38 protein-coding genes and 1 tRNA gene are annotated in these 47,055 nt (G+C 58.6%); 19 read left to right on the top strand and 20 right to left on the bottom strand.

What is annotated here, in order from left to right; all coding sequences use genetic code 11:
• Nucleotides 1-316: 316 nt before the first annotated feature.
• The 4 genes from HMPREF3098_RS00835 to mptB all read right to left on the bottom strand — a co-directional run bounded on the left by HMPREF3098_RS00835 (nt 317) and on the right by mptB (nt 5,223).
• Nucleotides 317-1,381, bottom strand: a complete 1,065-nt coding sequence (locus HMPREF3098_RS00835) for a COX15/CtaA family protein (protein WP_246815795.1) — start codon at nt 1,379-1,381, stop codon at nt 317-319.
• Between the two features lie 42 nt (nt 1,382-1,423).
• Entirely contained in the window at nt 1,424-2,224 is an 801-nt protein-coding gene (locus HMPREF3098_RS00830) for an ABC transporter permease (protein ID WP_035113163.1), read from the bottom strand.
• Nucleotides 2,225-3,265, bottom strand: a complete 1,041-nt coding sequence (locus tag HMPREF3098_RS00825) for an ABC transporter ATP-binding protein (RefSeq protein WP_083283866.1) — start codon at nt 3,263-3,265, stop codon at nt 2,225-2,227.
• A gap of 161 nt (nt 3,266-3,426) precedes the next feature.
• On the bottom strand, nt 3,427-5,223 hold the full coding sequence (gene mptB, locus HMPREF3098_RS00820; protein WP_141739617.1) for a polyprenol phosphomannose-dependent alpha 1,6 mannosyltransferase MptB: 1,797 nt from the start codon (nt 5,221-5,223) through the stop codon (nt 3,427-3,429).
• A 384-nt stretch (nt 5,224-5,607) separates the two neighbouring features.
• On the opposite strand from mptB, the gene HMPREF3098_RS00815 reads away from it, so the two are divergent.
• Genes HMPREF3098_RS00815 through HMPREF3098_RS00785 form a run of 7 tightly spaced genes read left to right on the top strand, consistent with a single transcriptional unit; the run spans nt 5,608 to nt 11,941 of the window.
• A complete protein-coding gene (locus HMPREF3098_RS00815) occupies nt 5,608-6,285 on the top strand; it encodes a helix-turn-helix transcriptional regulator (RefSeq protein WP_070433630.1) in 678 nt (225 codons plus the stop codon).
• A 4-nt stretch (nt 6,286-6,289) separates the two neighbouring features.
• Nucleotides 6,290-7,720: a Fe-S cluster assembly protein SufB gene (gene sufB / locus HMPREF3098_RS00810; RefSeq protein ID WP_070433629.1), complete on the top strand. Its 1,431-nt coding sequence runs from the start codon at nt 6,290-6,292 to the stop codon at nt 7,718-7,720.
• 5 nt (nt 7,721-7,725) lie between these two features.
• A complete protein-coding gene (gene sufD / locus HMPREF3098_RS00805; RefSeq protein ID WP_070433628.1) occupies nt 7,726-8,931 on the top strand; it encodes a Fe-S cluster assembly protein SufD in 1,206 nt (401 codons plus the stop codon).
• Between the two features lie 53 nt (nt 8,932-8,984).
• A complete protein-coding gene (gene sufC, locus HMPREF3098_RS00800) occupies nt 8,985-9,743 on the top strand; it encodes a Fe-S cluster assembly ATPase SufC (protein WP_035113168.1) in 759 nt (252 codons plus the stop codon).
• A gap of 24 nt (nt 9,744-9,767) precedes the next feature.
• Entirely contained in the window at nt 9,768-11,012 is a 1,245-nt protein-coding gene (locus HMPREF3098_RS00795) for a cysteine desulfurase (protein ID WP_070433627.1), read from the top strand.
• The gene (sufU, locus tag HMPREF3098_RS00790; RefSeq protein ID WP_035113171.1) at nt 11,012-11,470 is read left to right on the top strand and encodes a Fe-S cluster assembly sulfur transfer protein SufU; all 459 of its coding nucleotides are present in this window, start codon (nt 11,012-11,014) and stop codon (nt 11,468-11,470) included. The genes HMPREF3098_RS00795 and sufU overlap by 1 nt, the downstream gene beginning before the upstream one ends.
• A 54-nt stretch (nt 11,471-11,524) precedes the next feature.
• A complete protein-coding gene (locus tag HMPREF3098_RS00785) occupies nt 11,525-11,941 on the top strand; it encodes a metal-sulfur cluster assembly factor (RefSeq protein WP_070433626.1) in 417 nt (138 codons plus the stop codon).
• Nucleotides 11,942-11,992: 51 nt separating this feature from the next.
• On the opposite strand, the gene HMPREF3098_RS00780 is transcribed toward HMPREF3098_RS00785, so the two are convergent.
• Entirely contained in the window at nt 11,993-13,384 is a 1,392-nt protein-coding gene (locus HMPREF3098_RS00780; protein ID WP_168155964.1) for a lycopene cyclase family protein, read from the bottom strand.
• Nucleotides 13,385-13,588: 204 nt separating this feature from the next.
• Between HMPREF3098_RS00780 and HMPREF3098_RS00775 the strand changes: the two genes are divergently transcribed.
• Entirely contained in the window at nt 13,589-15,220 is a 1,632-nt protein-coding gene (locus tag HMPREF3098_RS00775) for an ABC-F family ATP-binding cassette domain-containing protein (protein WP_070433624.1), read from the top strand.
• An 11-nt stretch (nt 15,221-15,231) separates the two neighbouring features.
• Here the strand turns inward: HMPREF3098_RS00775 and HMPREF3098_RS00770 are convergent, their stop codons facing one another.
• From HMPREF3098_RS00770 to HMPREF3098_RS11160, 5 genes are all read right to left on the bottom strand, one after another.
• Complete coding sequence (locus tag HMPREF3098_RS00770) at nt 15,232-16,602, bottom strand: PFL family protein (protein ID WP_083283865.1); 1,371 nt, start codon at nt 16,600-16,602, stop codon at nt 15,232-15,234.
• Nucleotides 16,603-16,615: 13 nt separating this feature from the next.
• Nucleotides 16,616-16,885, bottom strand: coding sequence for an ACT domain-containing protein (locus HMPREF3098_RS00765; RefSeq protein ID WP_070433623.1), 270 nt, complete (start codon nt 16,883-16,885; stop codon nt 16,616-16,618).
• Between the two features lie 96 nt (nt 16,886-16,981).
• Nucleotides 16,982-17,779 (bottom strand): glutamine amidotransferase, encoded by a 798-nt coding sequence (locus HMPREF3098_RS00760; RefSeq protein WP_083283863.1) that lies wholly within the window; start codon nt 17,777-17,779, stop codon nt 16,982-16,984.
• 27 nt (nt 17,780-17,806) lie between these two features.
• Nucleotides 17,807-19,351 (bottom strand): DUF6537 domain-containing protein, encoded by a 1,545-nt coding sequence (locus tag HMPREF3098_RS11165; RefSeq protein WP_141739616.1) that lies wholly within the window; start codon nt 19,349-19,351, stop codon nt 17,807-17,809.
• Nucleotides 19,314-21,446, bottom strand: a complete 2,133-nt coding sequence (locus tag HMPREF3098_RS11160; protein WP_070433621.1) for a thiamine pyrophosphate-dependent enzyme — start codon at nt 21,444-21,446, stop codon at nt 19,314-19,316. The genes HMPREF3098_RS11165 and HMPREF3098_RS11160 overlap by 38 nt, the downstream gene beginning before the upstream one ends.
• Before the next feature lie 289 nt (nt 21,447-21,735).
• Here HMPREF3098_RS11160 and HMPREF3098_RS00745 point away from each other — a divergent pair, with 289 nt between their 5' ends.
• A complete protein-coding gene (locus tag HMPREF3098_RS00745) occupies nt 21,736-22,245 on the top strand; it encodes an Lrp/AsnC family transcriptional regulator (RefSeq protein ID WP_035113176.1) in 510 nt (169 codons plus the stop codon).
• A gap of 108 nt (nt 22,246-22,353) precedes the next feature.
• On the opposite strand, the gene HMPREF3098_RS00740 is transcribed toward HMPREF3098_RS00745, so the two are convergent.
• The 3 genes from HMPREF3098_RS00740 to HMPREF3098_RS00730 form a co-directional block, all read right to left on the bottom strand.
• A complete protein-coding gene (locus HMPREF3098_RS00740; protein ID WP_141739615.1) occupies nt 22,354-23,130 on the bottom strand; it encodes a hypothetical protein in 777 nt (258 codons plus the stop codon).
• Nucleotides 23,131-23,285: 155 nt separating this feature from the next.
• Entirely contained in the window at nt 23,286-23,861 is a 576-nt protein-coding gene (locus HMPREF3098_RS00735) for a TetR/AcrR family transcriptional regulator (protein WP_035113179.1), read from the bottom strand.
• Between the two features lie 32 nt (nt 23,862-23,893).
• Nucleotides 23,894-26,707 (bottom strand): aconitate hydratase, encoded by a 2,814-nt coding sequence (locus HMPREF3098_RS00730; RefSeq protein WP_035113180.1) that lies wholly within the window; start codon nt 26,705-26,707, stop codon nt 23,894-23,896.
• A 248-nt stretch (nt 26,708-26,955) separates the two neighbouring features.
• On the opposite strand from HMPREF3098_RS00730, the gene HMPREF3098_RS00725 reads away from it, so the two are divergent.
• The gene (locus HMPREF3098_RS00725; protein WP_035113181.1) at nt 26,956-27,465 is read left to right on the top strand and encodes an Rv1476 family membrane protein; all 510 of its coding nucleotides are present in this window, start codon (nt 26,956-26,958) and stop codon (nt 27,463-27,465) included.
• 572 nt (nt 27,466-28,037) lie between these two features.
• Complete coding sequence (locus tag HMPREF3098_RS11985; protein WP_070433619.1) at nt 28,038-30,050, top strand: DIP1281 family NlpC/P60 protein; 2,013 nt, start codon at nt 28,038-28,040, stop codon at nt 30,048-30,050.
• 116 nt (nt 30,051-30,166) lie between these two features.
• Here HMPREF3098_RS11985 and HMPREF3098_RS00715 read toward each other — a convergent pair whose 3' ends face one another.
• Nucleotides 30,167-31,030 (bottom strand): hypothetical protein, encoded by an 864-nt coding sequence (locus HMPREF3098_RS00715; protein ID WP_035113182.1) that lies wholly within the window; start codon nt 31,028-31,030, stop codon nt 30,167-30,169.
• A 25-nt stretch (nt 31,031-31,055) separates the two neighbouring features.
• Between HMPREF3098_RS00715 and HMPREF3098_RS00710 the strand changes: the two genes are divergently transcribed.
• The 3 genes from HMPREF3098_RS00710 (at nt 31,056) to HMPREF3098_RS00700 (ending at nt 33,800) form a co-directional block, all read left to right on the top strand.
• Nucleotides 31,056-31,895: a DUF3097 domain-containing protein gene (locus HMPREF3098_RS00710; RefSeq protein WP_070433618.1), complete on the top strand. Its 840-nt coding sequence runs from the start codon at nt 31,056-31,058 to the stop codon at nt 31,893-31,895.
• 223 nt (nt 31,896-32,118) lie between these two features.
• Nucleotides 32,119-32,559: an NfeD family protein gene (locus tag HMPREF3098_RS00705; protein ID WP_070433635.1), complete on the top strand. Its 441-nt coding sequence runs from the start codon at nt 32,119-32,121 to the stop codon at nt 32,557-32,559.
• 5 nt (nt 32,560-32,564) lie between these two features.
• Nucleotides 32,565-33,800 (top strand): SPFH domain-containing protein, encoded by a 1,236-nt coding sequence (locus tag HMPREF3098_RS00700; RefSeq protein WP_035112712.1) that lies wholly within the window; start codon nt 32,565-32,567, stop codon nt 33,798-33,800.
• Here the strand turns inward: HMPREF3098_RS00700 and HMPREF3098_RS00695 are convergent.
• The 3 genes from HMPREF3098_RS00695 to HMPREF3098_RS00685 all read right to left on the bottom strand — a co-directional run bounded on the left by HMPREF3098_RS00695 (nt 33,700) and on the right by HMPREF3098_RS00685 (nt 35,367).
• On the bottom strand, nt 33,700-34,329 hold the full coding sequence (locus HMPREF3098_RS00695; protein ID WP_083283859.1) for a DNA-binding protein: 630 nt from the start codon (nt 34,327-34,329) through the stop codon (nt 33,700-33,702). The genes HMPREF3098_RS00700 and HMPREF3098_RS00695 overlap by 101 nt on opposite strands.
• 87 nt (nt 34,330-34,416) lie before the next feature.
• Complete coding sequence (locus tag HMPREF3098_RS00690; RefSeq protein ID WP_070433616.1) at nt 34,417-35,109, bottom strand: TVP38/TMEM64 family protein; 693 nt, start codon at nt 35,107-35,109, stop codon at nt 34,417-34,419.
• Nucleotides 35,110-35,281: 172 nt separating this feature from the next.
• Nucleotides 35,282-35,367 (bottom strand) — tRNA-Leu (locus HMPREF3098_RS00685).
• A 153-nt stretch (nt 35,368-35,520) separates the two neighbouring features.
• Between HMPREF3098_RS00685 and HMPREF3098_RS00680 the strand changes: the two genes are divergently transcribed.
• Nucleotides 35,521-36,087 carry a YbhB/YbcL family Raf kinase inhibitor-like protein gene (locus HMPREF3098_RS00680; protein WP_172644017.1) on the top strand — a complete coding sequence of 189 codons (567 nt, stop codon included), beginning with the start codon at nt 35,521-35,523 and terminating at the stop codon, nt 36,085-36,087.
• Nucleotides 36,088-36,120: 33 nt separating this feature from the next.
• On the opposite strand, the gene HMPREF3098_RS00675 is transcribed toward HMPREF3098_RS00680, so the two are convergent.
• On the bottom strand, nt 36,121-37,242 hold the full coding sequence (locus HMPREF3098_RS00675; protein ID WP_070433615.1) for a quinone-dependent dihydroorotate dehydrogenase: 1,122 nt from the start codon (nt 37,240-37,242) through the stop codon (nt 36,121-36,123).
• Nucleotides 37,243-37,309: 67 nt separating this feature from the next.
• A complete protein-coding gene (locus HMPREF3098_RS00670) occupies nt 37,310-38,548 on the bottom strand; it encodes a YncE family protein (RefSeq protein WP_141739612.1) in 1,239 nt (412 codons plus the stop codon).
• Nucleotides 38,549-38,619: 71 nt separating this feature from the next.
• Between HMPREF3098_RS00670 and HMPREF3098_RS00665 the strand changes: the two genes are divergently transcribed.
• The 4 genes from HMPREF3098_RS00665 to metH all read left to right on the top strand — a co-directional run bounded on the left by HMPREF3098_RS00665 (nt 38,620) and on the right by metH (nt 45,576).
• Nucleotides 38,620-39,459, top strand: a complete 840-nt coding sequence (locus HMPREF3098_RS00665; RefSeq protein WP_035112715.1) for an undecaprenyl-diphosphate phosphatase — start codon at nt 38,620-38,622, stop codon at nt 39,457-39,459.
• A gap of 162 nt (nt 39,460-39,621) precedes the next feature.
• On the top strand, nt 39,622-40,917 hold the full coding sequence (gene mshC / locus HMPREF3098_RS00660; protein ID WP_035112716.1) for a cysteine--1-D-myo-inosityl 2-amino-2-deoxy-alpha-D-glucopyranoside ligase: 1,296 nt from the start codon (nt 39,622-39,624) through the stop codon (nt 40,915-40,917).
• A gap of 161 nt (nt 40,918-41,078) precedes the next feature.
• Nucleotides 41,079-41,636: a hypothetical protein gene (locus tag HMPREF3098_RS00655; RefSeq protein WP_070433614.1), complete on the top strand. Its 558-nt coding sequence runs from the start codon at nt 41,079-41,081 to the stop codon at nt 41,634-41,636.
• Nucleotides 41,637-41,928: 292 nt separating this feature from the next.
• Nucleotides 41,929-45,576: a methionine synthase gene (gene metH / locus HMPREF3098_RS00650; RefSeq protein ID WP_070433633.1), complete on the top strand. Its 3,648-nt coding sequence runs from the start codon at nt 41,929-41,931 to the stop codon at nt 45,574-45,576.
• A gap of 167 nt (nt 45,577-45,743) precedes the next feature.
• Here the strand turns inward: metH and HMPREF3098_RS00645 are convergent, their stop codons facing one another.
• Nucleotides 45,744-46,631 carry a thioesterase family protein gene (locus HMPREF3098_RS00645; protein WP_141739611.1) on the bottom strand — a complete coding sequence of 296 codons (888 nt, stop codon included), beginning with the start codon at nt 46,629-46,631 and terminating at the stop codon, nt 45,744-45,746.
• Nucleotides 46,632-47,055 lie beyond the last annotated feature (424 nt).

Here is a 47,055-nt window from a genome sequence, read left to right as displayed (position 1 = left end):
TCACCGCCTGACCCTTCCACGCGTTTTTGTTGGATTTCTGCTGCACATTGTGTGACCTAGCTTGCGGGCGGCAGGCACCACACCCACGAAAAGGTTAAACAATCAAGAGTTATTGTCGCTGAGTAGGTCCAGGATTACGCTTGTCGGCGGCAGGCATCCCGCCCCACGGCTTACGCTCACGATCGGCAGGCACCCCGCCCCACGCCGTACGTTGTCGGCGGCAGCCAAACCGGGGACGCGCAAGATCAGCAGCCAAACCGGATCAGCAGACCGCAAACTGCCAGCGGGCCCCACCGGCCCCGAGAGGGTTATTCGGCTAGCTGTCGTAGCTGAGGACTTGCTCCTGGTCAGCTTCGACAGAACCGCACAGCGTGGCGTCGCCCCCAGAAAGACGCGCAGTCAATGACCACAGGAAACCCATTAGGGCGGTCAGAATGCCCGAGCCGATGACGTGAATGGGGACAGTCCACCGCGGTACGCCCATCCAGTATTGCGCGATACCAACGATGCCTTGGAAGACGATAGCGGCCACTACGCACAACGCCGCCTTCCGAACATCACGATTGGCCTTGATCGTGAACAGGCCGGCCACCAGCCCCAGGATCAAGCCCAGGTAGAGGTACATCGAGTGAGCGTGAATGTGCGCGATCTCTACGAGAGGCACCTGCAAACGGTGCTCAGGTAAAACCGCAGCATCGCCAGCGTGTGGGCCGGAGCCGGTCACTAGAGTGCCGGTGAACAGTGTGATACCCAGCAATGCGGTCGCCGCGTTGGTGGAAATGATGAGCGGGCGAGGCATCTGGTAGTACAGCGTGCCGTCATCGGGCTCCCCAATGCGGATCACTAACCGGGCGGCCAGCAACACCAGCAGCATCGACGGCAGGAAGTGCATGGCTACTGTCCACCACGCCAGATCCATGCGCACCGAGATGCCGCCCAGCACGGCCTGAATGATGATGCCGATACCTTGGAAAAATGCTAGGTGCAAGATGGCGTTTCTCCGTGCGGCTCGGATCACGCTAATGAAGGTCACGAGGGCTGCGATAACCAGAACGAATGTCAACATCCGGTTGCCAAACTCGATGGCTTGGTGGATCCAAGGCGCAGCGCCGGCGACCGGAAAAAGTGAACCGGGATGGCACTGCGGCCACGTGTCACAGCCCAATCCGGAGCCCGTCACGCGCACGAGAGCTCCCGTGAACGTGATGCCCGTTTGGCATATCAACAAAATAATAGCGAAGAGGCGCTGCCGGTGGATCGAAGGGACCTGGACGGGCTTGGGCAACCCGAACTTACGGTCCATCCTGTGCACCCAGCTGTACAAAGCTACGAGTGCCTTGAGGAAGGAATTGGATTCCCGAGCCACACGATCTTGCATCATTTGAATCACAAGCTCAGACTAACGCAGCCGAGGTACGGTTCGTTAATCGCTTTCCATCGTGAACCGGAAGAATCTCCGCGCAGCAATCACCCCAAAGAAAGTCCACACCAATAGCACTGCTACAGCCCACATGTTCACCCCACCACCTGTCACGGCGGAGTGAAAACCCTCCGATAAAGCCACAGATGGAATCATCATCAGCGCATAGCGTGGGACCGTAGCTAGGTTGTCACCCATCATCGCCACATATACAGCCGTTCCTAGCAACACGAACCAAATGGTATTGGCCAGTGCCAGGACCATCTCTGAGCTTAATGTGCCTCCTAGTAGCAGCCCGGCACTGGTGAACGTGGTCACTCCCAGCACCAGCATGATGAGACCCCCCGGCACCGTGCCCCAGCTGGGTTCCCAGCCCAGAACCACGGCCACCACCGACAGCACCAACACTTGGAGCATCACGACCACGGTCACCGCCGCTACTTTGCCGCCAATCAGCGCCCAGGTTGGCACTCCGCTAGCACCAATCCTCTTCAGTGCGCCATACCGGCGGTCAAAGGCAACCGCGATGGCTTGCCCCGTGAATCCGGCGCCCATCACGGCGATTGCCAACGTCATCGGGAAAATGCGCTGCACGGGGTCCGCGAGGTCGTTCACTCGGAATAGGGATAGCCCCACGAGCATTGCCACCGGGATCACCATGGACAGCAGTTGTTGTTCTCCATGCCGGAGGAACAGCAATGCTTCGATTTTTGCCTGTGCCGCCACGATCTTGCTGGACTTTGCCAGTCGCGGTGCTGGAGTGAAAGTATCCACGGGGAACCGCTGGGCTTCGTGCGTGTTCATTTATCGCATTTCCCTTCCGGTGATATCCAAGAAAACATCCTCCAAGCTGCGCTTATCCACTTCGATGCTGCGGATCAAGATGTCATGCTCGGCAAACTTCGCGGTCAGCAGCGCCAATGCTGCTGGGGTTACGTCCAGGTGCTTAAGCTCCCACCAGCCAGGCCGAGTGGCGGTCATTTCAATCTTCGACTCGTCCAGCTCTTCTCGCACGACCTGCGCCAACCATTGCACATCCCGTTGCGAATCAGCCAACTGGAACGTCACACGCCGGGGTGGGTTTTGCGTCTGTTTTTTAACCTCGACGCCACGCTCCGCCCGATTCTCGTTCCGTATATCGGTTCGCAGTGACCCAACTTCACCGCTGATGATCTGCTCGGTGGTGCCGCCAGCCACTAGTTGGCCACGATCGATGATGTAGATTCGGTCGGATAGGTTCTCAGCTTCATCCATGAGATGAGTGGTGAGGACCACGGAGGCACCATCGCGCCGCAGGGCTCGAATCAATTCCCAGACGGCTAGGCGAGATTGGGCGTCCAAGCCCGCGGTTGGTTCATCCAAGAAGACCAGCTCGGGGCGCCCGACGAGTGCGCACGCCAGTGATAAGCGCTGCTGTTGGCCACCCGACAGTCGGCGGTAAGGGGTTTTCGCGTGCTTGGTCAACCCCACGGTCTCCATTAGCCAGCCGGGATCCAATGGGTTGTCGTAGTAGCTGGCCACCAACCGAATCATTTCACCCACTCGGATACCTGGATAAGCACCACCGCCTTGGAGCATCACGCCTATGCGTGCACGAACCTCATCGGAATTCGTGGATGGATCAAGGCCAAATACACGGACGGTTCCAGAATCGGGGGAGCCGAAACCTTCGCACATTTCGATCGTGGTGGTTTTACCGGCGCCATTAGGGCCGAGGATTGAGACTACTTCGCCCGCATTTACGTGCAGGCTCAGGTGATCGACTGCAACGGTTGCGCCGAACTTCTTGACCACGTTATCCAATTGCAGGATGGTCTGGGATGAAGGTTCTGCCGTGTTCACAATGATTCAGTCTAGGTCGTGCCCAGACATGTGGCAGACGCGAGGTAGCTAACAGGCGATCGGACTGGGCTGCACGCCAGTTCAGGAAACACCTCGGGCCTGTTCGAGAGGCTGGAAACAGCTGCTCTAGGCAATCCAGCCGGGCATTTTTTTCAAGGGCAGTGTTACGACCGTTCCATTGCCGAGCGGTCGTCAAAGAACAGGGATTCACGCAATTGCGGTCGGGTGCGCACCAGGTGCCATAGCACCAGCGCAAAGAGCAGGAATAATCCTGCGGACATCACATAGATGTACACCACGGTGCCGGGGGGCAAGCTTAGGCCCCGGGGCAGAATGAAGAAACTGAATGCTACGGAATAGCCCACCGCGAAGACGTGAAAGAAATGCCGGTTAGCCCATGCTGCCAACGGCAAAATGGCCCAGAGCAAGTACCACGGATGCACGACGGGGAAGAAGACCACGAGGAAGAAGGTAGCCACACCCAATCCTCCTACCGGGTGAATACGGCCCCGGAAGGATGCAAAGAGCATACGGATTACCCAACTTATTCCCACTAGCAATCCAAGTAACCGGGCCACCGCCAAGGCAGATTGCTGATGGTCACCCAACCCCAAAAGCATGCCTAGGAGGCTACTGGCTAGACCCAGTACAGAAGATATGGACATCCACGAGACCACCTCAGCCGCCCCGCCTTGAGCCGTAGCCCAGCCAAACCCGACCCCCGTTCCCAGGGAAACTACGACCGCCGTCACGGCAGCAATAGTCACCGTTAAAGCTGCGGCTTTCCCCAGGTCCAACCAGCTTCCGCCAAACCACCGGGCGATGGCGACCCCGGCGAAACCCAATCCCATCAGCGCTGTCACCTTGACTAACCCCGCTCCGGTAATCAGGGTAAGGCCCAATACAAGCAGGATCCACCGGCTGGCCATCGGGCGGGATTCGCTGTCCGTGCCACGCAACACCAATTCCATACCAGCCAGCAGCAGGCCCATCATCACTGACTCATTGTGGATGCCTCCGATGAGGTGCAGGATCACCAGTGGGTTGAGTATGCCGAGCCACAGTGCCGCTTGCCCTGGCACAGCGCAGCGACGCGCCAATCGCACCAAGGCCCACCCGGCCAGCACAATGCCGAGCAAAGAGACCAAGCGGTGGGCGATTATTCCTCCGAGAATTGAATTGCCCGTCACCAAGCTAATAACAGCGGAATATCCCAGGGCGACCGGACCGTAAGGAGCAGGGGAATGCGCCCACAGCAATGGCACAGATCTAGCCAGGGGATCCTGGATCCCCAGCAAGTCAACAGGCCCCGCAGCATACGGGTCCATTCCTTTGGCCGCGATAGCACCCTGGGCTAGATATGAGTAGATATCCTGCGTAAACATGGGCGCGGTAAACAAGATGGGCACAACCCAACAGGCCAAGATGCGCCATAGTGTTCGTTCCGGTACCAGGTAGGTATATCGGCGCCGTGAATTCCTGGACGGCGGTAACGCAAAGGGTGTGAGCAGCAGCCATGCCACCACCAGCGCTCCAATTCCCAGGAATACAGCAACAGTCGAGGTGTGTAACAAACGCGAGAGGAATGATCCCAGCGGCAGATTCCAATACGGGTTGTCCACAACGGGGAACGCGCCCGCGCCCAGTCCACCGAGAGCCACCATGACTGTTCCTAGGCATCCCAGCCATGTAGATAAACGCAAACGCAGCACGTGGTGGGGTTGTAGTTTCGCCACGGGGTGGGATGAAGCCGAATCCAGTTGGGCGTCGGAACCAAAAAGAACCCCAGGCCCGTCGACCGGTGGAGCATGCAACAAAGCCGCCCGGGAGCCTGCATACCCAAGGCGTGGCAGGGTCTCACGGATGGAGCCGAGGTGTGGGGAGCGAGGGGCTTTTTTCTTATCGACGCCACGCTGACCCGCGGCATCAACCGGAGTGGAGTTCGAGTCAGCTTGGTTCATGGTTGCAAAGTGTAGTGGGCGAGTGCGGCACCGGCGACGACCACCACGCCAATGAACGTAAAGGGGTGACCACCGGCCCGAAAAGGTGGCCCCGCGCTACACCCGAGGGTATTGGTAAAGCCCAGCTAGCGAACGACGGCGGTACATAAGGCAACATCCTGATAGCCCCACGCTACACCCGCGAGTATTAATAAAACCCAGCTAGCGGGCCTAAATAGGTTTACCTTAGTGGACAGGGGGAATTATTTAAGACACACTCGTGTTGTCTAATCATGACAGGGGAATGCACTGAGTGACTTATGTGGCTGAGTGCGTTCACCACACGCTCACACAAGCCGAGGTGGCAACGGCGGTACAGAATGAGGAAGAAGGTGACAACGCTCAATGGAGACAAATAGGCCCGTTGACGGAGACACCCGCCACCGCATCTTGCTGCACTTACTGCGCAACGGTGCGACGAGCGCTGCTGATATCGCCGAAGTCTTTGACTTCAGCACAGCCGGTGTTCGACGCCACTTGGATAACGTCGTTGCTGATGGGCTGGCAGAGGCCGTGGATGCCCCACGATCCGGCCAGCGCGGTCGACCAGCGAAGTTGTTCCGTCTCACGCACGAAGGCCGTGCGCAGTTCGGGCATGATTACGACAGTCTGGCGCTGCTTGCGCTGCAAGCATTGAAAGATGCTGGAGGCGAAGCGGCGGTGGAAGATTTTGCGGCCAAGCGCATAGCCGAGGTCCTCGGTGACCTACCGACGAGTGCAGAACCGCAAACAGATGGCGATGTGGAGGAGCGCGCCCAAGCGATCGCTAAGGCGCTCACCGAACGCGGATACGCTGCTACCGTGGGGCACGCCGCCGGGGGTGTGCAAATCTGTCGCCATCACTGCCCAATCCAGGATGTCGCGCAAGAGTTTCCCGAGCTCTGTGCGGCGGAACACCGGGTGGTTGCGGAGCTACTCGGTCAACATACCCAACCTTTGGCCACGATCGCCGATGGCAACGGTATTTGCACCACCCACATTCCGCTGACAACCGTTCACCCTTCACCTACGAAGGAGAAATAAAGTTATGACTCAAGCTGCACAAAAACCACAGTCAGATGAAGAGATCATCAATTCCATCGGTGCCTACGGCTATGGCTGGCACGATAAGGACGACGCGGGTGCGAGTGCACGCCGTGGCCTGAGCGAAGAGGTCGTGCGCGACATCTCCGCAAAGAAGAGCGAACCAGAATGGATGCTGGAGCGTCGCCTGAAGGCACTCGACATCTTCGACAAGAAGCCCATGCCAACGTGGGGTGCTGACCTGTCGGGCATCGACTTCGACAACATCAAGTACTTCGTTCGGTCCACCGAAAAGCAGGCCACCAGCTGGGAGGATCTGCCAGAGGACATCAAGAACACCTACGACAAGCTGGGCATCCCCGAGGCCGAGCGCCAGCGCTTGGTTGCCGGTGTGGCCGCGCAGTACGAGTCTGAGGTTGTGTACCACCAGATTCGTGAGGACCTAGAAAGCCAGGGCGTTATTTTCGTGGACACCGATACCGGTCTACGCGAATACCCAGAGCTGTTTGAAGAGTACTTCGGTACAGTTATCCCCTCCGGCGATAACAAGTTCTCCGCGCTAAATACCGCAGTGTGGTCCGGTGGCTCCTTCATTTACGTCCCCAAGGGCGTGCACGTGGATATTCCGCTGCAGGCTTACTTCCGCATTAACACCGAGAACATGGGCCAGTTCGAGCGCACCCTGATCATTGTGGATGAGGACGCCTACGTGCACTACGTTGAGGGCTGTACCGCCCCAATCTACAAGACCGACTCGCTACACTCCGCTGTGGTCGAGATCGTTGTGAAAAAGGGTGGCCGTTGCCGCTACACCACGATCCAGAACTGGTCGAATAACGTATACAACTTGGTGACCAAGCGCACCAAGTGTGAAGAAGGCGCCACCATGGAGTGGGTCGATGGCAACATCGGATCCAAGGTGACCATGAAGTACCCAGCAGTATGGATGACGGGTCCACACGCAAAGGGCGAAGTATTGTCCGTTGCCTTTGCTGGAGAAGGACAATTTCAGGACACGGGCGCCAAGATGAAGCACCTCGCGCCCTACACGTCGTCCAACATCGTATCCAAGTCTGTGGCTCGGTCCGGTGGCCGTGCAGCGTACCGCGGATTGGTCGAAGTTCACGCGAATGCGCACCACTGCGCCTCCAACGTGGAATGTGATGCGTTGCTGGTCGATTCCATCTCGCGCTCGGACACATATCCCTACAACGACATCCGCAACGACCACGTCACCTTGGGCCACGAGGCCACCGTTTCTCAGGTCAGCGAAGATCAACTGTTTTACCTGATGAGCCGTGGCATCGAAGAAGAGGAAGCCATGGCCATGATCGTACGCGGATTCGTTGAGCCAATCGCCAAGGAGCTGCCAATGGAGTACGCCTTGGAGCTCAACCGCCTCATTGAACTGCAGATGGAAGGATCGGTGGGTTAAGACAGATGACCACCCAGTTAAAGGAAACCGAACCACAGATCACCCCGGTCAAGGCCGGTACCGGTCACCAAACCAAGGGAGATCGCTTCACTTCCTATAAGACCGACGACTTCCAGGTTCCCCATGCCAAGGATGAGGACTGGCGTTTCACCCCTCTGCGCCGTTTGCGTGGTCTGCACGACGGCTCGGCCGCAGAAGGGACTGCCACGCGAATCACGGTGGATACCGCTGGTTCCGATGCTGTGCAGGTCAGCACCATTGACAGTGACGACGCCCGTTTAGGGCGCGCAGGCGCGCCCGTGGACCGCGCTGCAGCTCAAGCGTGGGAAAACACGTCACAGGCCAACTACGTTCTCGTGAAAAAAGACGCAGTCCTCGACAAGCCCGTCAGTATCACCATTGACGGTCCGGGTGAGGATGCAGTCTCTTATGGCAACCTGTTGGTCGAGCTGGAGACCCACGCAGAGGCCGTTGTCTACATCCGCTACCAGGGGTCCGGCGCACACTCTGACAACGTGGAATTCGTTGTCGGCGATGGCGCCAAACTGACCGTAGTAGTTTTCGAGGACTGGAAGCGTGACGGCGTGCACCTGTCTAACAGCCACATCCTCGTTGGTCGCGACGCGACGGTGCGCCACTACTATGCTGCTTTCGGTGGCGAAGTTGTTCGCGCGGTACCGCACGTGCGTTATACCGCACCTGGTGGCGACGCTGAGTTGCTGGGACTGTACTTCGCCGATGCGGGTCAGTACTTCGAACAGCGGTTGCTGGTAGATCACTCCATTAAGAACTGCCGTTCCAACGTGCTGTACAAGGGCGCGTTGCAGGGTGAGCCCGGGAAGCAAGCACGTTCCCGCGAAGCCCGCACGGCTTGGATCGGCGACGTTCTGATCCGCCCCGAGGCCACGGGCACCGATACGTACGAAAAGAACAACAACCTGATCCTGACCACCGGCGCACGCGCGGACTCCGTGCCGAACCTGGAGATTCAAACGGGTGAAATCGTGGGTGCGGGACACGCTGCCACCGTCGGTCGCTTCGACGACGAGCAGATGTTCTACCTGCAGTCCCGAGGCATCCCGCAGGCCCAGGCCAAGATGCTGATTGTGCGCGGATTCTTCACGGACGTCATCAAGCGCATCCCTCTGCAAAGCATCCGTGAGGAGCTCGAAGCCAAGGTGGAAGAAGAGCTGTCCACCACCGTCCTCTAACAGCCCTTCTAGTAAAACCCCCCTTGCTTAGCGAAAGGTACATCGAACACATTATGAGCACTCTCGAGATCAAGAACCTGCACGCCCAGGTCGTTCCCGCTGACGAAAACGAAGATCCAAAGCCAATCCTCCACGGCGTTAACCTCACCATTAACTCCGGTGAAACCCACGCCATCATGGGACCAAACGGTTCCGGTAAGTCCACGTTGTCCTACGCCATCGCTGGCCACCCACGGTACGAAATCACTGAGGGTGAGGTCCTTTTGGACGGGGAGAACCTGCTGGATATGGAAGTAGACGAGCGGGCTCGCGCCGGCCTGTTCTTGGCTATGCAGTACCCAGTTGAAGTTCCGGGTGTATCCATGGCAAACTTCCTGCGTTCTGCAGCTTCTTCCGTCCGCGGGGAAGCTCCAAAGATCCGCGAATGGGTCAAAGAAGCCCGTGGCGCAATGCAGGAACTGGACATCGATCCATCCTTCTCCGAGCGTTCCGTCAACGAAGGCTTTTCCGGTGGCGAAAAGAAGCGACACGAGGTTCTGCAGCTGGGTCTGCTCAAGCCTAAGTTCGCAATTTTGGACGAGACCGACTCCGGCTTGGATGTGGACGCCCTGCGCGTAGTCAGTGACGGCATCAACCGTTATAAGGAGCGCGAGAACGGTGGTGTACTGATGATTACCCACTACCAGCGCATCCTCAACTACGTGAAGCCCGATCACGTTCACGTTTTTGCCGGTGGCCGCATCGTCGAATCCGGCGGGCCGGAGCTGGCTCAGCAGCTCGAGGCCGAAGGCTACGAGAAGTTCGTCAAGTAATTCAAAAGGAGTTTACCCCTTCCCATGAGCACATCATTGGACACCGCAGCGATCAGGAAGGATTTCCCGATCCTGTCTCGCACCGTCCGTGATGGCCGCCCCTTGGTCTACCTAGACTCCGGAGCGACCTCACAGCGCCCGGTTCAGGTTCTCGATGCAGAACGTGACTTCCTTACGCGTTGCAATGCGCCCGTTCACCGCGGTGCGTATCAAATCGCCGAGGAGGCCACGGATGCCTACGAGGCCTCGCGTGAGGACATCGCAGATTTTGTGGGCGCTGACTATCCAGAAATCGCCTTCACGAAAAACGCCACCGAAGCACTCAACGAGGTCGCGTACATCCTAGGTGATGACCGGGCGGGGAAGTGGCAGGTCACATCCGAAGACGAGATTGTGGTCTCTGAGCTCGAACACCACGCCAATCTGGTGCCGTGGCAGGAGCTGGCCCGGCGCACGGGGGCCACGCTGAAGTGGTATTCCACCACTGAGGATGGCCGGATTGATCTGGATTCCCTAGAACTCACCGATAAGACTAAGGTCGTAGCGCTAACCCACCAGTCCAACGTCACCGGCGCTGTCCTGGACGTCGTAGAGGCCGTTCGCCGTGCGCACTCCGTTGGGGCACTTTTTGTTCTCGACGCCTGCCAATCCGTTCCTCATATGCCAGTGAACTTTCGTGAGCTCGACGTAGATTTTGCGGCTTTTTCCGGTCATAAAATGCTGGGCCCAAATGGTGTTGGAGCACTCTACGGAAAGCAGGAACTGCTTTCCGAACTGCCGCCATTCCTCACCGGTGGATCCATGATCGAAAAGGTAACTATGGATGGTTCCACGTTCACGGAAATACCCCAACGGTTTGAGGCAGGCACCCAAATGACCTCCCAGGTCGTGGGCTTCGGTGCAGCGGTACGTTACCTTCGCGAACTGGGCATGGCCAATGTTGCAGCGCACGAAAACAAGCTCACCGCATACGCATTGCAGAAGCTGTCCGCCATCGACGGACTACGAATCATAGGCCCTACTGAGGCTGTGGACCGAGGCAGTGCTATCAGCTTTGTCGTCGACGGCATCCACCCGCACGATCTGGGACAGGTCGTTGACGATCAAGGTGTGTGCATCCGGGTCGGACACCACTGCGCATGGCCCGCACACACGTGCTTGGGAGTTCAGGCCACTGCGCGCGCCAGCTTCTACATTTACAACACCCTTGACGAGGTGGATGAGCTGGTGGCAGCAATCCACAAGGCAAAGGAATTCTTTGGAGCATAATGAAGCTTGAACAGATGTACCAGGAAGTAATCCTGGATCACTACAAACATCCGCAGCATGCTGGATTGCGCGATCCCTTCGATGCTGAGGTTCACCACGTCAACACCTCGTGCGGCGATGAGCTCACACTGCGGGTGAAAATCAGCGACGACGGCAAGACCGTCGAAGATGTCTCCTACGATGCGGTCGGATGCTCAATCAGCCAAGCTTCCACGTCAGTTATGGCTGAGGAGATCGTGGGCCAGCCGGTTGAGGAGGCGTTCGCCAAACTTGCAGAGTTCGAAAAGATGGTGACGTCCCGTGGCAAACTTGAGGGCGATGACGAAATCATCGGCGATGGCGTGGCCTTTTCCGGTGTATCGAAATACCCAGCCCGCGTGAAATGCGCCCTACTGGGTTGGAAGGCCTTCGAAGCAGCGTCCATCGATGCGGGTGTGGAGCGCCCGGCGTCGGAATAAAAAACCGAGTAACCAGAAACAACGGTAATGCCCCCGCGAAAGGAGCAACCCGCTATGACCACAGAAGATGGAAATCAAAACCCCTCGGCTCCAGAAATGGATCCATCACCGCTCAACGACGTCCCACAGCCGCCTGAAAATCCCACGCAGGAGCAGGTAGAACTGGCTGGGAAAGTAGAAGAGTGTCTGCTCGATGTGATTGACCCGGAGCTCGGCATCAATGTGGTGGACTTGGGACTGGTCTACGACGTCTGGATCGAGGACACGACGGCCGTCATCAATATGACGCTGACATCCCCAGCATGTCCTCTGACCGACATGCTGGAAGATCAGGCGCAATCCGCTGTGACGGGTGGGGTCGACGAGATCACGGACATGCGTATCAACTGGGTGTGGACACCCCCGTGGGGCCCGCAGATGATCAACGAAGAGGGCCGTGAGCAGTTGCGTTACTTGGGCTTCTCGGTCTAAAGGAACCCGTCCGGTTCACCCACTCTCGTGGTGGGTTTGTCCGGCCAGGGCTTAGTTATCCTCGGCGTGCGCCATCCGTTGCTTAACTGCACGGTATACGCTCCGGGGGTTTTTCCATAGGGGTTGTAGGAATGGATGTCGCAGCCCAGTTTCCTTTCGCAGGGACCACATGGCCTTCATCACCTCGACGCCATTATGCCCCGTGAGGTACGCCAACTGTGTGGTCTGGGGCATTTTAAAGAAGCAGTCAAAGAAGTCTGCGAGTACGTATTGATCAGCGCGGGCGATGAGTTCGCCTCCGATTTGGCGCAGCACGAATGCCAGTTCGGCGTGCAGTCTTTGAGCTACGAGACTTGAGCGAGCAGTTTTGCCTTCAAGCTGGTCCAGTACTTGGTCGACCGCTTGCAGCGAGGCACCCACGCTGTATCCCGTAGCGGGGTGAATAAGGCCACCGCGAGCACCGAAGTAGATGGTGATAGGTGTGTTCTTATGGGCGCTCTCGCGGTGGCTTCGGCGGTGGCTTTGGATCCTCCCGAGGGGGGTTTTGCGGGGGCGGTACCACGCACGTGCGCGCGTGGCCATGGGAATGGCAACTTCTTCGATGCGCACTCGTGGCGCGGATTCGACGAATGCGTGCAGCTCGGGGTCGGTGAGGCGATTGTCCAACCGGTTCCGCAGCGCTGCCAGTAATTCCGTTGGTTTCCGGTGCGTGGTCAGTACCGTCTCCTCGATGAGGATGCCATCATCGACGGGTTGAATGTAGACGAAGCTGGGTGGGAAGTTCGCGTTTGCCGCCGGTTGAGTCCAGTCCATAAAACGAGGCTGGGGCGCTGATGGAGGAGTCCCGGGTTCGGCGGAGTGCTGGTAGACGTATCCCACGGCAATTTGCCACAGTGCCACGTCAGTGTGGGCGGCACCGTGGGCGGCGACGATCGCCTCCGGTTGTGCGCCGGATGTCAAGGTGGGGGCGTTGGAGTGGATGATGAGTTGCCCTGCTGCGGCGGCCTCGCGAAGTGCGGAGAGCATCCTGGGGTTGTCCATCATGCGGTAGCGGTAGGGAAGTGTGCGTTCGGTGAAGGCGCACTGTTTGTCAGTGTGCTGTGCCTCAATACGCCGGGCCTCAATGTGCTGGGCCCCAATGCGCCGTGCCTCAATGTGCTGGGCCTCAATGCGCCGTGTGGTGGTCCTGCCCGTCGATACGTGTTCGACTGGAGTCGGCCCCGTGATAGAGAGCCCCGGAGTGGTTCGCACCGTGACTTCATGTGGCGGACGGAACCACTCATCCGCCCAGGCGGGCACGTCCGTCTCAATCACACCGTAAGTCGCGGGCCAGGTGAGCCGGGGCCACTTGGGCTCGGTGGCTGTGACGTGGTGGCCGCGCGCGAGAGCCCGCAATGCGAAAGCAGTGCCCGCTGGGCCAAGACCTTCAACGTGAATGTGCACGCTCGCCATTGTGACACGTTCAGGTTATTGCAGCGTCGCTGTCGTAGTTTAGGGGGTACACGGGCGTAGACCAGATGTGCACGCCGCTGGCTCGGTTATCCCTACTAGCCGTATTGGCCGAACGGTGGTTGCTTACGATCTGGCTGGGTAAGGCAGGGCAAGTCATGCACTCGTCATGAGGGTGGGCTGATAGGGTGATTCGTTGTGATTGTGACTAATGACCTCGAGGTGCGCGTGGGGGCTCGCACCCTGTTGAACGCGCCCGGGCAGCTGCTGCGAGTGCAGCCGGGAGACCGTATCGGACTTGTGGGGCGCAACGGTGCAGGCAAGACGACAACCATGCGTATTCTCGCTGGTGAAGGCGAGCCATACGGCGGTTCAGTCACCCGCAGCGGTGAGTTGGGATACCTGCCACAGGATTCCAAAGAAGGCGATATCAACCAGACCGCGCGCGATCGAGTGCTGTCCGCGCGTGGACTGGATCAGATTCGCCGCTCCATGGATAAGCAGCAGGACATTATGGAGACTACGTCCTCCGATTCTGCCCGGGATGCTGCGATCGCCAAATACAGCCGCATGGAGGAGCGCTACCATGCACTCGGCGGATACGAGGCCGATAGCGAAGCTGCTCGCATCTGCGATGCACTGGGGTTACCGGAGCGCGTACTGGACCAGCAGTTGAAGACGTTATCCGGTGGTCAGCGCCGCCGCGTGGAATTGGCGCAGATTCTCTTCGCCGCCACGAGCGGATCGGGCCGCTCTGCAACCACCTTGTTGCTTGATGAGCCCACCAACCACCTAGACGCCGATTCCATCACGTGGTTGCGCGACTTCCTGTCGAAGCACGAGGGTGGGCTGATCATGATCAGCCACGACGTGGAGCTGCTCGAAGATGTCTGCAACAAAATCTGGTTCCTTGATGCGGTTCGTGGCGAGGCCGACGTATACAACATGGGTTGGAAAAAGTATCTCGACGCCCGCGCAACTGACGAGGCACGCCGTCGGCGGGAACGTGCGAATGCCGAAAAGAAGGCGAGTGCCCTGCGCCAGCAGGCTGATAAGTTGGGAGCCAAAGCTACTAAGGCAAAGGCGGCCAAGCAGATGGCGGCCCGCGCAGAACGCATGATGGGCGAGTTGGATGAGGTTCGTTTGGAAGACCGCGTAGCGTCCATTAGTTTTCCCGAACCTGCGCCGTGTGGAAAGACCCCGATGAACGCCAAGGGACTGACCAAGATGTATGGCTCCCTAGAGGTATTCGCGGGTGTGGACCTAGCTATCGATAAAGGCAGCCGGGTGGTTGTGCTGGGCTTCAACGGTGCGGGTAAAACCACGCTGTTGAAGCTGCTCGCCGGAGTGGAACGCACTGAAGGTGAGGGTGGAATTGTCTCGGGATACGGCCTCAAGGTGGGATATTTCGCTCAAGAGCACGACACCATCGACGGGGAAAAATCCGTATGGGAAAACGCCATTGCTGCGTGCCCCGATGCAGGTGAACAGGACCTGCGCGGTCTATTAGGCGCGTTCATGTTCAGTGGCGAACAATTGAACCAGCCCGCCGGGACGCTTTCCGGTGGTGAAAAAACCCGCTTGGCCTTGGCCACGTTGGTGAGCTCGCGCGCCAATGTGTTGTTGCTGGACGAGCCCACCAACAACTTGGATCCCCAATCCCGTGAGCAGGTCCTCGATGCATTGCGCACCTACACGGGTGCGGTGGTGCTAGTCACTCACGACCCGGGTGCCGTCAAAGCCTTGGAACCGGAGCGGGTAATCGTGCTGCCCGATGGCACCGAGGATCTATGGTCGGACGAATACATGGAAATCGTTGAGCTGGCTTAAGCCCCGCCAGGTTAGTTTCGGAAACCGTGCACCGGTGCCGGAATGAATCCACCGCGCAGGATGAAAGCGTCATTTCCCTTCGTGTTGACGGGAATCACCGGGGCATAGCCTAGGAGTCCACCGAAGTTCACTTCGTCACCCGGCTTGGTGCCTGGCACTGGGATAAGGCGGGCAGCAGTGGTCTTATGGTTCATGACACCAATGGCAGCCTCATCTGCGATCATGCCCGCGATAAGCTCCGCGGATGTATCACCGGGAATCGCGATCATGTCGAAGCCAACGGAGCAGATGGACGTCATGGCTTCGAGCTTGTCCATGGAAATCGTACCGGCACGCACCGCATCGATCATTCCTTGATCCTCGGATACGGGGATGAAGGATCCAGACAAGCCGCCCACGCGTGAGCAGGCCATCATGCCTCCTTTCTTCACCGCGTCGTTCAGCAACGCCAGAGCGGCTGTGGTGCCGTGGGTGCCCACTTGTTCCAAGCCCATGCGCTCCAGGATGTGTGCGACGGAATCGCCAATCTCCGCGGTCGGAGCCAGGGACAAATCGACGATGCCAAATGGTACGCCCAGCCGCTGGGCCGCCAACGTACCCACCAGCTGGCCCGCGCGCGTGATCTTGAACGCGGCCTTTTTGATTTCTTCGGCCACCTCATTGAGGGAGGCCCCTTGGAGAGAACCAATGGCGTTATCGACCACACCGGGGCCCGAAACACCAACGGAGATCACGGTATCGGGTTCTTCGATGCCGTGGAATGCGCCGGCCATGAACGGGTTGTCCCCAACGGCATTTGCGAAGACCACCAGTTTGGCGCAGGCGATAGACGATTCGTCTTTGGTGAGCTGCGCGGCTTCCTTGACTACCTTTCCCATGAGCGCGACGGCGTCCATGTTAATACCAGCCCTCGAAGTAGCAACGTTGACCGAACCGCACACCGAGTTAGTGGCGGAGAGGGCCTCTGGCAAGGAACGAATCAACCGTTCATCAGATTTGGTTGCCCCTTTTTCGACGAGTGCAGAGTAGCCGCCGACGAAGTTGACACCCAGCTCGCTAGCAGCCCGATCCAGCGCCTTGGCGATATCCACGGGATCCCCGTCAACGCCCGCGGCCACGAGCGACACGGGTGAGACGGAAATCCGCTTATTGACAATTGGAATGCCGAGTTCGCGTTCCAGTCCTTCGCATACTTCCACAAGCCGCGCAGCTCGGGTGGTAACGCGATCATAGACGGCCTGGCACGTTTCCTGCATCGTGTTGCGCGTACACCCGATGAGGGAGATCCCCATGGTGACGGTGCGGATATCAAGACGGTAGTCCTCAATCATCTGAATGACGTTGAGGATATTCTGGGCGCCGAGTTTCACATCGCTAGACAACCGTATGCACCCCTTAAATCTCGTTCATGGAAGTGAACAGGTCTTCCGACTGGATGCGCACGATCACGCCCAGTTGCTCGCCGACCTCGGCCAGATGCTTCTGCAGACCTGCAATGTCGGGGCGATCTTCGTCGATATGCACCCGCATGATCATTGTGAAGTAGTTGTCCATGAGGGTTTGGGACACATCCAGGATGTTGAGATTTCTGTCTGCCGCGGCGGTCGCCACTCCTGCGATGATGCCTACCCGGTCATGCCCAGTTGTCGTGATGATTGCGTTCATAGGTGGCAGTGTAGTCACCGCCTACAGAGCTACCCCGTGGCGGGGGACGTCACCGTGAAGCCGACCGCGCACACCCTCACTTACGCATACCCGCACTTACGTATGGGCCTGTGCGGGTGTGTCCACATCAGCGCGGGATCCGGGTGTGTCCTCATCAGCGCTGGAACGGTTGCGACAATATTCCACGAAGCGGCGCAACAAACTATTCGCGTGGGAGGTATCGTGTCCGTGCAGTCGCGCGTACGTTTCTGCCAGCTGGTCAGGATCGCAATATCCGGCATTTTCGTAGAACGACAGGCGGGTGCGGATAGCGGCATCATCCATTTCAGGATGGAATTGACTGGCCCATACATGTTCGCCGAAGCGGAACAACTGCGCCGGGCACGAACGCCCATCGGCCAACAGGGTAGCTCCGGTTGGTAACACTTCCACGCTATCTTTGTGGCCGGTCATTCCGTAGAACACTCCAGGCAGATCCTGGGTGAGGGGATCGGTCAGGCCAGCCTCAGTCAAAACAACCTCCGATAACCCCGGTTCCTCCGCGTGGTCCGCTGTAACTTTCCCATCCAGATAGTGCGCTAGCATGCTGGATCCGTAGCAGGCCAAGAACATGGGCAGATCACCGCGCACCCCATAGTCAACGACGAAGTCCGTGAGCCGGCGGGAAACCACGTCCTGCCACTCGCCATAGGCCTCTGGCGTGGAAATAGTGAAAGGCGAGCCACCAATGAACACACCTTCTACATGAGCGAATTCCCCCAGGGGCGCATCTGCTGTGCGCAGCGCACGCTGTTCCAACTCCTCGGGCTGCAATCCGGTGAAGCGCAAAAAGTCCGCATATTCAGCTGCGAGGACGTCTTCACCCTCTCGGGGGCACAACAGTACGAATGTCATGCCCCCAACTTTAACAGACCGCTTGGTCTAGTTTGGTATTTCTGCCCCAAACTCGTCAGCATGGTTCTCCACCTCACCGCGGGCAGCCACCAATTCCTCAAGTAGCGCTCGGCCCGAGGTCAACTTCAGTTCTTCGTAACCACGCACATCATCGGCACCCAGCGCCAACTGATATGCTCGCTCCAGCTGTGCAGCCGATTGCGCTCCTTCTGCTAAGGTCAGCACGGTTTTCTCGTACTCATCTCGCAGTTCCCGCTCCAGTCGGCGCACCTGCGCGTAGCCAAAGACGTCCCACTTAGTGCCTCGCAGCGGCTTCATCTTTGCTAGCCCCTTGAGCATCGGACCAGCCCAGCGTCGAGGCAAATCGACCTTCTTCTCCATACCCAATGCCCGCAACACCGGTGGGTGCAGCTTAAAGGTCAGCGTGTCCGCGGCCTCTGGGCCGAACTCTCCAGCCACGTAGTTCTCGAACCCCTCATCGGTTGCCAAACGGGCAACCTCATATTCGTCCTTGTAGGCCATGAGTTTGAACAACCCCTGTGCGAACGCCCCTGTCAACGCGAACCGGGACCCGCTCGGGGCAGCAAACCCTTCTGCGCCAGCCCCCATGCGATCCTTGCCTCGGACCTCCGCACGGACCATCCGGGATAGCGCGGTCAGGTAGCGCAGGGCGTCGGCCTTCGATCCCCATCGCTCCAGCTCATCGACATTTACGGCGATGGTCTCGATCAGCGCATGTTCCTCCGACAACGCTGGCAACTGTCCGGCGACGTGGCGCACAGTAGCTGGACGAGCACGCACCGTCAGGAAGTCCTGCTGACTGCGGTATTGTTCCACCAGCTGCTCCACGCGTTGCGGCTCGGCGATAATCATCCGTCCCCAACGCAGGGCTTGAATGTTCTTGTCCACGGATTTTCCATTGGCTTTCAGTGCCCGCTCTATGGCATCCACGCTGACCGGCACTGCTCCAGCCTGCAGCGCCATACCCAGCGCCACCATAGTCTGGTATGTTGTCGCGCCCAGCACCGCTTGGGAAACCAACATGGCATCGGTGACGACCTTGCGGTGCGCACTTTCGGCTATGGCCTCCGCCAGTTGCACTCCATCTGGCCGGTGGGCGGTTACATTGGTCACCATTCGGCCGGTCGGGCTATTCGAGCTGGAAACCACCGCTGTGGTCCGTTCACCACTGCATACCTTGAGGGTGTTCTCTTCCGCACCGGTCACACCGTCTAGCGCAAACAGCAGGTCCGCACCGCAGGTCGGCACAGCTCCGGGCAGATCCAGCGGAAGAGCAGAAATCCGCAGGTCGGAGATCACTGATCCACCCTTTTGCGCCAAACCTGTCATATCGTTGCCACGCACATACCGGCCATCCAGCTGGGCTGCTGTCGCAAGTACCGCAGCCAACGTCAACACACCCGTTCCGCCTACACCAGACACCCGCACATTCCACGTTTCATCCGCCACCGCATGCAGGTCGGGCATCGCGGGCCGGGGCAGGTCTGCCAATTGCAGGGTGGGCACGTGGTAGCTATCTTGATTTACCGACGCCCCCCCTGGTCCCCGCACGCATTCCCTGCGGGCCACCGATCAGCCGGTCGCCCCGTTTTCCGCCTGGCTCCACGGTCACGGTGGTGAACGCTGGACAGTCTCCGCTGAGGCAAGAGAAGTCAGCGTTGCAGCTAGTCTGGTCGATCTTGGTTTTGCGACCAAATTGTGTGTCCACGGGTTGGACGGATAGGCAGCCTGACTTAGCACCGCAGTCACCGCAGCCTTCACAGATACGTTCATTAATAACCACCTTGGTGGTTGATTGTTCTAACTTCCCTCGGTTACGGGCACGGCGCTTTTCAGCGGCGCAGAACTGATCGTGTACCAACACGGTAACCCCTGGGGTAGTGGCCAACTCTGCTTGTACCTCACTAAGCTGCGCCCGATCCCGCACGTCGACATCGGAGAGGTGCCTGCGCAGCTGCCGACAGGTGCGCCGCAAGTCGTCGGAGGTGACCACAATCTTCGCAGGGCTTTCGGCCTTCACCATGTCAATGAGACCTGCCAAATCGGGCTGCCCTACCGGATCCTGTCCACCCGTCATTGCGACGGTCCCATTGTGCAGCAGCTTGAGTGTGACGTTGACGTCGGCCGCGACCATAGCGCGCAGCGCCAACGACCCGGAGTGTAGGAACGTGCCGTCGCCCATGTTCTGCACTAGGTGCTTTTCTTGCAGGAAGCTCTGCATCCCGATCCAGTGCGCACCCTCCCCACCCATTTGGGCGGTGCCGATAACATCGCCCACCCGCTCGGTATCCATCAACATGACCATCGCGTGGCAGCCGATTCCAGCACCCACCAGGGTGTCTTCGCTGGCACGGGTGGAGGCATTGTGCGGGCAACCCGAACAAAAGTGGGGCACACGGTTGGCCACGTTAATGGGTAACGAAATGCGAGTAGGCCCGGCAGCGGGGGGAGCAATATCAATGCCTGCATCGCGCAGCGCACGGGCCAACTCCGTCGCGGGGTTATTGAGGTGGTGGATCTGCGGGTGCACCTTGGCGCCATACATCGTGGTGCGGACAGTTTCATGCAAGAACGTACCCAGTTCCTCCACCACGATGAGCCGGTCTAGCCCTTCCGCGAAATGTTCCAGCTCCGCCTGATCCAACGGCCACGTCATCCCCAGGCGCAGCACACGAACGTGGCGGGGGATTCCGGAAGGCGTTTCCTCAATGAGACCCTGGGCCAAGCGGCGCAGTTCCTGTTCCACTTCCAGTGCACAGTTCCCTGCGCAAATGATGCCCACCTTGTCGGCCGATCCCACGTGCAGGAACCTGTTGAGCGCGTGCTCACGGGAGTATTCCAGCGCACGCTGTAAGCGCACTCCACTGCGGGTGGCGTCGAGCTCCAAGAGGCGCTTGCCCAGCAAACGGGCGTCCGGTGTGTGTACATCGTTAACGACATCCGGGGCCAGTGGGGCGCTATCGAGCGTTACCGTGCTGGAGCCATCGGCGACGGCCGTAGTCACGCGCAGGGATGTCCACAGCCCGGAATAACGAGACATCCACACGGCATGGTTTCCCAGAGCTAAGATGTCACTGGAATCTGCGGGCACCAGCGTAGGCATGCCCAGATCCGCTAACAAGCGGGAAGAATTGGAAGGTACGGTGGAAGATTTGGCTGTGGGATCATCACCGCAGATCGCAACCGCACCACCTTTGCCGCTGGTACCGGTGAGGTTCGCGTGCCGCAACGCATCCGCCGAACGATCCAAACCGGGTGCCTTGCCATACCAGTAGCCAACCACTCCTTCGATACCCTCGCGTAGCGTGCCCACCCCAGTCAGCTGGCTACCGGCCACCGCTGTCGCGCCGAGCTCCTCATTTACTGCGGGCTTGTGGATGACATCGAACTCCGCCAGGAGCTTCCCGCGGCGCGCCAGCTCTAGGTCGTACCCTCCCAGTGGAGAGCCCTCGTAACCAGAGACGAAACTGGCGGTTTTTAGCCCCCGGGCCCGGTCCGCCAATGACCGATCGCGGATCATGCGAACGAGTGCTTGAATGCCCGTGAGGTGGACCGATCCGGTATCCGCAGTGTACTTATCGGCCAATACATCCCGACTTCCCGTGGAGCGAGGCAGGGTAGTGCTTCCTGGCACGGTGGAGGTCATCGTCATCACCTACTGTTCTCGGCGTTGGTTGCTGGTAGTCGCAATCCTCTCGTGTGTTGTGGATCACAACTTTGCCCATACGCTATATCGCACACCTTTGGCTGGAAAACCTTTTCTTCGGCACGCTCCCACTTGTGCAGAGTTGTTGGGGCGACGCCACGCTGGGCATTGCCATTGGCCATCTTTGAACCCTCGTGGAGAACCACACGCACTACGGGAGAGGGGATAATAATAGCCATTTATCCAACATGAACACGGGATAATTTTGGCGTCGATACAATAAGCAAGTATGAAAAAGACCACCCGCAACCCACTTGATTCCGTCGATGCAGCAGTACTGCGACTGTTGATGCAGCAGCCAAAGGCCGGGGTGCGTGAGTATTCACGGCAGCTCGGGATGGCTCGCGCAACGATTCAAAATCGGATCGATAAGTTTGTGGAAAGTGGCACCATCAGGGATTTCGCTCCCCATTTAGATCTGGCTCAACTGGGTTACCCCCTCAGCGCCTATGTGTATTGCACACTCGATCAGCAGGATCTAGATGCCGTCGTGGCGAAGATCGCGAAGATACCTTTCGTCAACCAGGCCGATTCCATGGCGGGCGAACTGGATCTGGTGTGTAGGGTAGTGGCGCGCGATCACGAGCATTTGGAAGCCATTAGCCAAATGTTCCTCACGATTGAGGGTGTGCAAAGAATCCGGACTGACATCGTTCTACGCCATCGGATCCCGTTCCGCAGCGCGCAATTGTTTGAACCAGAATCAACCACGCCCAGTACTGAGGGAAAGCGCCACTAACGCAGGGTGCAGTCGTGACAAAGTCCAGCTGAGCTATGCCCAGACAGGCGAACCGGCCCGATCGGCACAAGGCATCACTATGGGAACATACCAAGCTAGTAGGAGCTATCAGCGGTGGCCCGCAACCACCTGGACGGCTGCTTTTATCTGAGCCGCGGATAGATCAGTACTGATGGTGGCGGTGCCGTGGGGATCGTGCGCTAGGTATCGTGCAATCGTCCACCCATTGAAATGCTCGGGCTCCAACACATCCAGCGGATTCTCCGCGGAGATCAGATCATACGGCTGGCCATCGGCATCGGCAGGTGCAGAGAATTCGGCCGTGGTAATCGTGAAGGACTCGCCGCCGTCAGTGGGCAGGACCTCCACAATTGCGCGAAATTTATACCGCACCTCATGAGTATGGTCTTCCGGACCATTGTGCCTAGTGGCACTAGAAACCCACACTCCACCCACCCGTGCAGGCGCGAACCGAACCCAGCCATTTCGCCAAGCCATCCCCAGCTGATGCAAGTTGTGGCTGCGTTGGCGCGCGCTATACACCGTGACAACCACCAGCAGCATACCGATGAGTAGTAGGACGAGGGCAACGACAATGCTGGGCGCGCCCCGCGTAAACCGTAGCAGGGCACAGACCACACCCATAAGAGTCATCACGAACCCCACGATGCCCAGTATGACGCGCCCACCACCCAGCCCACCAAAGGCACTATTGACAGGTAGCTTTCCGTGTTCAACCAGAGCCTTGGTGACCGCAGGCGACCCTGCCGGATGTGGGCATTGGCTTGCGAATGCATCGGAGGAGGCCGCTGCCTGTAGCGCTCCAGAGGGGTCGTCGATCAATGCGCTTGAGCGTGCGTAGGGGAAAATCTTCGGGGATGGCACGATCATCGATGCTAACGCATGGAATCCCGTCACTTCCTGCCAAGGGTCCAGAAGCCATAGAAAATACATAAAACCCGGCATCTCCCGCCGCGGAGGTTCAACCTCCAGGCGAGAAGATACCGGGCCACCGCAAGGCAAGCACAGCGATGCGGGAGTTATTCAGGGTGGCGCCGCAGCGCGGTCTCCACAAAGTCCAGCGCGGGCTCTAAATCTGAGTCAGGAGAAAGCACACCTTGAGCGAGTTTGCTCAGTACACCTTCCATGACCAGCTCGAGAACTTCCGCAATGGTGTCTACAGGGACATCGGTTCGAATACGACCTTGGCGCGCCTGCTCTCGCAAACGATCGCGAACAGTTTGCTGCAGGGCGAGCTGATCCAGCTCCCACTTGGCAGAAAAACAGGGATCGTTGTTGGCACGCCTAGTGATCTCCACTCGCATTCCCCACCATTCGGTGAGGTCGTCGGAATCGACGAGCTCGCGGATCAAACCGATGAGTCCTGCACGCGCCGCAATAGCTGACATGCGGCGCATGTCTTCGTGCGCTACGGCGAGAAACAGCGCATCCTTGTTGCCGTAGTGGTGGAAGATGGCGCCACGGGACTTGCCCGTGGCTTCCTCCAGCCGAGCTACGGTTGCGCCGTCGTAACCATAAGTCGCAAAGCACGTGCGTGCCCCGGTGAGGATCTCGATCTTCTTTTCAGTCAAATCGAGATCGCTGACCTTGGGCATTGCTGTACAACCCTAACTGGTTAACAGATCGCCTACTTGGAGGCCATCATGTTGCGCAGCACGAACTGCAAGATACCACCGTTGCGGTAGTAATCCGCCTCACCTGGTGTATCGATGCGGGTCACGGCGTCGAACTCGATCTTTTCGCCGTTTTCCTTGGTAGCGGTGACCTTGATGGTCTTCGGGGTCTCGCCGTTGTTAAGCTCCTCGATGCCCTCAATGTCGAAGGTCTCGGTACCGTCAATACCCAGGGACTTCCAGGACTCGCCTTCTGGGAACTGCAGGGGAACAACACCCATACCGATCAGGTTGGAGCGGTGAATACGTTCGAAGGACTCTGCAATTACGGCTTTCACACCGAGCAGCAGGGTGCCCTTAGCCGCCCAGTCACGGGAAGAACCGGTGCCGTATTCCTTACCGCCCAGAACGACCAGAGGAGTGTTCTGCTCCTTGTAGTTCTGCGCAGCGTCGTAGATGTAGGCCTGTGGCCCGCCCTCCTGGGTGAAGTCACGAGTGTAACCACCGGAAACACCGTCAAGCAGTTGGTTCTGCAGACGGATATTAGCGAAGGTACCGCGAACCATGACCTCGTGGTTACCACGACGGGCACCCAAGGAGTTGTAGTCCTTGCGTTCAACACCATTGGCATCCAAGTACTGAGCAGCGGGAGTACCTGGCTTAATGGTGGATGCAGGGGAGATGTGGTCGGTGGTCACAGAGTCGCCGAGTAGTGCCAGAACGCGAGCGCCCTTGACGTCGGAAACTGGCTGTGGCTCCTTGGACATGCCGTCGAAGTATGGTGCACGACGAATGTAGGTGGACTTCTCATCCCAAGCGAAGGTCTTACCGGTTGGAACCTCGAGGTTCTGCCAGCGCTCGTCGCCCTTGAAGACGTCGGCGTAGTCGGACTCGTACAGCTCCTTGGAGATGGAGGTGGCGATGGTCTCCTCGATCTCCTGGGTGGATGGCCAGATGTCCTTCAGGAAGACATCGTTACCGTCTTGATCCTGACCCAGTGGCTGGGTCTCGAAGTCGAAGTCCATGGTGCCGGCAATGGCGTAGGCAATAACCAGGATTGGAGATGCCAGGTAGTTCATCTTGACATCTGGGTTAATGCGGCCTTCGAAGTTACGGTTACCGGACAGAACGGCGGTAGCAGCCAGATCCGTGCGGTTGATTCCCTCGGAGATCTCCTCTGGCAGTGGGCCGGAGTTACCGATACAGGTGGTGCAGCCGTAACCCACGAGGTAGAAGCCGAGAGCCTCGAGATCCTTCCACAGGTCCGCCTTCTCGTAGTAACCGTTAACAACCTGAGAACCTGGAGCCATGGAGGTCTTGACCCATGGAGCAGCCTTCAGACCCTTCTCGTTAGCCTTACGCGCCAACAGGCCAGCGCCAATCATGACGGATGGGTTAGAGGTGTTGGTACAAGAAGTAATGGATGCGATAGCAACCATACCGTGGTCAAGTTCAACGTCTTGATCGTTGTAGTTAACGGCAGTTGGCACGGACGGGCGCCCCTGTGCGCCAGCAGCAGCGGAAAGAACATTGCCCTTCGCATCTGCAGCAGAAGCAGGAGTCTCTGGCTGAGAAGAGGTGGTCTCAGTAGCAGGACCCTCGGCATCGAACTCAGGGGAGTTGTCAGTGGACTGGTCATCTGCGCTGATGTAGTTGTGCAGGTCCTTACGGAACTGTGCCTTGGCATCAGTGAGTTCAATACGGTCTTGAGGACGCTTCGGGCCAGCGATCGAAGGAACAACAGTGGAAAGATCCAGCTCGAGGTACTCGGAGTACTCAACGTCCGCCTCTGGGTCCAGCCACATACCTTGAGCCTTAGCGTAGGCCTCTACGCGCTCCAGAGTCTCCTGATCACGACCGGTCAGCTCCAGGTACTTGATGGTCTCGGAGTCGATCGGGAAGATAGCGGCGGTGGAGCCGAATTCTGGGGACATGTTACCGATGGTGGCGCGGTTAGCCAGTGGCAGTTCGCCAACACCCTTGCCGTAGAACTCAACGAACTTACCGACCACACCGTGCTGACGCAGCATGTCGGTGATGGTCAGAACTACGTCGGTAGCGGTAACGCCAGCTGGGATCTCTCCGCTCAGCTTGAATCCGACAACACGAGGGATCAGCATGGAAATTGGCTGGCCGAGCATAGCGGCCTCAGCCTCAATACCGCCTACACCCCAGCCCAGGATGCCCAGGCCGTTCTGCATGGTGGTGTGAGAGTCGGTACCAACACAAGTGTCTGGGTAAGCCAAGCCGTCCTTGTCGAAGACGGAACGAGCCAGGTACTCGATGTTGACCTGGTGAACGATACCGGTTCCCGGAGGGACTACACGGAAGTTGGAGAAAGCCCCAGTACCCCAGCGCAGGAACTTGTAGCGCTCTTCGTTGCGCTGGTACTCGATCTCTACGTTCTTCTCAAACGCGCTGTCATCACCGAATGCCTCGATAATGACGGAGTGGTCAATGACCATTTCTGCTGGGTTCAGCGGGTTCACCTGGTCGGCGTCGCCCCCCAAGGCAACAACCGCGTCACGAATGGTAGCTAGGTCAACAATGCAGGCAACACCGGTGAAGTCCTGCATAATCACACGCGCAGGGGTGAACTGGATCTCAATGCTTGGGTCAGCCGAGGCATCCCAGTTAGCGATAGCTTCAATGTGCTCGCGGGTGATGTTCTTGCCATCTTCGTTTCGCAGAAGGTTCTCGCCGAGAACCTTCAGGGAGTATGGCAGCTTTTCCATGCCTGGAACGGCGGACAGGGCGTAGTAGTCATAGCTCTTGTCGCCAACTTCCAGGGTGCTCTTAGCACCGAAGGAGTTGATGCTTTCAGTCACAATAAGCTCCTGAGTTCTTCTCTAGTCGTTTTGGTCGCTACCGCAAAGGGCACTCGTCACACCTTGTGTGCCCTGTGGGCCGAGTATTCGTCGTAGACGCGGCGCGGAAGCTTCACAGTCCATTGTGACAGCAAATTCCCCGCAACGTCGTCTCGATTCTAACAGTACGATCGTAATGCTCGGGAATCCCTGGGCAGGTTGCGTGTCAGAGCCACCCCAAAAGGGGCGGGGGTGTTAGAAACGATGTCATGATTCCCTCTTTCGTCAACATTGATGCGGTCGTCGCCTCTTTATCCGACGCCCAAATCTTCATCGACCCGAACTTCCCTCGGGCTAATTCAATCAGTGAAAACGAGATGCAGAGGATCATCAAGGACGTACAGAGCGGGGCGTCGAAAGAAAAATACGGCGAGGTTAAGGTGGCGCTGCTAGGGCGTGCCCTCAGCCCAACGGGCATGCGCGATGTCGCACAGAGAATTAAGGACGAGCTGGGCGCGAACACCGTCATCGTGAAGTCACCGGGTGGTGGCGCGACGGTAGCGGATAATTTTTCGCGTTACAACTTAGAATCCAACACCCACCTTATGTACAAGGGATCCACAACCGAGGGATTGCAATCTTATATGGCAGCGATTGGGGAGCATCGCGATCCCGACATGGCCGTCAACGCTGTGGGCTTGACGAGTGTGATTTTAGGCATTGCTATTACAGCTACAGCAACGCGACTCACCATGAAGCGCGGTATGAAGCACAGCTAGGGAAAGCGCACCGCTCGATAGGGCCTAAGTCAGGGACATGTGTCACGGCGAAATTCCATCAAGCCTCAAGGCTTGACTCTCCTGACGTGAAACTCTACAGGTTGAGAGCGTGTTTCCCCCTTTTCAACCGACGCGCCGGCATGTTTTGTAAATGTGACATAAATCACACATCGATATATTAGTGATGTCCTTGCAGGTCAAGTTACAAACCGTGACCAACGGGGAAGGTGTTTTCTTTGTTACGAGTGTGACAAAACTTCACCAAGCGGTTGTAAGTCTCCTAGTGTTCCTTGAGTCAGTCTTTGTAACGGCTTGATATCAAAATCGACTCAAGAGTTTATTTTGAACTCAGGCCTCACATGGATGTGTCAGAGTTCTACTTGCAAGCAGCTCCTCGCTGCGGGTGCCTGGGCGCGTTCTGTCTATTCAGAACGCTCGTAGGCCCACATGAAATAGAGAACTCGACATCGGGACCGGGACTGTCCGCATGGGGAAGTGCGAACAGCCGGACCGGGACACACCACCAAAACTGGCGCTGTAATGACCTGTTAGCAGTTCAGGAGAACCCAAGCATGAATCACCGTCCTTTGAGTCGCCGTCACGCGGCCACATCGATCGGTCGGTCGAGTCGAGCCCTGTTGGCCTGTGCCGTCTCTGCCGGGATGGCGTTCCAGGCGTCCGCTCACCCCGCACTGGCGGAGAAGGACGTCACGGTTGAGGGCTACCTCGCCGACCTCGTTGGCAAGGCGTCCCAGACTGAGAAGGAAGTGTCCTCACTTCAGTTAGAAGTGGGCGGCTTAAGAGAATCTGCTAACAAGGCTCGCGTGGATTTGGGACGTGCCCAATCCGAGGCTCAAAAGGCACAAGACGAGGTAACGTCTGCCCGCGGTCGCTTGAAGGCATCCGATAAAGATGTAAGCCACGCCCAGGGAAAGCTGGACGACATTGCGCGTTCTGCCTACACCCAGGGCGGCGATGCCTCGCCTATCCCGTTAGCTGCTGGCAAGGACGCGGCCTCCGCCGCGCTTGACCGTTCTACTTACATCCGTCTAGCGGCGAAGAAGCAGCGTGCTGAAGTTGATCGCCTTGAGTTGGCACGTACCCAGAACGCAAACCACGAATCCGGCCTGCGCGCCAACCGAAATCGCGCGGACCAAGCTTTGAGCGCTGCCGTACAGGCACACAAGGCGGCTGCAGACGCAATGGTTCGCGCCCAGTCGCAGTTGCGTGGAAAGCAACAAGTCTTGGTCAAGCTGCTGGCGCAGCAGAAGCAGATTCAGGCGAAGCTGCGCGCGGCCCGTTCTGCGGTGGAGACCTTAGCTAATACAAAGCCGAGTGCCTCCAGTTGGGAAAAGCGTCGTGTCGCAGAAGCAGCCGCCGAAGGCGTGAAGTCCGCCTCCGATAAAGGCAAGCCTGCTGACAACACCAAGAACAACACTGCATCAAAGTCCACCGATACCTCCAAGCCTAAAGCCCCGGCCGGCGTGGAGGGTTACGCCGGTGACACTGTTGCGATGGACTCGACCAATTCTCCAACGCCACCTGCAACGGGGGACGTGTCCACAACGGCGCCCAGCGAAACAGCTGCTGACACCAACGAGACCACCACGGCGACAACACCGGCGACGGAATCCACCTCTGCTGCGCCCACAGAGACCACAGCTACGAATCAGCAGGAACGCAGTGCGGTCCAGCAACCTGGCGCTCCGGCCGGATCCGCGATACCGGAATTGCCTAGCATTCCTAATAACTTCGCAGCGACTTCCGAAGGTGATACTCAGCGCCAGCAAGCTATCAACGGTTTGTTGAAGGCGGGCGAGAGCGCCTTCATGGCTGGTTTCGAGCAATATGCTCAAAGTGGGGACAGAAACGCTGCCCTCAACGCGGCGCTGCAAGCCGGACGGAACTCCGCTGGTACTGCGTACGATGACTACCTCAAGCAGGCGCAATCGGCGGGGAACTCCAACAGCAACCCAGCGGTTCCTGCCGACCCCGCGTCCCCACCGAGCTCCGCCCAACCGACGGCGCCGGGGACACCAGCAGAACCCGAAACCCCAACAATCCCCGAGATTCCCGGTGTAACGGATGGCACCATTCCCGGCCTCAATCCTGGTGGCACAACGGGGAATGCCGATGATTCCGTCGATACCTCGGGCACCGCGGCAGAGAAGATCGAACGCGTTATTAAACGCGCCGAGGGCCAGATGGGTGTGACGTACGCGTGGGGTGGCGGTAACCACCACGGGCCTACGCTGGGTATCCGCGATGGAGGAGTGGCCGATAGCTATGGTGACTTTGCCAAGGTCGGTTTCGACTGCTCCGGTTTGATGATGTATGCCTTCGCAGCTGTCGGCATTCATCTGGAGCACTACTCCGGCTACCAGTACACCTCCGGTCGACAGGTCCCAGTTTCTGAAGCCAAGCGCGGTGACATGCTGTTCTGGGGCCCCGGCGGCTCGCAGCACGTCGCACTGTACCTAGGTGACAACAAAATGTTGGAAGCCCCGCAGTCCGGTGACGTGGTCAAGGTTTCCGATGTCCGCTGGGCAGGCATTGAGCCGATGGCCGTCCGCATGATCGAGTGATCCCCCGATAGCCAAGACATGGCATCCTCGCGCTCACTGAAAAACGAGCTCAGCCGGCCTCGTTTTTTTCGTGGGGTGCATCGCATAGCCTAACAATCACGAAAACGCGGTGAACCTCACCGCACTAATTCCCTCATCGCGTAATCAACCGCGACCATCCGAGCCAATCGAACAGCCCTCAGAATGGGAAGCAGTTCGGCATCTAGGTTCGCTCCAATTTCGCTTCTCTGCGTCACCTCAATAATCGCGGCAAGAGCATCGGCACGGGCCATCAACCTAGCCGCTCGTTGGGAGACCCCCGCAGGCAAACCAGGGAGCCCGAAAGCATCGCTCAAACTCCCCACGGCCAACCGCGCCATCTCAAATCTTCTACCGTCGCCGGCGACACCTCCGCGCCGCTGGTGATGGTTACTCATCTCAATGAGGCGGGCAGCCTTATCCGACGCCTCACGCAGCCCTGCATCCGCTTCTCCTGGGCCATAGGTTCTCAGTGTCGGCGTAGGCCCGAATGCGGTGTACCACGTCCACTCGATCACACTGTTATCGATGACGCGCGGGATAACCACGTGCGTGACATCGGGATCGCCATCGGCGATGGCGATCCCGGCACCGGCTTCCGCGACTGCCCGTGCCGCCGTGGTATTCGCAGGCAGTGGTGGCACGTCACCCGGACCCGCCAGTACCAGCGAGACCAATGGGCGATCCTCAAGCTCCACGCCCGCATCCTCCGTGACCCTCCGCGCGTAGCGCAGCAGCTCAATCAACCCGAAGCGGTCAGCTCGGGGATTAGAGTTTTCCGTGGGTGGGGAGAAGGTGGCGTCGAAAACAAATCGGTGGTGCTTGCCCTGGACGGCTTGGAAAGCGTCGATGACATCGTCCGTGCTGATCACATCGTGGAGCCACCAGCCCAGCCAGAGCGCGGTGTTTTGCACAGGGGACCACAGTTGCGAGCGCAACAGAGCCGTGTTCGAGTTGTTCATCTCTATTAGCTTAAAGTGGGGTTCCATGAGCTTCAATTACCGAGATCCCTACGGTGGCGACATCCTCAAAGGACACTCCCGAGCCAAGGCGCCGCAGTATCCCACAATTGCCCCTGAGCTCGGCATGGTGATCGAGGTCATCAGCGACGATTATGTGGGGGCCGTGGTGGGGGGCGAGAAGACTGCCGAAGGGGATTTTATTCGGCTAGAGGATCGCTACGGGAAATCCAGGCTGTTCAAATTGCGCGAAGGGGCTTTCCTGCTGGAAGGGCAGCGGGTTTCCCTCAATAGGTACGTAGATCCAGCCACCTTGCCTCCGACACAGCAGATATCTAACTCTGGCTCCCGCAAAGTCGCTAACGTACAAGCCAAAGTGGCTGCACCATCCCGCATCTGGGTCGAGGGTGTGCACGATGCCGCCATTGTGGAGCGCGTGTGGGGCCACGACCTTCGAGTAGAAGGAGTGGTTGTGGAATACCTCGAGGGGTTAGACAACCTGCCGGAACGTCTTGCGGAATTTGGTCCCAGCGCGCATCGCCGTGTGGGTGTACTCGCCGACCACCTTATCGAAGGGACTAAGGAAGCGCGTCTGACGCAGGACTTGGGCCCACACGTTATGGTCACAGGCCACCCGTACATCGATATTTGGGAAGCCGTGAAACCCGCCAGTGTGGGGATCACCGCGTGGCCGCGGGTACCACGAGGCCAGGACTGGAAGACCGGTGTGTGCCAACAACTGGGGTGGGGCGATCCGCGCGATGGGTGGCGGAAGGTGTATTCCTCGGTATCGTCGTTCCGCGATCTGGATTACACCCTCATCGGTGCCGTTGAGCGCTTGATCGACTTTGTGACTGTGGGGGAATAGCTGCCGCGTTGTGTCGCGGGGGCTGGACGCTGTGTCGCAGGGGGGGGGCGGGGCTGGACACTGTGTCGCGGGCGCGGGGGCTGGACGCTGTGTCGCAGGGGGGCAGGGGCTAGTTTCCGAAACGTGACAGCGAGTCAACCGGGGCCCGGCCGCCCGCAGTGAGGGGGTGGGCAATTCCGCCAGCTAGGCACGCATGCCGCTCACGTTCCCTATCATCGGGGGCATGGGTCCCATCATTTGGTTAATTGGCGCCGGCATACTGGCATTGGCTGAATTCGCAACGATGGATTTTTCGTTGCTGATGCTTGCCACCGCCGCATTAGTCACCGCGGGTGTAGCCACCGTAGGCATCCCGATGTGGGTGGAAGTCATCGTTTTCGCTATGACGTCTCTCCTCACCCTTCTTCTCATCCGCCCAGTATTGCGGAAGAGAATGATGCGGAACCCACATTCGAATCTCTTCGACCAACGCAGCCTTGAGGGCAAAAAGGCCACGGTGGTAGAAGCTTTTCCCGTCAATCCCAGTGGGAGCGGAATGGTCCGGCTCGAGGGGGAATTGTGGTCAGCAAAGGCCGCGTATCCAGGGGAGAGCTTTGCGGAGGGTGAAGAAGTCGACGTTCTCAAAATCGACGGCACTACCGCCGTTGTTTGGAAAGGCCCTTAGGAAACATGTCAGCACCAGGAATCTTCCTTATAGTTGTATTGATCTTGGTCTTGGTCCTCGTTGTCAAGGCCATTGCCCTCATCCCGCAGGGCGAAGCGGCAATTATCGAGCGACTGGGAACCTACACACGAACCGTCAGCGGCGGTCTCACGTTTCTCGTTCCCTTTGTGGACAAGATTCGCGCGCGCGTTGACACCCGCGAACAGGTCGTATCATTTCCACCCCAAGCAGTAATCACGCAGGATAACCTCACGGTCGCCATCGACACCGTGGTGACCTTCCAGATCAACGATGCCGCAATGGCGATCTACGGTGTGAACGACTACATCATCGGTGTAGAGCAGATTTCCACCGCTACGTTGCGAGACGTTGTGGGTGGCATGACTTTAGAAGAAACACTCACGTCTCGTGAGGTTATCAACCGTCGTTTGCGTGGTGAGCTCGATGCAGCCACCAATCGATGGGGGCTGCGCATCGCTCGCGTTGAGCTCAAGGCGATCGATCCGCCACCATCCATTCAGCAGTCCATGGAAATGCAGATGAAAGCCGACAGAGAGAAGCGTGCCATGATTCTGCAGGCTGAAGGCCGCCGTGAATCCTCCGTGAAAACCGCTGAGGGTGAAAAACAAGCACGTATCTTGGCCGCTGAAGGTGAAAAGCATGCGAACATCTTGGCGGCAGAAGCCGAACGCCAGGCCAAGATTCTGCGCGCTGAAGGCGACCGAGCTGCCCGCTACCTCAAGGCGCAAGGTGAAGCCCGCGCGATTCAGAAAGTCAACGCAGCCATCAAGTCCGCCCAGGTCACTCCGGAAGTCCTTGCGTACCAATATCTAGAGAAGCTGCCGGAAATGGCCAAGGGGGATGCCAACAAGACGTGGCTGGTGCCCATGCAATTCGGCGATTCGCTGGAGCAGTTCGCCAAGGCACTGGGGAATAAGGACGAAGACGGTGTGTTCCGTTACGAACCCACTCCCGTTACCGACGATGCTCGCCGAGAATCCCAGGGTGACAATACCGATGATTGGTTCTCTACGGAATCGGCCCCGGAGATTCGGGAAGCCGTAGCCGCCGCTAATGCGCAGGCCAACAAGCCCGTTGATATCGATGACCTCAGTGGGTCACAGCAGTTCGGCTCGCAAGTCACTCCTTCAGCTCATCAACCCGAGCAAGCATATGAACAGCCAAACTCCACCCCGACTGCTCGGCCTGCCACCCCGCAGCTGCCAGACGTTGACTCATAGCTTGTTTACTGATCCCAACGATGGCGGCAGCCTCACTTTGTAGGTGACCCGCACGAAGCAGGGCAGTGGCCTCGCGGCCCTCTTCGGTTCGTCGCGATAGGACGAAGGCAAGCAGTGTGAACGCTGCTGCGATGTCCTCGCCGATCATGGCTGCCGCCCCAGGGGCTAGTACGCCACCCGGTCCGGGACGCTCAATGCGCACCGTCACCGTGGTGGCCTTTTGCGTCCTGGACACCGCTCGGCCAGCCGTAGCGGCAACCTGTTGTTCCAATTCTTCGGAATCTTCTTCTGACGCCGCTGCGCCACCCGTCACCGTCCCAATTCCGATTGCGAAATCCCCGCCTTGGATGAGGCTTAACACCACTCCACCGGTTTCATCGGGCCCTTCGGTGATGACGACGAAGTCCTCCACACTCCTGTGCTCAACTGCCCGTACCACCGGAGAATGGGAGAATGCTTCGACGACCTCCCGCACATAGGCGCCTCGACGGCGCATTCTGCCACGGTAGGAAGCATGAATCGCGAACATGGTTTCTAATCTACTGCACCCGAACCTAGGCCCCGGGAATACCTCGACAGGTAAACCTTCGGAGCACACCCCGTCCTTCGCTGGCGCTCATCGGCGCTCCCGTTCGGCCACCTTCGCCCCTTTAAGCAACGACCGCCAACGTGCGAATTCACGTGCCGAGATGGCGAACCCCAACAGGACAACCACCAGACTGACCAGCAAGACCGCTGGGCTTTTGCCAGTTGCTAGTGCAGAACTAGCCACAACCGTGGCAATGGTATTGGGTGCAGAACCGATGAAGGTTGCCAGCAGGAATGGTACCAATCGCATAGTGGACAACCCGCAGGCGTAATTGAGAATGGAAAACGGAACGGCCGGAACCATGCGCATTCCCAGCACTGCCACCCAGCCTCGTTCGGCAACCACGCGCTGCAACATCGCTAAGCGACCGTCCCCAGCTGTCGACTTCGCAATGAATCCCTTGCCGAGCCACTGCACGAGGCATAGGGAGATCAAGGCGGATGCCGTTAGACCAAGCAATGCCAAAACGCTACCAAGTACCGATCCGAAAACAACTCCTGCAGTAATAGTCCACACGGTTCTTGGCAACGGGAGCTGGGTAAAGCCAGTCATCAGCGCCAAATACGTCAGAGGCCCCCACGCGCCGGTGGACCTCACCCACGCGCGCGTCTCCTCGATAGCGGGGATGGGAACGCATAACACAATGGCAACAAGGGCGAGGGGCAGAAGCACCGTCAGAACTCGGCTCAGCAGCGACCAGCTGCTCCACACACTCCACATTTTGCGAAACCCGCGTGTCAGGCGGCGCGGGGCGTCGAAAAGAATCGTCCACCTCCATGTGAAGAAACCCCGAAAACTACCAATGGAAACTCCGAGCAACAACCGAAACCTACGAAACAAAAAAGTCCCAACACACCCTCCGCAAGGAACGATGTCTCGAGACTTCACATAGTGTCCGGAGGGGGACTTGAACCCCCACGTCCGTTAATAGGACACTAGCACCTCAAGCTAGCGCGTCTGCCATTCCGCCACCCGGACAAGGATTGCGACAACCAGCTGCACTGGTTGAACTCCCGCTACTCTAATGCCAACCCTTCCATTTATCCAAACTGGCTGGTGGGGTAGGACAGGATCACCGTCGCCTATGTACTTATAAGCTGTTTCTGCGAGGATAGAGTCGCGTGTTCTACGATGGCCAACATGACTGCAGAACAGAAATATCATCAGCCCACCTACGTGGATGATCGTTTCCCTGGACCAGACCCATATGCCCCGTTGGTGGACCTGCCTCCGTTGAAGGTGACAAGTGAAACTTTTGAGGAAGGCGCGGAGCTTCCGAAGGATCAACAGGCGCCCACCTCGGTGTCCCCGCAGCTGTCATGGGAGAAAGGCCCGGAAGGCACCAAAACGTACGCCGTGACGTGCTTCGACCCCGATGCGCCCACTGCTAGCGGCTACTGGCACTGGGCTGTGTTCAACATCCCTGCAGACGTTACGGAGCTAAAGTTAGGCGCGGGTGATGAAGACCTCACCGGGCTGCCCGAGGGCGCATCGGCCTTGCGAGGGGACAGTCGCTCGTGGGGGTACTATGGCGCACAAGCTCCAGAAGGCCACGGCCCACACCGCTACATTTTCGCAGTTCACGCGGTTGGGGAAGAATTGGATATCGACGATCGCCAGCCAGCCACAATCTTAGGCTTCAATCTCAATTTCAAGGCCATCGCACGTGGCCTGTACTGGGGCTGGGCCGAAAACTAAGCTAGCCTAGCTGAACCCGCCAGCTAACCCCACCTAGTCAACCCAGGGCAATCCCTTGCCCACAGCATCGGCGAGGTTGGAAAGTCCATGCTGGGTCAGCTGCTGGGAAATGCCCAAGTGGATGTCGCGGATCCAGTCTGGTCCGCCATAAATCAGCGCCGTGTAGCCCTGCAGCAGGTGAGCGCCCGCCCCGATGCGTTCCCAAGCCTGCTGCGCGGTTTCGATTCCACCCACGCTCACTAGGACTAGCTTGCCTTGCGCGCGGGCATGGATGCGTCGCAGGACCTCTAGCGAACGCACGGCGACCGGTGCTCCGGAGATTCCTCCCGCTCCCAGCGCACGCACGTAACTCGAGTCAGTCTTGAGCCCCTCGCGAGAGATCGTCGTATTAGTGGCGATCAAACCCGTTAGGCCACTTTCAATGGCCAAGTCAACCACAGCATCAATGTCTTCATCACTCAAATCCGGCGCAATCTTCACGAAAAGCGGGCGAGAGCTTTCCGACTGCACAGCAGCGATGATAGGGCGCAGAGATGCAACCGCCTGGAGGTCGCGCAGTCCCGGTGTATTGGGGCTAGAAACGTTAATAACCAAGTAGTCCGCCACAGAATCCACAACACGGGCGGATTGGCGGTAATCGTTATCTGCCTGCTCTGGCTCAGTGATCTTCGATTTACCCAAGTTCACACCCACCGGCACCGTAGATCGGTGATTCTGCAAGCGCATCGCGGCGGCGCGGGCCGACTCGTTGTTGAAACCCATGCGGTTGAGTAATGCGCGATCTTCCGGCAAACGGAACAGCCGTGGCACGGGGTTTCCAGGTTGCGCTAGGTGCGTCACGGTTCCTACCTCCGCGGCACCAAAACCAATAGCCCCCCACACGTTAACCTCGCGTGCGTCCTTATCGAAACCAGCCGCCAACCCCAACGGTCGAGGGAAAGTTATTCCTGCGATGTTCTGCGATAACCGGGAATCGTTAACTACCCAGGCCTTTTCCAGCGCTTGAAGTGCAGCTGGGGAATTGCTCACTTTCTCCAGCGCCACGGTCATCTGGCCGTGAATCCGCTCTGGCGGAATGCGGAACATTGCCTTCACTGCTTGGCGGTACACGGCTCCCCGCACTGCGCGAAATGGGCTTGGCTGGTTAGTGTTCACTGGAGTAATCCTCTTCTCGCTGGTCTGCTTGTTGGCCTTGGTCGCCCTGTGCCACGGCACGCCGGCGTTACTTCTGCTCGGAGCCCTTGAGCTCAACAGGGAACTTCGTCTTCGGATTCGCACCGGCCCTACCGTCTTCCACGGTCTTATCTACATCCGAAGCGCTAATGACCTGCACCTTATTGTCCGTGCCGACCAGGAGTACCGACCCGTCATGTTGTACTAAAACATGGCGAACATTCGCAATCGTTTTCCACGTACCAACGTCTTTCGGGGTACCGGAGGCGATGTCGTACGCCGTTAAAGCATTGTCCGCGGTCGTGCTCACCAGCGCTACCTTTCGCGCGGTATCCCAGGCCACACCCCACGGGGACTTCTTAGTCGGCGCAGTCTGATGCAGGCGAACCACGTCATCCATCGTGTACACCATCACCTGATCCTGGCGGTTATCGCTAGCCACCACCACTGCATCGTTACCAGTACCCGTAGCAACTTCCCCCACTCCTTGGCCGATGCGCAAGGTTGCTTTGTACTCTTCCTTCGCCGGATCTACATCGTTGATGGTGGTTTGTCCCCGGTCGATCACTGCCACCCGCCCCGCGCTATCTGACCCATTCACCAATACCGCCATATCGAGGCTACGGCTCACCACAGCCTCGTTGGTTCGCTTGCCCTCTTGGTTGTAGAATCCGATCTTTTCTTCCCCGTCTACACCAATTACGCTGCGCCCTTCGGCGGTAGTTGTTGCGGACTTTACACGCCCATCGGCCTGGATTTTGCGCACAACGTCACCGTTTGCGTCCAATTCTAGGTACTCGCCATCACATCCCACTGCCACACCGCTGGCCGTGGCGTTGAGGTTGTCGCAGCTATCGTCCACCTGGACTTTTTTTGCTTGTTCAATTTTATTCGACGCCGCCAAGTAGACCGCGCCCTTCGTCAAAATGGCACTTGTGGACTGATTACCTTGGGTGTGAGGGGCGACCGTGGCGGCGTCGAGAACAGAGGTCCCTTCCGGAAATGGCAGCGACTTCACCTCCCCAGAGGTATCCGAGCCAGCCAGCGGAGACTCCACGGGCTTAGCGGGAGTGCCGGCGATGGGCTGATCTGCAGCCTGCTGGCTACCGGAGCTGCTATTGCCCGTGAAGTTCGTAGAACATCCCGCGACCACAAGCGACAGCGCCGCGACACTGACCATGACCGCACGCGCCCCGCGGCGGCGAGGAGATACCGGACTAGAAGAAACTTGGGAACGGAACAACTTGGGCTGGTTCATCACGTCCTTAACGCTACCAGTAGGGTTCACAGAGATTTCGTAGGCTAATGGGGGTTTCGCAACTGGGAACCCGACCATCCCCAGCGGTAGAGTTTTCCTCCATGACATCGGATATCACGTGGGCGCAGACAATCGTCCTTGCGCTCGTTCAGGGTTTGACAGAGTTTCTTCCCGTCAGCTCCTCGGGACACCTCCGCATCGTTTCGCAGCTGCTGTGGGGGGAGGATGCTGGGGCGAGTTTTACCGCGGTGATCCAGCTGGGAACCGAGGCCGCCGTGTTGGTGTACTTCGCCAAGGATATTTGGACTATCGCAACTGCATGGTTGAAAGGGTTGTTCAATAAGCAAGCACGCGGTTTCGATTACCGCATGGGCTGGATGGTGATTGTGGGCACCATTCCGGTGGCGGCCTTGGGCTTCCTGGGCAAGGACCTGATTCGCGAGAACCTGCGCAATCTGTGGATCACAGCAGCGATGCTGGTGCTGTTTTCCTTCGTGTTCATCCTGGCCGAGAAGGTGGGCCGTCACGAGCGTTCCTTCGATCGGTTGACGATGAAGGATGCCATCATTATGGGCTTGGCGCAGTGCTTGGCCCTCATTCCTGGCGTATCCCGTTCGGGTGGCACCATTTCGGCTGGCCTATTCCTGAACCTTGACCGTGAAGTCGCGACCCGGTTTTCTTTCCTGCTGGCGATCCCCGCCGTGTTGGCCTCCGGCTTGTTCTCCCTCCCAGATGCGTTCAATCCAGAAGCAGGGCAAGCGGCCAGCGGCATGCAGCTGCTAGTGGGTACGGCCATTGCGTTTGTCGTTGGTTATGCCACCATTGCGTGGTTGCTGAAGTTTGTTTCCCACCACTCGTTTAGCTGGTTTGCGCTGTGGCGGATCCCAGTGGGCGTGCTGGTGATGGTCCTGCTGGCAACGGGTGTACTAGCTGCGACCTAACCACCGCAGGGCAACGGCATCGCTAGGACTTGGCCGGGCCCGGTTTTGGGTCCAGCTCGGCGGAGTTGTCGATTTCGGCACCCAACCACATGAGCTGGGTGTCTACAGTTCAGTCGTGACCGACGGGAGCCATTCAGGTGGTGAGAGGTAGACTCTTTCAACATGCAGTCGTGGCCTAATCCAGATGTTCCAGTTCTTGCCGGCGAAGCCCCGGCTCTCCGTCTGTACGACACCGCAGATGACGAAATACGGCCCGTTTCCATCCCTTCCGCAGGGGAAGAGATCGGGATGTACGTATGCGGAATCACCCCTTATGATTCGACGCATTTGGGGCATGCGGCCACGTATCTAACCTTTGACCTCATCAACCGCTACTTGGTGTCCGCGGGACACCGCGTGCACTATGTGCAAAACATCACAGATGTTGATGACCCACTATTCGAACGCGCAGAACGCGACGGTGTGGACTGGCGTGAGCTGGGGGACAGCCAAGTTAGCCTGTTCCGCTCGGATATGGAAGCGCTGCGGGTCATCCCGCCGCGCGATTACATCGGTGCCATCGAAAGCGTGGACGAGGTTGTGGACATGGTCGCGCGGTTGCTGGACGTAGGCGCTGCCTACCAGCTCACCGACGACGAGTACCCCGATATTTACGCTGACCACACATTCACCCCGCAGTTCGGCTACGAATCCCGCTACGATAACCCCACCATGGCCGAGCTTTTTGCCGAGCGCGGGGGCGATCCCGCCCGCCCGGGCAAGCGCCACGCTCTCGATGCGCTGTTGTGGCGGGCGCACCGCGAGGGTGAACCGCAGTGGAACGCTCCGTTTGGCGCGGGCCGCCCAGGCTGGCACATTGAGTGCTCCGCCATCGCAACCAATCGATTGGGGCCACATTTTGCCATCCAAGGTGGCGGCAACGATTTGCGGTTCCCACACCACGAATTCTCTGCAGCGCATGCCGAAGCCGCCCATGGCTGCGAGCGTATGGCCGATCACTATGTTCATGCTGGCATGATCGCGCTCGATGGGGTGAAGATGAGCAAATCCCTGGGCAACCTGGTTTTCGTCTCCAAACTCACCGCCGCGGGCCACGAACCCTCTGCGATCCGTTTGGGTGTGTACGCCAGCCACTACAGGGCAGATCGGGATTGGTCGGATGCCATTCTTGCCGCCGCCGAAAACCGGTTGCAGGCGTGGCGCGAGGCATTTGCGAACTTGCAGCAGGCGCAGCGGAATAACGCCGAACTGCCCACCATCGATCAGGACACTCTGCCACCAGTAATCCAGACGGTTCGTGGCCTGATTGCAGACGACCTAGATTCCCCAGCTGCACTAGAAGCCGTCGATCAGTGGGCCATGGCCACAACAGCCGATCCAGCGGGGGCTGTGCGCGCGGGGAGCGACCCAGAGCTCATCAAGCGGGGGTTGGATGCGCTTTTCGGGATTGACCTCTAGCGACGAGTGCTCTTAGCCACACTCGGTTCGTGCACCGCTTACCGTCTTGTGGGCGCGGTGAAAACCGCTCCGGACGTGGAACGTCCTGCACGTGTGCGCCACAACAGTTAGCATGAACGAAGCGTTAGCAGTTCGCCCAACAACGAAGGGATCGACTCACCATGACCGCCTCTGCGCCAGCCCCGCTTACCGAACGCACCGCCACCGCACTGGCTGAGTTCACTGACAACATTCGTGCAATGGCCACCGGCAGTTACCTTCGCCCGGAAGATCGGGAGTTCTGGGAAGCCCCCTACCCGGAAAGCGTTGCAGACCAGGCTGATTCGATCGTTCGCGATGCTCTAGCCGCCGCTGTTGGGGTCGCCGCCCGGCAACCTGCGGATCTGGCGCGATTAGCTGCAGATTCTCAGGTCGACGCCGCGCTTCTCAATGCTGAAGACTCTGAACCGGGTGGTAGTTCTTCCGCTGACGGCACCGCCGCAAGTTCTACGGAAATGGACAAAGACCAAGCTCACGCCACTGTGTTGGCTGCGGCCATTGCGGGCGTGATCACCCCAAAGCTGGTGCAGCTCAAGGAACTGTCGGACAAGGTGGAGGGCGCTCTCTTGGATGAAGAGGAAGTACGAGACCTCAAGGAAGTATTCGCCTCGGCCGCAAATGATCTTTCCGCTAGTGCAACTATCCTTTCCGGGCACGTGGATAACGTCCTAGAGACCTAAGCTACGCTTTTGGCTTTCAATTGCTGGCAGCTTCGCCCTTAATGACAGCTCCGCCGCTCGCTCGAGGGCCACGGCGTAGACCCCAGCGAGGATTGTGAACTAAGCGGTCTAGCCGTGGGCTAAGGTTAACTGCGTGACTACCGACGATTCGAATCAGGCCCCAACACCACAGCCCGCCACGTCGCGCACCACAGTGCCGGACACCGCCCCGTCGCACACCGCAGTGCCGCACACCGCCACGTCCGAAGCGACAACCTCTCAAGCTCCCGCACAGCCCTCGTTCGACCATCCGCTGCTGCACGCATTGCACCAGCGTGTGCTCATCGGCGACGGTGCGATGGGTACGCAGTTGCAAGCCGTCGATCTAGACCTTGAACGTGATTTTTTGGGCCTCGAGGGTTGCAACGAGATCCTCAACGAAACCCGCCCGGACGTTTTACGAGCGATTCACCGGGCATACTTTGAAGCTGGGGCAGATATTGTCGAAACCAATACCTTCGGCTGCAACCTGCCAAACCTCGCAGACTACGATATTGCCGACCGCATCGAAGATCTAGCCTACCGAGGCGCCGCAATCGCACGTGAAGTAGCCGATGAAATGGGGCCACGCCCCGACGACGGCATGCCGCGCTTCGTAGCCGGATCGATGGGGCCAGGCACCAAGCTGCCCTCGCTGGGCCACGCACCGTACGTGGACTTACGCAATGCCTACGTGGAAAGCGCCCGTGGCCTGGTACGCGGTGGGTGTGATGCGATTCTGATCGAGACCTGTCAAGATCTCCTGCAGGTCAAGGCCGCAGTACTGGGCACAAAACAGGCGTTCGAGGAACTGGGGACCCGCCTGCCCATCATCGTGCACGTCACCGTGGAAACAACGGGCACCATGTTGCTAGGCAGTGAGATCGGCGCAGCTCTCACCGCCCTGGAACCCCTGGGCATTGACATGATCGGCATGAACTGCGCTACCGGCCCCGACGAGATGAGCGAGCACCTGCGCTTCCTTTCGAACAACACGACCCTTCCCGTATCCGTCATGCCGAACGCCGGCCTGCCGGTGCTGGGTGCACATGGTGCGGAGTATCCACTCACGGCGCCAGAATTAGGGGAGGCCCTGCGCGGCTTCGTCGCCAACTACGGTCTCAGCATGGTGGGTGGGTGTTGCGGAACCACACCGGAGCACATCACTGCGGTACGCACAGCGGTACTGGGAACAGCAGTGGTGGACAGCGGGGCGTCGGGTAAAGAAAACAACCACCCCCCGAAAGACAGCCAGCAAGAGGGAGCTACCGCGCCCGTAAAACAGGGCAACAGGGAAGTGGTTCACAATAACAACGTCTCCTCGCTGTACCAAGCGGTGCCTTTGACTCAGGAGACGGGGATCACCATGATTGGTGAGCGCACCAATGCGAATGGCTCCAAGGCATTCCGGGAGGCCATGCTGGCCGGCGATACGGAAAAGTGCCTGGAAATCGCAAAGGATCAGGTTCGCGATGGCGCCCACATGGTGGATTTGTGTATTGACTACGTGGGGCGCGATGGAACTCAGGACATGGCAACGCTAGCTGCGTTACTAGCCACGAACTCCACGTTGCCGATCATGATCGACTCCACCGAGCCCGATGTGATCCGCGTGGGCCTAGAGCACCTGGGCGGCCGCAGCGCGGTTAACTCAGTGAACTTTGAAGATGGCGATGGGCCCGATTCGCGCTACCAGCGCATCATGCGGTTGGTGCAGCAACACGGCGCGGCGGTTGTTGCGCTGACGATTGATGAAGAGGGCCAGGCACGTACTGCGGAAAAGAAAGTGGAAATCGCCGAGCGCCTGATCGCTGACATTACGGGCACATGGAATGTGGCGAAGGAAAACATCATCGTCGACTGTTTGACATTCCCGATCTCTACCGGGCAGGAGGAAACCCGCCGCGACGGTATAGAGACCATTAACGCAATCCGCGAGTTGAAACGGCGCCACCCAGAAGTGCACACCACTTTGGGGCTATCCAACATTTCGTTCGGCCTCAACCCCGCAGCGCGGCAAGTGCTGAACTCCGTGTTCCTCAACGAGTGCATCGAGGCTGGCTTGGATACGGCCATAGCCCACTCGTCGAAAATCCTGCCGATGAACCGCATTGATGAAGAACAGCGCACGGTGGCGCTGGACATGATTTACGATCGGCGCACCGAAAGTTACGATCCACTGCAAACATTCATGCAGCTTTTCGAGGGTATAAGCGCAGCCAGTGCCAAGGATGCACGTGCAGAGGCGCTGGCGGCGCTGCCGCTGTTCGAGCGCCTTGCCCAACGCATCATCGACGGTGACCGAAATGGGTTGGCACAAGACCTCGATGAGGCCATGCAGACGAAGGACCCGGTTGCCATTATCAACGAAGACCTCTTGGCGGGCATGAAAACCGTGGGTGACCTGTTCGGTTCCGGCGAGATGCAATTGCCATTCGTGCTGCAATCCGCAGAAACGATGAAAGCGGCCGTCGCTCACCTGGAACCTCACATGGAAAGCGAAGCGGGCCAGGGTACATCCAAGGGCAAGATGGTCATCGCCACAGTGAAGGGCGATGTGCACGATATCGGCAAAAACCTGGTGGACATTATTCTGTCTAACAACGGCTACGACGTGGTGAATATCGGAATTAAACAACCGATTAGCGCGATCTTGGAGGCAGCAGAGGAAAACAATGCGGATGTCATCGGCATGTCCGGCCTGCTAGTGAAATCAACGGTCGTTATGAAAGAGAACCTGGAGGAGCTCAACCGGCTAGGCAAATCGCACTATCCGGTGATGTTAGGCGGGGCAGCGCTGACCCGGCCGTATGTGGAAGATGACCTCACGGAAGTCTACGACGGCGATGTGTACTACTCCAAGGATGCGTTTGAGGCGTTGACTGTCCTGGATGGGATCATGGCCGGTTTGCGTGGCGAGCACACCGAAGAATCCGCCGATGTCATGGAGAAGCGTGCCAAGCGCCGCGCCCGTCGTGAACGCTCTAAGGCCATTGCCGCGAAGCGCAAGGAACAAGCCGAGCCTGTTGAGGTGCCCGCCCGCTCCGATGTGGCCATTGACGTGCCACTTGCTACTCCGCCGTTCTGGGGCCCACGGATCGTTAAGGGCATAAGCGTGGCAGATTACCTGCCGAACCTCGATGAACGCGCACTGTTCCGCGGTCAGTGGGGATTGATGCCCTCCCGCGGAGAAGGCGGCCTCACTTACGAGGAATTGGTAGAAACCGAGGGCCGCCCACGCCTGCGCGCGTTACTCGATGAGCTGAAATCCAACGGTGTGCTGGATGCCGCCGCGGTTGTTTACGGTTACTTCCCGGCTGTTTCCGAAGGCGATACGGTTCATATTTTGCCGACGCCCCCAAGCCCCACCGCCACCGCTGATCCCCAGGCGGAACCGGTGCACTCGTTCACGTTCCCGCGTCAGCAACGTGGCCGCTTCCTCAATATTGCGGACTTCATCTGCTCGCGCGAGCGCGCCATCGAATTGGGCAGGACGGACGTGATGCCGTTCCAGCTGGTAACCATGGGCCAGCCGATCGCCGATTATGCCAATGAGCTTTTCGCTAAGGATGCCTACCGGGAATACCTAGAGGTCCACGGTGTGGGAGTTCAGCTCACCGAAGCGTTGGCTGAATACTGGCATTCGCGCATCCGCAGCGAGCTCACCTTCGAGGATGGCTCCACCGCCGGCGATCAGGATTCTCCACACAAGGAAGACTTCTTCGATCTGCAGTACCGTGGCGCGCGGTTCAGTTTCGGCTACGGTTCGTGCCCGGACATGGAGGACCGTAGGGCGCTGGTGGATATGCTTGAAGCGGACAAGCTGGGAGTTGTGCTCTCCGAGGAACTGCAATTGCATCCGGAGCAATCCACGGACGCCTTTGTGCTGTACCACCCAGAGGCGAAGTACTTCAACGTTTAGCAATCCGCGGGTTTGTTCCTAGCCTCCGCGCTGGGCGAGGGTGGCTGGGCGAGTGAGCCAGTTCCAACGCAGCCAACCCGGCCCAACCGGCCCAGCCGATCCAACGCAGCCAACCCGGCCCAACCGGGCCAACGCAGCCAACCCGGCCCAGCCGGCAGCGGCGGGTTTTAGTTCAGCCGATCCAGCATGATCGCTTGGTTGACGGTTCCCACGGGTCCTTGCTGGTCGTAGACCCGCGAAATCGTGGTGCCGATTCCGTCTGGTCCGTAGTTGGCCTCAGCAGATAGGCCGACCCATTCACTGTCGGGCATGCGGTGCAAATACACGCTGAGGTCCACGTTCATGTACACCCATTGGCTCGGATCCAGCACGGTATTAAGGCCGTTGGCGATATCCACTGTCTTCATCAACTGCACCCAGGGGGAATCGTCACGACCTTCCACCACAGGCAGGGAGGACTTCGACCAGTACACAGCCGGGTTGCGGTGCGCGTAGTCGGAGTGGTCCTGTCCGGTCAGTTCGGTGCGAACAACCTCGATGGAATCAATGTAACCGCTGGTCCATTGATCAATAAACTCGCGGGCGGGGCGCCCAGTTTCGGGCCCTGGGATCGCTTCTGCCACGCTGCGTTCAATGTCCAAGGTGTCTGCGGTCCGGACCCACCACCCAGTGCCACGTATATAAGCCCGCCCGCCCTCATCACGGATTGTTGTTTCCACCATTGTTATCCGACGCCCCGGGCGCACCACACGCACCGTCGCCCGTAGGGCGCTGAGGGGAACCGCCCCTAGGATCTCCACGGTCATTCGACTGAAGCGACCAGCGGTCAGGTCCACACCGTGCTCGCGGGCGCCTTCTTCCAACGTGACCGCCACCAGCGCGGCTGGGGGAGATCCGTGTTGAAAGCCGCCGTCACCCCACGGGGATTCGGTATGAATCGTGGGGTAATAGGTGTACTCGCACGAGGGATCGCCCAGTTCGTCTGTGCCTTTGGTGACATCTCCAGCCACAAAGTAGGCGGGAGCATCGGGAATGTCATGAGATGACGTGTTCATAACCATGCTGAGAACTCCTTGCGCAAACGGTTGAGAGGCAAAATATTTTTCGCACACTACGTTAGTGCCGATTAACTGTAATGCTAGTGCCGGTGAACTGTTTTGGGGTATTGCTCATGGGTTTTCAACTCTTCGGGGGGTGTCGGGGTTCTGCTTCCGGGTTTTCGACTCCACGGATAGGGCGTGTTGAGGTGCGGGAATCCGGCAGCTCGGCGAGGGTCCCGCAGTTCTGGACATGTTCGGGCTTCGCAGTTCTAGACGTGCTGGGGTTACGCAGTTCTGGACGTGCTGGGGTTACGCAGTTTTGGACATGTTCGGGGTTCCGCAGTTGTAGAAGGCACGCGGCTAGCTAATACGACTGCTCGGCAGGGGACAAGAACAACTCCAACAGGGCGTGATGCTCCTATGTTGTGTCAAGCTGATT

It is taken from the genome of Corynebacterium sp. HMSC28B08, from assembly GCF_001806865.1.
Classification (GTDB): Bacteria; Actinomycetota; Actinomycetes; order Mycobacteriales; family Mycobacteriaceae; genus Corynebacterium; species Corynebacterium auriscanis.
Note: the sequence above shows the minus strand (reverse complement) of the source record. Positions and strands in the feature narration are given on the sequence as shown.

What these genes read in the sequence shown, in the direction of transcription:
- HMPREF3098_RS00835 (WP_246815795.1), bottom strand. Translation starts at nt 1,381, where the DNA reads ATGATGCAAGATCGTGTGGCTCGGGAATCCAATTCCTTCCTCAAGGCA.
- HMPREF3098_RS00830 (WP_035113163.1), bottom strand. Translation starts at nt 2,224, where the DNA reads ATGAACACGCACGAAGCCCAGCGGTTCCCCGTGGATACTTTCACTCCA.
- mptB (WP_141739617.1), bottom strand. Translation starts at nt 5,223, where the DNA reads ATGAACCAAGCTGACTCGAACTCCACTCCGGTTGATGCCGCGGGTCAG.
- HMPREF3098_RS00815 (WP_070433630.1), top strand. Translation starts at nt 5,608, where the DNA reads ATGGAGACAAATAGGCCCGTTGACGGAGACACCCGCCACCGCATCTTG.
- sufB (WP_070433629.1), top strand. Translation starts at nt 6,290, where the DNA reads ATGACTCAAGCTGCACAAAAACCACAGTCAGATGAAGAGATCATCAAT.
- sufD (WP_070433628.1), top strand. Translation starts at nt 7,726, where the DNA reads ATGACCACCCAGTTAAAGGAAACCGAACCACAGATCACCCCGGTCAAG.
- sufC (WP_035113168.1), top strand. Translation starts at nt 8,985, where the DNA reads ATGAGCACTCTCGAGATCAAGAACCTGCACGCCCAGGTCGTTCCCGCT.
- HMPREF3098_RS00795 (WP_070433627.1), top strand. Translation starts at nt 9,768, where the DNA reads ATGAGCACATCATTGGACACCGCAGCGATCAGGAAGGATTTCCCGATC.
- sufU (WP_035113171.1), top strand. Translation starts at nt 11,012, where the DNA reads ATGAAGCTTGAACAGATGTACCAGGAAGTAATCCTGGATCACTACAAA.
- HMPREF3098_RS00785 (WP_070433626.1), top strand. Translation starts at nt 11,525, where the DNA reads ATGACCACAGAAGATGGAAATCAAAACCCCTCGGCTCCAGAAATGGAT.
- HMPREF3098_RS00765 (WP_070433623.1), bottom strand. Translation starts at nt 16,885, where the DNA reads ATGAACGCAATCATCACGACAACTGGGCATGACCGGGTAGGCATCATC.
- HMPREF3098_RS00760 (WP_083283863.1), bottom strand. Translation starts at nt 17,779, where the DNA reads ATGACATTCGTACTGTTGTGCCCCCGAGAGGGTGAAGACGTCCTCGCA.
- HMPREF3098_RS11160 (WP_070433621.1), bottom strand. Translation starts at nt 21,446, where the DNA reads ATGACCTCCACCGTGCCAGGAAGCACTACCCTGCCTCGCTCCACGGGA.
- HMPREF3098_RS00745 (WP_035113176.1), top strand. Translation starts at nt 21,736, where the DNA reads ATGAAAAAGACCACCCGCAACCCACTTGATTCCGTCGATGCAGCAGTA.
- HMPREF3098_RS00735 (WP_035113179.1), bottom strand. Translation starts at nt 23,861, where the DNA reads ATGCCCAAGGTCAGCGATCTCGATTTGACTGAAAAGAAGATCGAGATC.
- HMPREF3098_RS00725 (WP_035113181.1), top strand. Translation starts at nt 26,956, where the DNA reads ATGATTCCCTCTTTCGTCAACATTGATGCGGTCGTCGCCTCTTTATCC.
- HMPREF3098_RS11985 (WP_070433619.1), top strand. Translation starts at nt 28,038, where the DNA reads ATGAATCACCGTCCTTTGAGTCGCCGTCACGCGGCCACATCGATCGGT.
- HMPREF3098_RS00715 (WP_035113182.1), bottom strand. Translation starts at nt 31,030, where the DNA reads ATGAACAACTCGAACACGGCTCTGTTGCGCTCGCAACTGTGGTCCCCT.
- HMPREF3098_RS00710 (WP_070433618.1), top strand. Translation starts at nt 31,056, where the DNA reads ATGAGCTTCAATTACCGAGATCCCTACGGTGGCGACATCCTCAAAGGA.
- HMPREF3098_RS00705 (WP_070433635.1), top strand. Translation starts at nt 32,119, where the DNA reads ATGGGTCCCATCATTTGGTTAATTGGCGCCGGCATACTGGCATTGGCT.
- HMPREF3098_RS00700 (WP_035112712.1), top strand. Translation starts at nt 32,565, where the DNA reads ATGTCAGCACCAGGAATCTTCCTTATAGTTGTATTGATCTTGGTCTTG.
- HMPREF3098_RS00695 (WP_083283859.1), bottom strand. Translation starts at nt 34,329, where the DNA reads ATGTTCGCGATTCATGCTTCCTACCGTGGCAGAATGCGCCGTCGAGGC.
- HMPREF3098_RS00690 (WP_070433616.1), bottom strand. Translation starts at nt 35,109, where the DNA reads ATGTGGAGTGTGTGGAGCAGCTGGTCGCTGCTGAGCCGAGTTCTGACG.
- HMPREF3098_RS00680 (WP_172644017.1), top strand. Translation starts at nt 35,521, where the DNA reads ATGGCCAACATGACTGCAGAACAGAAATATCATCAGCCCACCTACGTG.
- HMPREF3098_RS00665 (WP_035112715.1), top strand. Translation starts at nt 38,620, where the DNA reads ATGACATCGGATATCACGTGGGCGCAGACAATCGTCCTTGCGCTCGTT.
- mshC (WP_035112716.1), top strand. Translation starts at nt 39,622, where the DNA reads ATGCAGTCGTGGCCTAATCCAGATGTTCCAGTTCTTGCCGGCGAAGCC.
- HMPREF3098_RS00655 (WP_070433614.1), top strand. Translation starts at nt 41,079, where the DNA reads ATGACCGCCTCTGCGCCAGCCCCGCTTACCGAACGCACCGCCACCGCA.
- HMPREF3098_RS00645 (WP_141739611.1), bottom strand. Translation starts at nt 46,631, where the DNA reads ATGAACACGTCATCTCATGACATTCCCGATGCTCCCGCCTACTTTGTG.